The 56,342-nt window shown below is 60.6% G+C and carries 55 protein-coding genes (1 of these 55 running past the window's edge); 18 read left to right on the plus strand and 37 right to left on the minus strand.

Annotation, left to right across the window (positions count from 1 at the left end; translation table 11 throughout):
• A partial coding sequence (locus G7025_RS03320; RefSeq protein ID WP_375139321.1) for a YncE family protein occupies positions 1–1,157 on the plus strand: 1,157 nt, incomplete at its 5' end.
• A 338-nt stretch (positions 1,158–1,495) separates the two neighbouring features.
• Here the strand turns inward: G7025_RS03320 and G7025_RS03325 are convergent.
• A complete protein-coding gene (locus G7025_RS03325; protein WP_181076593.1) occupies positions 1,496–2,557 on the minus strand; it encodes an FUSC family protein in 1,062 nt (353 codons plus the stop codon).
• 392 nt (positions 2,558–2,949) lie between these two features.
• Complete coding sequence (locus G7025_RS03330) at positions 2,950–4,566, minus strand: NADP-dependent glyceraldehyde-3-phosphate dehydrogenase (RefSeq protein WP_181076595.1); 1,617 nt, start codon at positions 4,564–4,566, stop codon at positions 2,950–2,952.
• A 149-nt stretch (positions 4,567–4,715) separates the two neighbouring features.
• Here G7025_RS03330 and G7025_RS03335 point away from each other — a divergent pair, with 149 nt between their 5' ends.
• Positions 4,716–5,579 (plus strand): Dyp-type peroxidase, encoded by an 864-nt coding sequence (locus G7025_RS03335; RefSeq protein ID WP_181076597.1) that lies wholly within the window; start codon positions 4,716–4,718, stop codon positions 5,577–5,579.
• Between the two features lie 17 nt (positions 5,580–5,596).
• Here the strand turns inward: G7025_RS03335 and G7025_RS03340 are convergent, their stop codons facing one another.
• Positions 5,597–6,337, minus strand: coding sequence for a carbonic anhydrase (locus tag G7025_RS03340; RefSeq protein WP_181076598.1), 741 nt, complete (start codon positions 6,335–6,337; stop codon positions 5,597–5,599).
• 197 nt (positions 6,338–6,534) lie between these two features.
• Between G7025_RS03340 and G7025_RS03345 the strand changes: the two genes are divergently transcribed.
• On the plus strand, positions 6,535–7,668 hold the full coding sequence (locus G7025_RS03345) for an MFS transporter (RefSeq protein ID WP_181076600.1): 1,134 nt from the start codon (positions 6,535–6,537) through the stop codon (positions 7,666–7,668).
• Between the two features lies 1 nt (position 7,669).
• Here G7025_RS03345 and G7025_RS03350 read toward each other — a convergent pair whose 3' ends face one another.
• Complete coding sequence (locus tag G7025_RS03350; protein ID WP_181076601.1) at positions 7,670–8,191, minus strand: DUF3087 family protein; 522 nt, start codon at positions 8,189–8,191, stop codon at positions 7,670–7,672.
• A 126-nt stretch (positions 8,192–8,317) separates the two neighbouring features.
• Between G7025_RS03350 and G7025_RS03355 the strand changes: the two genes are divergently transcribed.
• Both G7025_RS03355 and G7025_RS03360 read left to right on the plus strand, forming a co-directional pair.
• Positions 8,318–8,500 carry a hypothetical protein gene (locus G7025_RS03355; protein WP_181076603.1) on the plus strand — a complete coding sequence of 61 codons (183 nt, stop codon included), beginning with the start codon at positions 8,318–8,320 and terminating at the stop codon, positions 8,498–8,500.
• A gap of 11 nt (positions 8,501–8,511) precedes the next feature.
• The gene (locus G7025_RS03360) at positions 8,512–8,712 is read left to right on the plus strand and encodes a DUF6021 family protein (RefSeq protein ID WP_181076604.1); all 201 of its coding nucleotides are present in this window, start codon (positions 8,512–8,514) and stop codon (positions 8,710–8,712) included.
• Positions 8,713–8,759: 47 nt separating this feature from the next.
• Here the strand turns inward: G7025_RS03360 and G7025_RS03365 are convergent, their stop codons facing one another.
• Positions 8,760–8,996, minus strand: coding sequence for a DUF6555 family protein (locus G7025_RS03365; RefSeq protein ID WP_181076606.1), 237 nt, complete (start codon positions 8,994–8,996; stop codon positions 8,760–8,762).
• A 119-nt stretch (positions 8,997–9,115) separates the two neighbouring features.
• On the opposite strand from G7025_RS03365, the gene G7025_RS03370 reads away from it, so the two are divergent.
• Entirely contained in the window at positions 9,116–9,955 is an 840-nt protein-coding gene (locus G7025_RS03370) for an arylamine N-acetyltransferase family protein (RefSeq protein ID WP_181076607.1), read from the plus strand.
• 124 nt (positions 9,956–10,079) lie between these two features.
• Positions 10,080–10,832 (plus strand): outer membrane beta-barrel protein, encoded by a 753-nt coding sequence (locus tag G7025_RS03375; protein WP_181076608.1) that lies wholly within the window; start codon positions 10,080–10,082, stop codon positions 10,830–10,832.
• A 253-nt stretch (positions 10,833–11,085) separates the two neighbouring features.
• Here G7025_RS03375 and nuoN read toward each other — a convergent pair whose 3' ends face one another.
• The 22 genes from nuoN to G7025_RS03485 form a co-directional block, all read right to left on the minus strand.
• The gene (gene nuoN / locus G7025_RS03380; protein ID WP_181076610.1) at positions 11,086–12,549 is read right to left on the minus strand and encodes an NADH-quinone oxidoreductase subunit NuoN; all 1,464 of its coding nucleotides are present in this window, start codon (positions 12,547–12,549) and stop codon (positions 11,086–11,088) included.
• A 7-nt stretch (positions 12,550–12,556) separates the two neighbouring features.
• Positions 12,557–14,089: an NADH-quinone oxidoreductase subunit M gene (gene nuoM, locus G7025_RS03385; RefSeq protein WP_034098707.1), complete on the minus strand. Its 1,533-nt coding sequence runs from the start codon at positions 14,087–14,089 to the stop codon at positions 12,557–12,559.
• Between the two features lie 39 nt (positions 14,090–14,128).
• Positions 14,129–15,982: an NADH-quinone oxidoreductase subunit L gene (gene nuoL / locus G7025_RS03390; RefSeq protein WP_034098705.1), complete on the minus strand. Its 1,854-nt coding sequence runs from the start codon at positions 15,980–15,982 to the stop codon at positions 14,129–14,131.
• On the minus strand, positions 15,979–16,287 hold the full coding sequence (gene nuoK / locus G7025_RS03395; protein WP_003174727.1) for an NADH-quinone oxidoreductase subunit NuoK: 309 nt from the start codon (positions 16,285–16,287) through the stop codon (positions 15,979–15,981). The genes nuoL and nuoK overlap by 4 nt, the downstream gene beginning before the upstream one ends.
• 2 nt (positions 16,288–16,289) lie before the next feature.
• Entirely contained in the window at positions 16,290–16,793 is a 504-nt protein-coding gene (nuoJ, locus tag G7025_RS03400; RefSeq protein WP_016974048.1) for an NADH-quinone oxidoreductase subunit J, read from the minus strand.
• Positions 16,794–16,802: 9 nt separating this feature from the next.
• Positions 16,803–17,351: an NADH-quinone oxidoreductase subunit NuoI gene (nuoI, locus tag G7025_RS03405; protein ID WP_003174725.1), complete on the minus strand. Its 549-nt coding sequence runs from the start codon at positions 17,349–17,351 to the stop codon at positions 16,803–16,805.
• A gap of 11 nt (positions 17,352–17,362) precedes the next feature.
• Positions 17,363–18,370 (minus strand): NADH-quinone oxidoreductase subunit NuoH, encoded by a 1,008-nt coding sequence (nuoH, locus tag G7025_RS03410; protein WP_181076612.1) that lies wholly within the window; start codon positions 18,368–18,370, stop codon positions 17,363–17,365.
• Positions 18,367–21,081, minus strand: a complete 2,715-nt coding sequence (gene nuoG, locus G7025_RS03415; protein WP_181076613.1) for an NADH-quinone oxidoreductase subunit NuoG — start codon at positions 21,079–21,081, stop codon at positions 18,367–18,369. The genes nuoH and nuoG overlap by 4 nt, the downstream gene beginning before the upstream one ends.
• A gap of 136 nt (positions 21,082–21,217) precedes the next feature.
• The gene (gene nuoF / locus G7025_RS03420; protein WP_181076615.1) at positions 21,218–22,576 is read right to left on the minus strand and encodes an NADH-quinone oxidoreductase subunit NuoF; all 1,359 of its coding nucleotides are present in this window, start codon (positions 22,574–22,576) and stop codon (positions 21,218–21,220) included.
• Positions 22,573–23,070 (minus strand): NADH-quinone oxidoreductase subunit NuoE, encoded by a 498-nt coding sequence (nuoE, locus tag G7025_RS03425; protein ID WP_003174721.1) that lies wholly within the window; start codon positions 23,068–23,070, stop codon positions 22,573–22,575. Before nuoE ends, nuoF begins: the two co-directional genes overlap by 4 nt.
• 2 nt (positions 23,071–23,072) lie before the next feature.
• Positions 23,073–24,857, minus strand: coding sequence for an NADH-quinone oxidoreductase subunit C/D (nuoC, locus tag G7025_RS03430; RefSeq protein WP_181076617.1), 1,785 nt, complete (start codon positions 24,855–24,857; stop codon positions 23,073–23,075).
• 71 nt (positions 24,858–24,928) lie between these two features.
• Complete coding sequence (locus tag G7025_RS03435; protein WP_003174719.1) at positions 24,929–25,603, minus strand: NuoB/complex I 20 kDa subunit family protein; 675 nt, start codon at positions 25,601–25,603, stop codon at positions 24,929–24,931.
• A 10-nt stretch (positions 25,604–25,613) separates the two neighbouring features.
• Positions 25,614–26,027 carry an NADH-quinone oxidoreductase subunit A gene (locus G7025_RS03440; RefSeq protein ID WP_003219575.1) on the minus strand — a complete coding sequence of 138 codons (414 nt, stop codon included), beginning with the start codon at positions 26,025–26,027 and terminating at the stop codon, positions 25,614–25,616.
• Positions 26,028–26,596: 569 nt separating this feature from the next.
• A complete protein-coding gene (aceA, locus tag G7025_RS03445) occupies positions 26,597–27,922 on the minus strand; it encodes an isocitrate lyase (RefSeq protein WP_003174717.1) in 1,326 nt (441 codons plus the stop codon).
• 506 nt (positions 27,923–28,428) lie between these two features.
• The gene (locus G7025_RS03450; protein ID WP_181076619.1) at positions 28,429–29,166 is read right to left on the minus strand and encodes a secretin N-terminal domain-containing protein; all 738 of its coding nucleotides are present in this window, start codon (positions 29,164–29,166) and stop codon (positions 28,429–28,431) included.
• Between the two features lie 216 nt (positions 29,167–29,382).
• Positions 29,383–29,805 carry a GNAT family N-acetyltransferase gene (locus G7025_RS03455; RefSeq protein ID WP_181076620.1) on the minus strand — a complete coding sequence of 141 codons (423 nt, stop codon included), beginning with the start codon at positions 29,803–29,805 and terminating at the stop codon, positions 29,383–29,385.
• Positions 29,798–30,964: a ribosomal protein uL16 3-hydroxylase gene (locus tag G7025_RS03460; RefSeq protein ID WP_181076622.1), complete on the minus strand. Its 1,167-nt coding sequence runs from the start codon at positions 30,962–30,964 to the stop codon at positions 29,798–29,800. The genes G7025_RS03455 and G7025_RS03460 overlap by 8 nt, the downstream gene beginning before the upstream one ends.
• 83 nt (positions 30,965–31,047) lie before the next feature.
• Positions 31,048–32,418, minus strand: coding sequence for an adenylosuccinate lyase (gene purB / locus G7025_RS03465; RefSeq protein ID WP_007940861.1), 1,371 nt, complete (start codon positions 32,416–32,418; stop codon positions 31,048–31,050).
• A 125-nt stretch (positions 32,419–32,543) separates the two neighbouring features.
• Positions 32,544–33,167: a high frequency lysogenization protein HflD gene (gene hflD, locus G7025_RS03470; protein WP_181076623.1), complete on the minus strand. Its 624-nt coding sequence runs from the start codon at positions 33,165–33,167 to the stop codon at positions 32,544–32,546.
• Positions 33,164–34,288 (minus strand): tRNA 2-thiouridine(34) synthase MnmA, encoded by a 1,125-nt coding sequence (gene mnmA, locus G7025_RS03475; RefSeq protein ID WP_181076625.1) that lies wholly within the window; start codon positions 34,286–34,288, stop codon positions 33,164–33,166. The genes hflD and mnmA overlap by 4 nt, the downstream gene beginning before the upstream one ends.
• A 59-nt stretch (positions 34,289–34,347) precedes the next feature.
• A complete protein-coding gene (locus G7025_RS03480) occupies positions 34,348–34,794 on the minus strand; it encodes an NUDIX hydrolase (protein ID WP_181076626.1) in 447 nt (148 codons plus the stop codon).
• Between the two features lie 160 nt (positions 34,795–34,954).
• Entirely contained in the window at positions 34,955–37,180 is a 2,226-nt protein-coding gene (locus tag G7025_RS03485) for an NADP-dependent isocitrate dehydrogenase (protein ID WP_181076628.1), read from the minus strand.
• Positions 37,181–37,673: 493 nt separating this feature from the next.
• Between G7025_RS03485 and icd the strand changes: the two genes are divergently transcribed.
• Complete coding sequence (gene icd / locus G7025_RS03490) at positions 37,674–38,930, plus strand: NADP-dependent isocitrate dehydrogenase (RefSeq protein WP_181076630.1); 1,257 nt, start codon at positions 37,674–37,676, stop codon at positions 38,928–38,930.
• Between the two features lie 75 nt (positions 38,931–39,005).
• Here the strand turns inward: icd and cspD are convergent, their stop codons facing one another.
• Entirely contained in the window at positions 39,006–39,311 is a 306-nt protein-coding gene (gene cspD / locus G7025_RS03495) for a cold shock domain-containing protein CspD (protein WP_181076631.1), read from the minus strand.
• A 224-nt stretch (positions 39,312–39,535) separates the two neighbouring features.
• Here cspD and clpS point away from each other — a divergent pair, with 224 nt between their 5' ends.
• Together clpS and clpA are read left to right on the plus strand one after the other, a co-directional pair.
• On the plus strand, positions 39,536–39,904 hold the full coding sequence (gene clpS, locus G7025_RS03500; protein WP_010567912.1) for an ATP-dependent Clp protease adapter ClpS: 369 nt from the start codon (positions 39,536–39,538) through the stop codon (positions 39,902–39,904).
• 29 nt (positions 39,905–39,933) lie between these two features.
• Positions 39,934–42,204, plus strand: a complete 2,271-nt coding sequence (gene clpA / locus G7025_RS03505) for an ATP-dependent Clp protease ATP-binding subunit ClpA (protein ID WP_181076633.1) — start codon at positions 39,934–39,936, stop codon at positions 42,202–42,204.
• A gap of 176 nt (positions 42,205–42,380) precedes the next feature.
• Here the strand turns inward: clpA and infA are convergent, their stop codons facing one another.
• The 3 genes from infA to aat all read right to left on the minus strand — a co-directional run bounded on the left by infA (position 42,381) and on the right by aat (position 44,144).
• Positions 42,381–42,599 (minus strand): translation initiation factor IF-1, encoded by a 219-nt coding sequence (gene infA, locus G7025_RS03510; protein WP_002553999.1) that lies wholly within the window; start codon positions 42,597–42,599, stop codon positions 42,381–42,383.
• Positions 42,600–42,699: 100 nt separating this feature from the next.
• Positions 42,700–43,407, minus strand: coding sequence for an arginyltransferase (locus tag G7025_RS03515; protein ID WP_181076635.1), 708 nt, complete (start codon positions 43,405–43,407; stop codon positions 42,700–42,702).
• Between the two features lie 56 nt (positions 43,408–43,463).
• A complete protein-coding gene (gene aat, locus G7025_RS03520) occupies positions 43,464–44,144 on the minus strand; it encodes a leucyl/phenylalanyl-tRNA--protein transferase (protein ID WP_181076636.1) in 681 nt (226 codons plus the stop codon).
• 251 nt (positions 44,145–44,395) lie between these two features.
• Between aat and G7025_RS03525 the strand changes: the two genes are divergently transcribed.
• Genes G7025_RS03525 through cysG form a run of 7 tightly spaced genes read left to right on the plus strand, consistent with a single transcriptional unit; the run spans position 44,396 to position 52,142 of the window.
• On the plus strand, positions 44,396–44,668 hold the full coding sequence (locus tag G7025_RS03525; protein ID WP_181076638.1) for a hypothetical protein: 273 nt from the start codon (positions 44,396–44,398) through the stop codon (positions 44,666–44,668).
• Positions 44,643–47,048, plus strand: coding sequence for a DNA translocase FtsK (locus G7025_RS03530; protein WP_181076639.1), 2,406 nt, complete (start codon positions 44,643–44,645; stop codon positions 47,046–47,048). Before G7025_RS03525 ends, G7025_RS03530 begins: the two co-directional genes overlap by 26 nt.
• A 54-nt stretch (positions 47,049–47,102) precedes the next feature.
• Entirely contained in the window at positions 47,103–47,726 is a 624-nt protein-coding gene (lolA, locus tag G7025_RS03535; protein WP_181076641.1) for an outer membrane lipoprotein chaperone LolA, read from the plus strand.
• Between the two features lie 27 nt (positions 47,727–47,753).
• The gene (locus tag G7025_RS03540) at positions 47,754–49,076 is read left to right on the plus strand and encodes a replication-associated recombination protein A (RefSeq protein WP_181076643.1); all 1,323 of its coding nucleotides are present in this window, start codon (positions 47,754–47,756) and stop codon (positions 49,074–49,076) included.
• A complete protein-coding gene (gene crcB / locus G7025_RS03545; RefSeq protein ID WP_034120232.1) occupies positions 49,076–49,450 on the plus strand; it encodes a fluoride efflux transporter CrcB in 375 nt (124 codons plus the stop codon). Before G7025_RS03540 ends, crcB begins: the two co-directional genes overlap by 1 nt.
• A 16-nt stretch (positions 49,451–49,466) precedes the next feature.
• On the plus strand, positions 49,467–50,747 hold the full coding sequence (gene serS, locus G7025_RS03550) for a serine--tRNA ligase (protein WP_181076644.1): 1,281 nt from the start codon (positions 49,467–49,469) through the stop codon (positions 50,745–50,747).
• Positions 50,748–52,142, plus strand: a complete 1,395-nt coding sequence (gene cysG, locus G7025_RS03555; protein WP_181076646.1) for a siroheme synthase CysG — start codon at positions 50,748–50,750, stop codon at positions 52,140–52,142.
• A gap of 69 nt (positions 52,143–52,211) precedes the next feature.
• On the opposite strand, the gene G7025_RS03560 is transcribed toward cysG, so the two are convergent.
• The 6 genes from G7025_RS03560 to tusD form a co-directional block, all read right to left on the minus strand.
• Complete coding sequence (locus G7025_RS03560) at positions 52,212–53,207, minus strand: glutathione S-transferase family protein (RefSeq protein ID WP_181076647.1); 996 nt, start codon at positions 53,205–53,207, stop codon at positions 52,212–52,214.
• Positions 53,208–53,294: 87 nt separating this feature from the next.
• A complete protein-coding gene (locus G7025_RS03565) occupies positions 53,295–54,296 on the minus strand; it encodes a glycosyl transferase family protein (protein ID WP_181076649.1) in 1,002 nt (333 codons plus the stop codon).
• The gene (locus G7025_RS03570) at positions 54,293–54,628 is read right to left on the minus strand and encodes a TusE/DsrC/DsvC family sulfur relay protein (protein ID WP_181076650.1); all 336 of its coding nucleotides are present in this window, start codon (positions 54,626–54,628) and stop codon (positions 54,293–54,295) included. Before G7025_RS03570 ends, G7025_RS03565 begins: the two co-directional genes overlap by 4 nt.
• Positions 54,625–54,903 carry a sulfurtransferase complex subunit TusB gene (gene tusB / locus G7025_RS03575; protein ID WP_181076652.1) on the minus strand — a complete coding sequence of 93 codons (279 nt, stop codon included), beginning with the start codon at positions 54,901–54,903 and terminating at the stop codon, positions 54,625–54,627. The genes G7025_RS03570 and tusB overlap by 4 nt, the downstream gene beginning before the upstream one ends.
• On the minus strand, positions 54,903–55,253 hold the full coding sequence (gene tusC, locus G7025_RS03580; RefSeq protein ID WP_181076653.1) for a sulfurtransferase complex subunit TusC: 351 nt from the start codon (positions 55,251–55,253) through the stop codon (positions 54,903–54,905). Before tusC ends, tusB begins: the two co-directional genes overlap by 1 nt.
• Before the next feature lies 1 nt (position 55,254).
• Positions 55,255–55,647, minus strand: coding sequence for a sulfurtransferase complex subunit TusD (gene tusD, locus G7025_RS03585; protein ID WP_181076655.1), 393 nt, complete (start codon positions 55,645–55,647; stop codon positions 55,255–55,257).
• A 157-nt stretch (positions 55,648–55,804) separates the two neighbouring features.
• Here tusD and G7025_RS03590 point away from each other — a divergent pair, with 157 nt between their 5' ends.
• On the plus strand, positions 55,805–56,342 hold the 5' end (the start) of the coding sequence (locus G7025_RS03590) for a CaiB/BaiF CoA transferase family protein (protein ID WP_181076657.1). Its footprint extends 638 nt past the window's final position; only the first 538 of its 1,176 coding nucleotides appear in the window; the start codon lies at positions 55,805–55,807; the stop codon falls past the right edge of the window.

A 56,342-nucleotide genomic window follows, 5' to 3' on the forward strand; every position in this document is an offset into this window, starting at 1 on the left:
TGAGCTTTATCAACCAAAGGGTATGGCTGACCTGCAGCAGTCCGGGCGTGGACGACTTGAAGGTGCTTGACGGGTATGCGATCAACTCAGGGGAAGCGGCGGCGGGGCTGGTGAATAAGGATGTGGCGCGCGGTTGGTTTTCGGGGGTGCAGAACAATGGCTTGATGAACGTCAACTGCGAAGTGACGTTGGATGGCAGTACTGAAAGGCGGGGACAACCTTTTCCGTTGACGACTTATACGGTTAAGCGGGAAATGCGGATTATTAAAAATATTCCGGTGGGCACAAGTCCCAGTGCGATAGTATCCAACAGTGCTGGTACTCGGGTTTACGTGACCTATGCGCCAGGAAATTCTATTACAGTCATTGACACTGACAGAAACGAAGTCATTCACACCATTACCAATATAGGCGAACTTAAAGCGCGACCTCAACTTACAATCAGTAATGATGGAAGTCGTCTGTATGTTTCACTAGCACATGCTGTGCACTGCATAAATACTACCAGTTATGCAACGATTCTGACAATTTCCAAGAGATATGCAAATGCACTAGCGTTAAATGGCCCTGGAACACACTTATATGTTACCGTGAGTTTTTATGATCAATTACCTGAAGCCAAAAATTACGTTGTACGCTACAACGCTTTGAATGGCAGCACACTTGCAAATCTAGGCAATAATTTTTGGGAGTGGAGCAGCGCGTTGGTGAACCCAGAAGGAACGCGCCTGTATCTCGGTTCAGGATGGGGAACCTATATGATGAATATCTCCTCATCCCAGTATCTTCCTGAAAATGTTCCAGGAAGGGTTTTAGGTACCATGGCGTACAGTCAAAATAGCCGGATGGGATCTCGCTTATATTTACCGGTCATAACTGAAAACATGATCGCAATCAGCAACACGGATCGCCTGACTAACATAAAAAAATTGATTGGAATGTCAGCACCTCACTCCATAGCAATTGACCCAACCACCCACATGGCATACTTCACACAACAGACAGCTAACACGGTTAGCATAATTAATACTCTTACGGAAGAGGTAGTGGGACAAATCACCGGATTCAACAGGCCAGAGGGAATAACAATACTGCCCAACGGGGTGATATACGTTGCAAACAACGAAAACAACACCGTATCGGTCGTTAGTAACTAATACCCATTAGGAGCAAAAAGCCACACCATAACGGTAACACACTAAAACGGGACGGATTATTCAATAATCCGTCCCGTTTTTGCGTTTGTCCTTATAGTCTTGAGGCTCGGGATATGCGGTAAAACATCCCTGAACCTACAATTTTGCGCAAGGCATAACTCTGTGGGAGGGGCTTGTCCCTCGATGGCGCTGTGTCAGTCAAAATAGGTAAACTGACCCACCGCTATCGGAGCAAGCCTCCTCCCACATTAGATCTGCGGCGTTTGGAGCAGTGGGTTGGCTGTGAAAACAGGGAGTTGACTCATTTAATCGTTGAGTCTACTCCCCTTGATTTCGTTTCAGATTTTCCACTGCTCCGAGTTTTTAAGAAGCCCCTCACGCATCGTGTCGATGTTGGCGGCTAATTGCAGCGTCAACAACCGGTAACCATCTAAACCATTACGTACCGGCGTTTCGAGCAGGTTACGGTCGGGCGTTACATTGCCTGATCGCTCCAACCGCTCCGTCACCCCCGACCTCAACGCCCGTGCCATCCCCACCAGCTGCACCCGAATCTGCCGATGCTCGGCCTTCAGCATCACCTGCATCCGCGCCATCGCCTGTTCATCGCGAGGGTCCGGGCGGGTATTGCCAAGGATCTCCAGCGTGCTGATACACAGGCGCAAGTGCCGCTGGATCACGTCCAGCTCGGTCATGGAGATGCGCACTTCCTTGGACACCGACGGCATCAGCGAGCGTAATTGCAGCATCGCCGCGTTCAGGCGGTTGAGCAGTTTGAGGTGTTCGTCGTCGGTGACCGACTGGCCGTTGATGATCCGGCTGTAGATCTGCGCGCAGTCGCGCAACGCACCGGCCAGGTTGTAGCGCCACGAGTAGACGGCGTACAGCGGCAGGGCAAACGAGAACGCCAGGGCCAGCCCGATGCCGATAAGGATATCCACCGTGCGCCACAAGCCATCCGAGATCGGGTTGTCGCCGTGGCCGGCGACGATAAACACCGTGATCGCCGACAGCAGCGCGATGTAACCGCCCTTGCCGATGGCGTGATAGGAAAAGAACCCGCACACCATCGACATCAACAGATAGGTCAGCAGCGGCAGGCCGAAGTAGGCCTGTTGCACCACGAGCAGCAGGCCGACGCTGGCGCCGATCAACGTGCCGTAGGCGCGCTCCATGGCTTTCTTGCCGATATTGCCGTGGTGCTGCAAACCGCCGATGACGATCAGCATGGTCACCGACGCCCACTCTCCGTGGGGCAGGTTGAGGCCGGTGGTCAGCAGGATCGTCGCCAGCAGCCCGATGGACACGCGCACGGCGTGGATCAGCTTGGCATGGCGATAGCGGCGGTAGGGGTCGAGCAACGGGCGCAACAGGCGCCGGGCAACCATAGGCAGATTCATTGATAACAACGGGGCCTCAATTCTGGAGATGTACACAATTCGAATGTGGGAGGGGGCTTGCCCCCGATGACCATGGGTATCTACACAACTTTCAGATCCAGACAAATCCCCTGTGGCGAGCGGGCTTGCCCCGCGTTGGGCTGCGAAGCAGCCCCAGTAAAGAAGAATGTGGTGTATCAGACACTCTGTAGAGGCTGGTTTTGGGGCTGCTGCGCAGCCCAACGCGGGACAAGCCCGCTCGCCACAACAGCCCTATCTGCCGGGAATTCAGCGTTGAGCCAACGTTGTGTAGATACCTATGCCTCGATAACTGTGGATCAGTAAAGAATCGGTTAGCTGACACATCGCTATCGAGGCCAGGCCCTCTCCCACATGGTTTGACCGAGGTGAACCTAGAAGATGTAGTCAGTGGTCAGGAAGCTTGAATCGCGGTTGCGCAGGATCTCGCTGACCAGTGCCTTGTTGCTGTCCTGGAACTTGGTCGCCACCAGGGTGCGGATCGAGAACACGCGTAACGCATCATGTACCGACAGCGTGCCTTCGGCCGAGTTCTTGCGCCCGTTGAACGGAAAGGTGTCCGGCCCGCGCTGGCATTGGGCGTTGATATTGATGCGCCCAACCTGGTTGGCAAAAGTGTCCACCAGGCGCCCGATGGCTTCGGCGTTGTTGCCGAACAGGCTCAGTTGCTGGCCGAAGTCCGACTCCAGTACGTAGTCGATCACGGTCTCCAGGTCGCGGTAGGGCACGATCGGTACCACCGGGCCGAACTGCTCCTCGTGGTACACACGCATTTGCGGGTTTACCGGGTACAGCACCGCCGGGTAGAAGAACGAACCGCGACTGGCACCGCCATTGGCATTCACCACCTGGGCGCCGTGTTGCGCCGCGTCGGCCACCAGGCCGTTGAGGTAATCCACCTTGCCGACTTCCGGTAACGGCGTCAGGGACACGCCGTCTTCCCATGGCATGCCGGGCTTGAGCGTCGCCAGTCTGGCGTTGAATTTCTCGATAAACGCCTCGACCACGTCTGCATGCACGAACAGAATTTTCAGTGCGGTGCAGCGCTGGCCGTTGAATGACAACGAGCCGGTGAGCGCTTCGCTGACGGCATTGTCCAGGTCCACCTCCGGCAGCACGATGCCGGGGTTTTTTGCGTCCAGGCCGAGGGCGGCTCGCAGGCGGTGCGGCTTGGGGTGCAGTTTTTTCAAATCGCTGGCGGCCTTGTTGGTGCCGATAAACGCAAAGATATCGATCTTGCCGCTGGCCATCAGCGCACTGACGGTTTCGCGGCCGCTGCCATAGATCACGTTGATCACCCCGGCCGGGAAGCTGTCGCGGAACGCCTCCAGCAATGGGCGAATCAGCAGCACGCCGAGCTTGGCCGGCTTGAACACCACGGTGTTGCCCATGATCAGCGCCGGGATCAGCGTGGTGAACGTTTCGTTGAGCGGGTAGTTGTAGGGGCCCATGCACAGCGCCACGCCCAGGGGCACGCGGCGGATCTGCCCGAGAGTGTCCTGTTCCAACTCGAAGCGGCTGCTGCGGCGGTCCAGTTCCTTGAGGGCATTGATGGTGTCGGTGATGTAGTCGCAGGTGCGGTCGAATTCTTTCTGCGAGTCCTTGAGGTTCTTGCCGATCTCCCACATCAGCAGCTTGACCACCGCATCACGCTGTTCGCGCATGCGCCGCAAAAACGCTTCGACGTGGCGGATGCGGTCGACCACGCGCATCGTCGGCCATTCGCCCTGGCCACGATCATAGGCGCGCACGGCGGCATCAAGGGCGGTGAGGGCGGTGTCGGCGTCCAACAGCGGCGTGCTGCCGATCACCACGCGCTGATCACCCAACTGCACCGGGCTGTGGACCTGGGCCAATGGGCCGTTCCACACCTGCAACTGGCCGTCCACCAGGTAATCACGCTGTTCGATGGGCGCCGCCAGGCGGTATTGCTCGGGGATTTGGGCGGTGGAAGTGGGAAACAGCTGGGCGAGCAGGTGCTGAGTGGTCATAGCGCTATCCCTGTAATGGTTACAAAACTTGACTGGTGCTTGACTAGAGGGTCACCCAACCAAGGGCTCTATGGCAAGGCTTGTGCGCTTTGCAGTACGCAGCGCCACGGGTGCCGGGTAAACTGCGCGCCTTTCTTGAAGGAGTTCACATGAGTCAGTACCAGCCGGGCATTCTTGCCGCACCGGTGCCGTTGCAGGCACGCCATCTGTTTTTTGCCGTGGATTCCCTGGCCGCTGTGCCCGTCGCGCTGGACGCCCTGGTGCGGTTGACCGATGCGGCGGCGGTGGTCGGCCTCGGCGAGCCGCTGGTGACTGCACTGGGCGCGACGATTGACGGTCTGCGGCCGTTTGCACCGATCAGCGGGCCGGGGGCACATAACCCATCGACCCAGCAGGCGTTGTGGGTATGGCTGCATGGTGTGGATCGTGGCGAACTGCTGTTGCGCGCTCGCGCATTCGAAAAGGCCCTGGCCCCCGCGTTTCGCCTGGTGCAGTCGCTTGAAGGTTTCCGCTACAAGACAGGCTTCGACCTCACCGATTACGAAGACGGCACCGAAAACCCTCACGATGAGGCTGCGGTCGACGCTGCGATGAGCGCCAGTGGCGCAAGCTTCGCCGCCCTTCAGCAGTGGCGGCACGACCTCGACGGTTTCGCCGCGCTGCCGGCCCAGGAGCGCGACCATATTATCGGCCGTCGCCATGGCGATAACGAAGAGTTGGAAGACGCGCCTGAGTCCGCCCACACCAAGCGCACCGCTCAGGAGAGTTTCACTCCCGAAGCCTTCGTGGTGCGCCGCTCCATGCCCTGGGCCGAGAATGGCCAGGCCGGGTTGATGTTTCTCGCCTTCGGCCACTCCTTTGATGCATTCGAAGCGCAGCTGCGCCGCATGAGCGGTCTGGAAGACGGGATTGTCGACGGCCTGTACCGCATCAGCACGCCGTTGACCGGGGGCTATTACTGGTGCCCGCCGATACTCGATGGCCATCTGGACCTGAGCGCACTCGCCGGCTGAACCGGCTGCGGGGTGGATCAGCCGATCAGCTCAACCTCGCCACTGTGCAGGCGGTATACGCCGCCGACAATTTGCAACGTGCCTTTGGCCAGGGCATCGCTCAGCAGGCTTGATTCGGCCTTGAGCCGTGCCACCGTGTCCTGGACGTTTTGTGCGATGGCGTTATCCAGGGTGTCGCCCGGCGCCTTGAGCACTTTGGTGACGGACGGTTTGAGTGCGTCGGCCAGGCCCTGGATTTTGCCGGGGAAGCGCGCGCTGTCCTTGACGGCCTTGACCCCGGCCGCCACGGCGCCGCAGCGGTCGTGCCCCAGCACCATGATCAGCGGTGTACCCAGCACTGCCACGGCGTATTCGAGACTGGCCAGCCCGTCCTCGGTGACGAAATTGCCCGCCACCCGCACCGCAAAGAGGTCGCCGCGGCCGGTATCGAAGGCGTATTCCGGCGCGATCCGCGAATCGGCGCAGCTGAGCACCGCGACGAAGGGGTTCTGACCGCCCACCAGAGCCTCGCGTTCATGCGTGAAATCATGGCGCTTGGTAACCCCATCGACGTAACGCTGGTTGCCTTCCATCAAGCGTTTCAATGCCTGTTGTGGGTTGAGATCGTTGGCGACTTTAGGCGCAGGCGCCGCGTTCACCAGGCTGGCAGGCAAGGCACCGGCCAGCATGATCGCTCCCGCGCCGACGCCGGTGAGGCGCAGAAAGTTGCGGCGGCCGTTGTTTAAAGGGGCATCAGCAGGGTGTTGAGCGTTGCACATGGATGGGCTCTCGCAGTAGGGATGAAGGAAAGCGCAAAGGGTGCAGAGAACGCAGCATCATGGATGTAGGAAGTTTCTGGGGGTATGGTCAGCGGCTCACGGTGATCGTCCTCTGCAAAAGGGCTGACCGGACATTGTAAAAAACCGTGGAGGAACGCTACCTTGACCGCCTGAAGATTTCGGGATGTTTCAGATTTATGTCCAGCCAGGCCCAACGCTCTGCCGACTCCACCTCACGGCGCGCCGCGCTGACTCTCGCCCTGTGCCTGCCCAGCGATGTCCTGCTCTACCTGTTGCTGCCCATGCAATCCCAGGCCTTTGGCATCACCCTGGCCCAGGCCGGGGTGTTGCTGGCGGCCAATCGCCTGGTGCGGATCTTCGGCTACCGGCATGTACTGAATTTTTACGCGCGCCACGGTGATCGTCTGACCTGCATGATCGCCGCCGGCGCGGCCGCCCTGTGCGCCGTCGGCAATTCGCTGCTGTCCGGGTTTGCCGCCTTGCTGGGGTTGCGGCTGGTGTGGGGGCTGTGTTTCGCCGCGCTGAACCTGTCGACCCAAGTGCTGGCGACCGCCGAGCCGGCGGGTGCCGCACGACGCGCGGGGCGTTCGCGGGCGTTGGTCGCCTTGGGACCGATGCTCGCGCTGCCGTTTGGCGGCTGGCTCACAGTATGGGCCGGGCCGCGTCCGATCTTTATGCTCCTGGCCGGCTGTTGCCTGGTTGGGGTGTGGATGGCGCGCGGCTTACCCAGCGCCGGCCACGCCTTGCAAAACAGTGGCGTACGTCGCTTCAGATGGCCCGACAGTGTGGCCCTGTGGTCGTTTATTGAGGGCGTGGCGCTGGATGGGCTGTTTATCTTTGGCCTGTCGATTCAAGCGCAGAAGAGTATGGGCGGTGACGCGGTGCTGATCGCCGGCGGCCTGATGGCGTTGCGGTATGTGTCGGAGCTGCTTTTGAGCCCCTTGGGCGGGCAGGCGGCGCAACGCTTCGGCGCGACGTCGATGTTGCTGCTGTTTTCGTTCTTGAGTGCCCTGGCGTTGAGCGCGTTCGGCAGCCATTGGGTGATTGTCGGGGCGGCGGCGGTGTTGGTATTGCGCGCCTTGCAACTGCCCTTGGTAACCACCCTGGTGGCCGAGCGCAATCCCGGTGCGATGCGTGTATCGGCGCTGGCATCCAATGCGGTGTGGCGCGACATCGGCGCAGGCCTCGGACCGCTGCTGGCGGGGCTGTTGCTGCCGGTGGCGTCAGCACCGCTGGTGTTCGGCCTGGCCGGCGCGGCCATCGCCGTGAGTGCACTGTTTTGCTGGCGCGCACGCCCCACGGTGGTGTGACTCAGGCGCTCTTGATGCGGTCGAGCCAGGCGGGGTCCAGGCGGGTCTGGTCGGTGTCCAACCCCAGCGCCTGCATCTTGCCGGCGTGGGCCTGCATCTCACCGACCAACTGTGCCTGGGCGCTGGAGTTGGCATCCAGTGCGTGCATCTGGGTCAGCCCCAGATGATAGAAGCGCAATAGCTTCATGGCCGTCGGATCGTTGGCCTGCACCCGCTCGGTAACGTTGTGCATCACATTGGTCACTCTCATCAGGCTGCGCTTGAGCTGCCAGCCATACACCGCCGGCGCCAGCCACGCCTGGCTCCAGAACGGGCCGCGCACCAGCGCCACGGTGATCAGCACACCCGCGAATACACCACCGACATTGAAACGAAAATTGTCCCCGCCAGGTTCGCCGAACAGCATCACCGCCAGGCTCGACAGCAGCATGGCCAGGGCCAGGAACAGTAAGGCCACGATCAGCGTGCTGCGGCGGGTCTGTCGACGGTAGGTGGCAGGGTCGCAGGGTTTGAGCTCGAACATCCGGGGTAGGTCTCCAGAGGGTGGCGGTGCGGCATCATCGCACGCCTGGGCAAACAAGTTGAACGTTGGTGCGCAGGGCTTTCTCTAAATCGATGCAGGCCACCAACCTTTGCGAGGTGAACCACCATGCCCGAATACAAACAGCCGCCGCCCGGCACGCCGGACCCCAACCGTACCCCCGGCGAAGAAGAGCGCGACAACGACGCCCTGCGTCCCAATGACCCGGCGGATCGTCCGGACACCGACGACGATGTGGAGCAGGCCGAGCAAGACCTGGAACACCTTCACGATAAAGCCCGTCCGCTCTAGAGGAGACACCCATGAACGCTCCAGACAAAGGCCCACGCTCCAGCGAGCATGCCAGCGGCAAGGATGAGCTGGGTTTCGACCCGGACTCGCCGGATGTCGCTGACCCGCAGGTCGACCCCATCGGCCCGGCCATCGCGCCGTTGGACAGGGACAAGAAGGATCAACCGGAAAAAAAGCCGCCCTACGATCCGTTGGGCGACTTGAAGAAGTAAGGCAGGCCCCGCTCGATTGAGCGGGGCTTTTTCGTTAAGGGGTGGGGTTATTTAGGTGGCATCCAGGTGACATCGGTGATGCCGTATTTCTCCGCCCACGGACGGGTGGTTTTCTTTACTTGCTCATGGCCCACGCGGCCTATGCGACTCACGTGGGCAATGTCGGCGTCGACCGCCGCCCAATGCCAGGCCTCGGCGTTATTCATCACTTCGGCGCGTACTACAAAGGACTTCGGTTGACCGTGCAGCTGATAATTAATGGTGTAGATTTTTGCGGTACTCATGGTGCCTCCCTGACTTGTTATAAATGGATAGGAAGGCGTTTAAAAAGGTTCATTCAAAATGACAGTCTGCACGCGAGCGCGGCATAGTGACGCCTTTGCCCTTGCCCAAGGACCGTGCCATGCCTCGACTCAACCATTGCCAACGCTACCTGCAACGCCTGGGCTACGACACGCCGCCGCCGCCCACTCTGCAAACCCTGCAGGACCTGCAATTGCGTCATGTCAGCACTTTCGCCTTCGAAAGCCTGTCGACCCTGCTGCACCAGCCGGTGCCGATCGATCTGCCGAGTGTCGAGCATAAAGTGCTGTTCGAAGGGCGAGGCGGCTACTGCTACGAATTGAACCAGATGTTTCTGATACTGCTGCAGGAACTGGGCTTCGACGCGCGCGGCATCACGGGGCGAGTGGTTATGGGCGGCCCACCGGACGCGCGTACGGCGCGTACCCATCGCCTGAGCCTGGTGACCCTGGACGGGGCGCGCTACATCACCGACGTGGGCTTTGGTGGCATGGTGCCCAGCAGTCCCTTACTGCTTGATAGTCAAGCGGCGCAGGCCACGGCCCATGAGCCCTACCGTGTGACTTTCGATGCACGGGAGGGCAGCTACACGCTGTGGGCCGAGGTGGCCGGGGAATGGCGCGGCTTGTATGTGTTCGACCTGCAAGTGCAGGCCGACATCGACTATGAAATCGGCAACTGGTATGTCTCGACTCACCCTGGCTCGCCATTTCTGGGACAACTCAAAGTCGCGCGGCTGGCCGTGGGGGAGCGCCACACGTTGAATAACGCGCACTACGCGATTCACTACCTCGACCGGCCCAGCGCCAAGCGTACGGTGCACCACACTGATGAACTGCTGGCGTTGCTGCGTGACACCTTCGGCATTCAGGTGCCGACGCATCCGCACTTGAAGGACGCACTGGACGGCTTGATCCGGGCGAGCCGCCAAGAGCCTTGATCTAGAGCATTCGCTGAACCGTTTTACCTCCAAAATCAGGTGATTTTTTTCGAACCTTTTGCACGTGCGAAGGTTCGAAGCGATTCCTGAATAATTTGTCCACCTGACAAGGAGATGTAAAACGATGTCCAAACTATTCGGAACATTCCTCAAGAACGCTTCGTTGTTCGCCCTGGCCACCGCGCCGGCGATGGCGTTCGCAGCACCGTCCACCGACCCGATTTCCATCTTCGGGCTGCAGGGCAGCTACAACGATTTCAAACTCGAAGGCGGCAGCCAGAGCGACAAGGAGCACATGCCTGAAGCAGGCCTGTTCTACACCTTCGGCAACAAGCTCACCGCTGAGTCCGGTTTTATTTACCAAGCCGGCATCGAAGCCAAGTACGGTGAGAAGAGCGACAACAAACTCAAGGAAGGCCAAGCCGATCTCGACCTGGGCTGGCGTGCCGCGCTGGATGCGCGCAACTTTGTCGATGTGATCGTGGGCGGTGGTTACAGCTGGACCCGCTACGAGCCAGAGTCCAACGGTTATGACCTTGAGCTGACCACCAAATCGCCATTTGCCAAGGCGGCACTGGGTTACAACCACCAGTTCGATGACATGACCCTGCGGGTTGAAGCCGGTGCGCGTCACACCCTCGACGGCCGCGTCAAAGTTAAGGTTGACGGCTTGGGCAGCGATTCCGTGGACCTTAAAGACCGCACCAACCCGTACGCGGAAGTCAGCCTGCTGATGAATCAGAAAGGCAACCTGCCTGTGATGGCGGGCCTGTACTACACCCGCACCGAATACAAACTGGATGAAGACTCCCCCGTGGCCGACAACACCAAGCTCAAGCGTGACGAGTACGGGTTCAAGGTCGGTATTGCGTTCTAATCCGCTTGTAGTGAGCGGGCTGATTGGATAAGGGGGAGCTTTGTGGTGACTGAGCTTGTGGTCTACAGGCTCTTATTGTGAACAGGCCTTTGTGGTGAGCGGGCTTGCCCCGCGCCGGGCTGCGCAGCAGCCCCACCAAAGGCATTGCTAAACCCGGCTTGGCACTGCGCTGAAAACCTCCAACCCAATCCCCTCAATGCAAAAACGGCGCCCGAAAGGCGCCGTTTTTGTTTACTCACATCCCGCTAAGCGATCAAACACCCAGCACCGCATGCTGCACCAGGGTGAGCAACGGCTGTGGGTACACGCCCAGGAAGAAGGCGAGCAGGGCGATGGCCAGCAGCATTACGCCACCGGCTTTCTGTTCCCAGTGCAGCTCGGCATCCACACGCCGCAGGTTCGGCTCGATCAGGTACAGGGTGACCATCACGCGCAGGTAGTAGAACACGCCGATGGCGCTGCCCAGTACCAGCGATGCAACCAGCCACCACTCATGCGCTTCAACACCGGTAGCGACGATGTAGAACTTGCCGATAAAGCCTGCGGTCAGCGGGATACCGGCCAGGGACAGCATCATCACGGTCAGCACAGCGGTCAGGTACGGACGGCGCCAGAACAGGCCGCGGTATTCGTACAGCGCGTCGGCATCACGGCCTTTGTAAGGCGAGGACATCAATGTGATCACGCCGAACGCGCCGAGGCTGGTGATCACGTAGGTGACCAGGTACACGCCGATGGCTTCCACGGCCAGGCCTTTGCTCGCCACCAGGGCGATCAGCAGGTAGCCGAAGTGCGCGATGGACGAATAACCCAGCAGACGCTTGAGGTTGTTCTGGGTCAACGCCAGCAGGTTGCCGAACAGGATCGACGCAATCGCGATCACGGTCAGCACGTTGCTCAGCACGCCGGTATTGGCGGCAGGGGAGATCTGGAACAGACGCACCATCACCGCAAACACCGCGACTTTCGACGCCGTGGCCAGGAACGCAGCCACCGGCGCCGGGGCGCCTTCGTACACGTCCGGGGTCCACAGGTGGAACGGCACCAGCGACAGTTTGAACGCCAGGCCAATCAGCATCATGGCCAGGCCCAGCTGGGCGATCGGTGCAGGCAGGTGGGTGGCGGCCAGGGCGTGACCGATACCGGTGAAGCTCAGGCTGCCGGCTTCGGCGTAGAGCAGGGCCATACCGAACAACAGGAACGCGGAACCGGCGGCCGACAGCACCATGTACTTGATGCCGGCTTCCAGGGAGCGCTTGTTGAAGAAGGCGTAGGCCACCAGGCCGTAGGTCGGGATCGACAGCAGTTCCAGGCCGATGAACAAGCCGGCCAGGTGCTGCGCGCTGACCAGCACGATACCGCCGGCCGCAGCCAGCAGGATCAGCAGGTACAGCTCTTCGCGGTTGCCTGGGTAGCCGGTGCCGCCTTCGCCGAGGTAGGCGTGGGCGAGGGTGACGCACGCCAGGGTGGCCACCAGGATCAGCGCGATGTACAGCAGTGCGAAGTCATCGATCATCATCAGCGGGGTGACCGCCAACGGCGCGACCTTGAGGGCCGGAATGATCGACAGCAGGGCCAGGTTCAACCCGGCACAGGACAGCAGGAACGTTTGCGAGTGATTGCGGCGCCAGGCGATCGCCAGCATCACCACCACGATGGTGAGGCTGGTGATCAGCAGCGGCGCAAGCGCGATAAAGTGTTGGATCGTGAATTCCATAGCGCTCTTACCGGGCCGAAGCGAGTTGAGAGAAGGCGGTGCCGAACCACTGCTGCACGCCATGCATCGTTGCGGCAGACGTGTCCAGGAACGGTTGCGGGTACACGCCGATATAGATCAGTAATACCGCAAGACCGAGCACCATGATCAGTTCGCGCGCATCCATCCCTTTCAGGACGGTGTCGGACTTGGCCGGGCCGAAGTAAGCGCGGTGGATCATGATCAGCGAGTAGACCGAACCGAATACCAGGCCCGAGGTGGCGATGGCGCTGATCCACGGCGTTTGTACGAACGCGCCCATCAGGATCAGGAACTCGCCGATGAAGTTGCCGGTGCCCGGCAGGCCCAGGGACGCGGCGGCGAAGAACAGGCTGATCGCCGGCAGGTAGGCAATGCGCGACCACACGCCACCCATCTCACGCATGTCACGGGTGTGCAGGCGCTCGTACAACTGACCACTCAGGATAAACAGTGCGGCGGCCGAGACACCGTGGGCCAACATCTGGATCACGGCGCCTTGCAACGCCAGTTGGCTGCCCGAGTAGATGCCGATCAGTACGAAGCCCATGTGGGAAACGGACGAGAAGGCAATCAGACGCTTGATGTCGGTTTGCGCGAAAGCCAGGAACGCACCGTAGAAAATCCCGATCAGACCCAGGGTCATGGCAATCGGCGCAAACTCGGCCGAAGCATTCGGGAACAGCGGCAGGGCAAAACGCAGCAGACCATACGCAGCGGTCTTCAGCAGGATACCGGCCAGGTCGACGGAACCGGCGGTCGGTGCCTGGGCGTGCGCATCCGGCAGCCAGGAGTGGAACGGCACCACCGGCAGCTTCACCGCAAAGGCGATGAAGAAGCCCAGCATCAGCACGTACTCGGTGGTCAGCGACATCTTGGTCTTCAACAGATCGGCGTAGTTGAAGGTGATCACGCCGGTGTTGTTGAAATTGACCAGTACCAGACCCAGGATCGCCACCAACATGATCAGGCCGGAAGCCTGGGTGAAGATGAAGAACTTGGTCGCCGCGTAGATCCGGGTTTTCTTGCCGTCCGAAGAACTGTGACCCCAGAGCGCGATGAGGAAGTACATCGGCACCAGCATCATTTCCCAGAAGAAGAAGAACATGAACAGGTCGAGGGCGAGGAACACGCCGACCACGCCGCCCAGGATCCACATCAGGTTCAGGTGGAAGAAGCCCACGTGACGCTGGATCTCTTTCCAGGAGCAGAGTACCGAGAGGATACCTAGCAGGCCGGTCAGCAGGATCATCAACAGCGACAGGCCGTCGAGGGCCAGGTGCACGTTGATGCCGAAGCGCTGGATCCACACGTGCTTGAATTCAAGCGCGAACGTCGGATCGACACCCGGTGCCGGAGCAAATGAATAGTCGCCATGGGCCCACAGCCAGAGGCCGAGCGCGAGTTCCAGGGACATGGTCAGCAACGCAATCCAGCGGGGGAGGGTGGCGCCGAAGCGTTCACCCATCCAGCAGAGCAGGCCGCCGATAAAGGGGATCAGGATTAGCCAGGGCAGAATCATGACGGGCTCGTTTCCTTTCGCAAGTTCGCAAAGTTCATATCAGACCGCTACCACTACGATGGCGCCGATCACCAGCACGGCGCCAGCCGCCATGGAAGCCGCATACCAACGCAATTGGCCGGTCTCGCTGCGGCTCAAGGCTGTGTGACCGCCTTTGGCCGCGCGCGGGATCAAACCAATGGTCTGGTCGAGCGGGTCTTTACGCAGTACATGGCTGATGGCCAGGTACGGCTTGACGAACAGTTTGTCGTAGATCCAGTCGAAGCCCCAGGCAGCGAACCACCAGGCCGACAGGAAACGGCCGATGCCACTGTTGGCCACGGCGGTCACGAAGCGGCGCTTGCCGAGGAACAGCAGGGCCGCCAGCAGGATACCGGCAATGGCAATGGCGCCCGAGGCGATTTCCAGGCTGTGCTTGGCGTCGCCGCCGGCATGGCCCACGCTTTCCGGCAATACGCCGGCCAGTGGCGGAGTGATCATGGCGCCGATGAAAGTCGACAGGATGATCAGCACCGACAGTGGCAGCCAATGCGAGATGCCGTGGCCTGCGTGTGCTTCGGTCTTGGCTTCACCGTGGAAGGTGATGAAGATCAGGCGGAAGGTGTACAGCGAGGTCATGAAGGCACCTACCAGGCCTGCGTACAGCAGGTTCTGGTTGCCGCTGGCAAAGGCTTCCCAAAGGATTTCGTCCTTGGAGTAGAAACCGGCGGTCACCAGCGGCAGGGCGGCCAGGGCTGCACCACCGACGATGAAGCTGGCATAGGCCAATGGCAGTTTCTTCCACAGGCCGCCCATCTTGAAGATGTTCTGCTCGTGGTGGCAGGCCACGATCACCGCACCGGAAGCGAGGAACAGCAGGGCCTTGAAGAAGGCGTGGGTCATCAGGTGGAAGATCGCCGCGTCCCAGGCGCCGACGCCCAGGGCCAGGAACATGTAGCCGATCTGGCTCATGGTCGAGTAGGCGAGGATGCGCTTGATGTCGGTCTGTACCAGCGCGGCGAAGCCGGCCAGTACCAGGGTCACGCCGCCGACCAGGCCCACCAGGTGCAGGATCTCCGGCGCCAGGGTGAACAGGCCGTGGGTACGGGCGATCAGGTAGACACCGGCGGTTACCATCGTTGCGGCGTGGATCAGTGCCGACACCGGGGTAGGGCCGGCCATCGCGTCCGCCAGCCAGGTCTGCAGTGGCAGTTGCGCGGATTTACCCACGGCGCCGCCCAGCAGCATCAGCGTGGCCAGAGTGATCCAGAAGTCGCCGACCTGGAATTTCTGCGGTGCCAGTACCAGCAGTTCCTGGATGTTCAGCGTGCCCACCTGTTGGAACAGGATGAACAGGCCGATGGCCATGAACACGTCGCCGATACGGGTGACGATAAACGCCTTGAGCGCGGCATTACCGTTGTTGCGGTTGCTGTAGTAGAAACCGATCAACAGGTACGAGCACAGGCCCACGCCTTCCCAGCCGAAGTACAGGAACAACAGGTTATCGCCGAGCACCAGGAACAGCATGCTGGCGATAAACAGGTTGGTGTACGAGAAGAAGCGCGAGTAGCCCGCTTCACCGCGCATGTACCAGGACGCGAACAGGTGGATCAGGAAACCCACGCCGACCACTACGCCGAGCATGGTGATCGACAGGCCGTCGATGTAGAGAGCGAAGTTGGGCTTGAAGCCTTCCACCGACATCCACTGCCACAGCACCAGGGTGTAGTGACCGCCTTCCGGCGGCGCCACGTTGAATTGCCAGATGACGTAGGCGGCGACGATCGCCGACAGGCCAATCGAACCCACGCCGATCAGCGCGGACAGGTTTTCCGACCAGCGCCCGCGAGAGAACGACAGCAGCAGGAAACCGATCAGGGGAAACAGGAAAGTCAGAAAGATCATGTTCATCCGCGCATCTCACTGGCAGCGTCGATATCAAGCGTGTGGAAGCGACGGTACAGCTGCAGCAGGATCGCCAGGCCGATACTGGCCTCGGCGGCTGCCAGGCTGATCACCAGGATGAACATGACTTGTCCATCCGGCTGGCCCCAACGTGCACCCGCGACGATGAACGCCAGTGCGGCGGCGTTCATCATGATTTCCAGGCTCATCAACACGAACAAAATGTTACGGCGAACCATCAGGCCGACCAGGCCAAGGCAGAACAGGATGCCGGCGACCGCCAGACCATGCTCCAAAGGGATAGCAGGCATCGTCATTGCTCCTTGGCTTCGTTGCGGCCCAAGTGGAAGGCGGTGACGGCTGCGGCGAGCAGCAGCATCGACGCCAGTTCGACCACCAGCAGGTACGGGCCGAACAGGCTGATGCCGACGGCTTTCGCATCCACGGTGGTGTGGCCGATGGCCTGGCCGCTCTGGTGAGCGAACAGCACATACAGCAGTTCACCCAGCAGCAGCGCCGCGAGGACAACCGGGCCGAGCCAGATGCCGGGCTTGAGCCAGACGCGTTCCTGGGCGACCGAAGCCGGCCCCAGGTTGAGCATCATCACCACAAACACGAACAGCACCATGATGGCGCCGGCGTAGGCGATCACTTCCAGCACACCGGCGAACGGTGCGCCGAGGCTGAAGAAGGTCATGGCCACGGCGATCAGCGAAATGATCAGGTAGAGCAGGGCGTGCACGGGGTTGGTGTTGGTGATCACGCGAAGCGTGGACACAACCGCGATACCCGATGCGAAATAGAAAGCGAATTCCATCTTTCTTCCTTAAGGCAGCAAGCTCTTCACGTTGATCGGCTCGGCTTCGTTTTGTGCGGCGCCTTTGGGCTTACCGGCAACGGCCATACCTGCAACACGATAGAAGTTGTAATCAGGGTTTTTACCGGGACCGGAAATCAAAAGATCTTCTTTCTCGTACACCAGGTCCTGACGTTTGAACTCGGCCATCTCGAAATCCGGTGTGAGCTGGATCGCGGTGGTCGGGCAAGCTTCCTCGCAGAGGCCGCAGAAAATGCAGCGCGAGAAGTTGATGCGGAAGAAGTCCGGGTACCAGCGACCGTCTTCGGTTTCAGCTTTCTGCAGGGAGATGCAACCCACCGGGCACGCCACGGCGCACAGGTTGCAGGCTACGCAACGCTCTTCGCCATCGGGGTCGCGGGTCAGTACGATGCGGCCGCGATAGCGCGGCGGCAGGTACACCGCTTCTTCCGGGTATTGCAGGGTGTCGCGTTTGCGAAAGCCGTGGCCGAAAACCATCACCAGGCTTCGCAACTGGGTACCGGTACCCTTAACGATGTCGCCAATATATTTGAACATGGGTCAAATCCTCACTGAACCGCGCCCGCTGGCGTGTTCAACAACACAACGGCAGCGGTCACCAGCAAATTGATCAGGGTCAGCGGCAGGCAGAAGCGCCAGCTGAAATCCATCACCTGGTCGTATCGTGGACGCGGAATGGAAGCGCGCAGCAGGATAAACAACATGATGAAGAACGCGGTCTTCAGGAAGAACCAGAAGAACGCCAACTGCGGCAGGATGCCGAATGGACCATGCCAGCCGCCGAAGAACAGCGTGACCAGCAGGGCCGAGATCAAGATGATGCCGATGTACTCACCGACAAAGAACATGCCCCACTTCATACCGGCGTATTCAATGTGGTAACCGTCGGCCAGTTCCTGTTCCGCTTCCGGCTGGTCGAACGGGTGACGGTGAGTCACGGCCACGCCAGCGATGAAGAAGGTACAGAAGCCAAAGAACTGCGGAATGATGAACCACAGGTTCTGCGCCTGGTACTCGACGATGTCGCGCATGTTGAACGAGCCGACCTGCACCACGATGCCCATCAGCGCCAGGCCCATGAACACTTCGTAGGACACGGTCTGGGCCGAGGCCCGCAAGCTGCCCAGCAGGGCGAACTTGTTGTTGCTCGACCAACCGGCGAACAGCACCGCGTAGACCGACAGGCCGGCCATGGCGAAGAAGAACAGCAAGCCGATGTTCAGGTCCGCCACGCCCCAGGTCGGGGTGATCGGGATGATCGCGAAGGCGATCAGCAAGGCGCTCATGGCCACGACCGGTGCCAGGGTGAAGATCACCTTGTCGGCAAACGGCGGGGTCCAGTCTTCCTTGAAGAACATCTTCAGCATGTCGGCGGCGATCTGGAACATGCCGAACGGGCCGACACGGTTCGGACCGTAACGGTCCTGCCACCAGCCCAACAGGCGACGTTCGATGAAGCTGAGCAGGGCGCCCGCCACAACCACGGCCAACAGGATCACGATAGCCTTGACGACCGAGATGATCACGTCGATCACTTCAGGGGTGAACCAGGTCATTGCGCTGCCTCCTGCAGACCGTCAACGGTAAAACCTTCGATCGCAGGCGGGATGCCGGCGAGGCCTTTAGGCAGTGCAACCAGGCCGGCGCCCAACGCTTCGTTGATACGCAGCGGCAGACGCAGGGTCTGGCCGGCCACGGTCAGGCTGAGCAGGGCACCGTCGTTGACGCCCAGGCGGTCGGCTTCGGACTTGGCCACGGACACGTAGGCTTGCGGAATGCGCTCTTTTACCGGCGCGGCTTTGGAAGAGTTCTCTTCGCTGCCGAACAGGTGGAAGAACGGCACAACCTGCCAGGTGCCCTGAGCCGGGTTGAACGGACGTGGTATGGCGGTGAACCAGTTCAGCGAATCGCCCTGGGTTTCGATCAGGCGGGTGCCCGGGTCGCCGGCACGGATGTGGCCACCGACTTCGTCCTGGAACTTGTTCCAGGCCTGTGGCGAGTTCCAGCCCGGCGACCAGGCGAACGGCACCTGCTGACGCGGTTCGGCCGATCCCGAGTAGCCTTCCATGGAGAAGGCAAACGCGGTGTCGATATCCTGCGGCGTACGCGGTTCGTGCACGCTGATATCGGCGCGCATGGCCGTGCGGCCCGAGTAGCGCAGCGGTTCACGGGCCAGTTTCAGGCCCTTGATGCGGAACGCGGCGGACGGCGCGGCGTCGACAATCCGGGCAAGCTGCGGCGCGCTCGCGGCAGTGGCGGCGGTGACGTGGTCGAGCTGGGTCCAGTCGATCGGCTGGTTCAGCAGGGTGGCGCGCAGGGCATGCAGCCAGCGCCAGCCTTCGTGAACCAGGATGCTGGCGTCCATGTACTTCGGATCGAACACCTGGAAGAAGCGCTGGGCGCGGCCTTCCTGGCTGACCAGGGTGCCGTCGCCTTCGGCGAAGGTGGCGGCCGGCAGTACCAGGTCGGCGCGGTCGCTGGTGGCGGTCTTCTGGTGGTCGGCGACGATCAGCACCTTGGCGGCGTTCAGCGCAGCGTCAACCTTGGCCGCATCGGTACGGGTGTACAGATCGTTTTCCAGCACCACGATGGCGTCGGCGTTGCCGTCGATCACCGCTTGCAGGGCAGCATCCACGGACTCGCCACCGAGCATGGCCAGGCCGAGGCTGTTGGCTTCCGGTACAACCAGGCTGATGGAGCCGTTCTTGTCGCGCAGCTTCAACGCCTTGGCGATGTTGGCCGCCGCTTCGATCAGCGCCTTGGAACCCAGCGAGGTACCGGCAATGATCAATGGACGCTTGGCCGCCAGCAGAGCGTCGGCGATGCGTTGGGCCAGTTCGGCGGCTTCAGTATCCAGGCCTTCGACGGCAGGGGCGCTGGCGTCGAGGGCATGGGCTACGGCGAACCCGAGGCGGGCCAGGTCGTCCGGTGCGGCGTGTACGCACTCTTCGGCAATATCGTCGAGCTTGGTTTCAGCCAGGCTGGCGATAAACAGCGGGTTCAGCGCGTGCTGGCCGATGTTCTTCACTGCCGCGTCAAGCCAGGGCTGTACGCGCATGGCGTCGGCCATCTCTTCAGCCTTGCCTTTGACCGACTGACGCAGGGACAGCGCGATACGCGCGGCGGTCTGGGTCAGGTCTTCACCGAGGACGAAGATGGCGTCGTGGTCTTCGATGTCGCGCATGTTCGGCACCGGCAGCGGGCTGTCGTTCAGCACTTGCAGGACCAGGCGGATGCGTTCCAGCTCACCGGCTTCGATGCCGCTGTAGAAGTGCTCGGCGCCGACCAGTTCGCGCAAGGCGAAATTGCTTTCGAGGCTGGCGCGGGGCGAGCCGATACCGACGATGTTACGGCCGCGCAGCAGATCGGCGGCTTTGTCCAGCGCCGCGTCCAGGCTCAGCTTGGCGCCATCGGCCAGCAGCGGCTGGCGTGGGCGGTCTTCGCGGTTGACATAGCCATAGCCGAAACGGCCACGGTCGCACAGGAAGTACTGGTTGACCGAACCGTTGAAGCGGTTTTCGATGCGACGCAGTTCACCGTAGCGCTCGCCCGGGGAGATGTTGCAACCGCTGGAGCAGCCATGGCAGATGCTCGGGGCGAATTGCATGTCCCACTTGCGGTTGTAGCGCTCGGAGTGAGTCTTGTCGGTGAACACGCCGGTGGGGCAGACCTCGGTGAGGTTGCCGGAGAATTCGCTTTCGAGCACGCCGTCTTCAACGCGACCGAAGTACACGTTGTCGTGGGCGCCGAATACGCCGAGGTCGGTACCGCCGGCGTAGTCTTTATAGAAACGTACGCAGCGGTAGCAGGCGATGCAGCGGTTCATCTCATGGGAGATGAACGGGCCGAGGTCCTGGTTCTGGTGGGTACGCTTGGTGAAGCGATAACGGCGCTCGTTGTGGCCGGTCATCACCGTCATGTCCTGCAGGTGGCAGTGACCGCCTTCCTCACAGACCGGGCAGTCGTGGGGGTGGTTGGTCATCAGCCACTCGACGACACTGGCGCGGAACGCCTTGGATTCTTCATCGTCGATGGAGATCCAGGTGTTGTCGGTGGCCGGTGTCATGCAGGACATGACGATACGACCACGGGTGTCGTTCTCGTCGGTGTACTGCTTGACCGCACACTGGCGACAGGCACCGACGCTGCCGAGCGCCGGGTGCCAGCAGAAATAAGGGATGTCGAGACCGAGTGACAGACATGCCTGTAACAGGTTGTCCGCCCCATCGACTTCGAGCGCTTTGCCGTCTACGTGGATAGTGGCCATGGTTCAAAGTTCTTCGTTGGCCCGTTGTCAGCGGGCGTGGCTAATGGAATCTTGTTATTCATGTGCATCTACACAGCCTTCAAGGCGTCAGCACATGAGAAAAGCGAAGGGCACGGACCCTTCGCTTTTTTAAGCGTTACGCACCGACCATGGTCGGTGATACCACCTGATTGAGGTCGCCCGCGCGGGTTGGCGCGATGCCGGCCTCGAATTCAGAGCGGAAGTATTTGATTGCGCTGCCCAATGGCTCCACGGCGCCCGGTGCGTGAGCACAGAAGGTCTTGCCTGGGCCGAGGAAGCCGACCAGGCCCAGCAGGGTCTCGATATCACCCTCGCGGCCTTCGCCTTTTTCCAGGGCCATCAGCAGCTTGACGCTCCACGGCAGGCCGTCGCGGCATGGCGTGCAGAACCCGCACGATTCACGGGCAAAGAACTGCTCCATGTTGCGCAGTAAGGACACCATGTTGACGGTGTTGTCCACCGCCATCGCCAGGCCCGTACCCATACGGGTGCCAACCTTGCCGATGCCGCCGGCGTACATTTGTGCGTCGAGGTGTTCGGGCAACAGGAAACCGGTACCGGCGCCGCCTGGCTGCCAGGCTTTCAGGGTATAGCCGTCGCGCATGCCGCCGGCGTAGTCCTCGAACAGCTCGCGCGCGGTCACGCCGAACGGCAGCTCCCACAGGCCAGGGTTCTTGACCTTGCCGGAGAAGCCCATGAGCTTGGTGCCCATGTCTTCGCTGCCTTCGCGGGCCAGGGATTTGTACCAGTCCACGCCGTCGGCGATGATCGCCGGCACGTTGCACAGGGTTTCGACGTTGTTCACGCAGGTCGGCTTGCCCCACACGCCCACGGCGGCGGGGAAGGGCGGCTTGGAGCGCGGGTTGGCGCGGCGGCCTTCGAGGGAATTGATCAGCGCGGTTTCTTCACCGCAGATATAACGCCCGGCGCCGGTGTGCACGAACAGTTCGAAGTCGAACCCCGAACCGAGGATGTTCTTGCCCAGCAGGCCTGCGGCCTTGGCTTCCGCCACGGCACGGTTGAGGTGCTTGGCGGCAGTGGTGTATTCGCCACGCAGGAAGATATAGCCCCGGTAGGTTTTCAGCGCGCGGGCGCTGATCAGCATGCCTTCGATCAGCAGATGGGGCAGTTGCTCCATCAGCATGCGGTCTTTCCAGGTGTTGGGTTCCATTTCATCCGCGTTGCACAGCAGGTAGCGGATGTTGATGGATTCGTCCTTGGGCATCAGGCCCCATTTGACGCCCGTGGGGAAGCCTGCACCGCCGCGGCCTTTGAGGCCGGCGTCTTTCACGGTCTGGACGATATCGTCCTGGGCCATGTCGGCGAAGGCTTTGCGCGCTGCGGCGTAACCGTTCTTGGCCTGATATTCGTCGAACCATACCGGTTCGGCATCGTCGCGCAGGCGCCAGGTCAGCGGGTGAGTTTCGGGCGACCGCTGGATGCGGTTGGCCGGGCCGAAAGATGTCAGGGTCATGGGTAGCCCTCGAGCAATTGGGTCACGCCGGCAGGCTGGACGTCACCGAATGTGTCGTCGTCGATCATCAACGCCGGCGCCTTGTCGCAGTTGCCCAGGCAGCACACCGGCAGCAGCGTGAAGCGGCCGTCCGGGGTGGTCTGGCCGAGGCCGATGCCCAGTTTGTTCTGAATTTCGCTGACCACGGACTCGTGACCACCGATGTAGCAGACCATGCTGTCGCACACGCGAATGATGTGGCGGCCGACCGGCTGGCGGAAGATCTGACTGTAGAACGTCGCCACGCCTTCAACGTCGCTGGCGGGGATGCCGAGGATTTCGCCGATGGCGTAGAGGGCGCCGTCCGGCACCCAGCCGCGCTCCTTCTGGACGATCTTCAAGGCTTCGATCGACGCCGCGCGCGGGTCTTCGTAGTGATGCAGCTCGTGCTCGATGGCCGAGCGCTCGGTTTCACTCAAGGTGAAACGGTCTGTCTGGATAAGCGTGCTGTTCATGCTTAGCGGTCCACGTCGGCCATAACGAAATCGATACTACCCAGGTACGCAATCAAGTCCGCGACCATCTCGCCTTTGATCACCGAAGGGATCTGCTGCAAGTGCGGGAAGCTCGGTGTACGAATCCGGGTGCGGTAGCTCATGGTGCCGCCATCGCTCGTCAGGTAATAACTGTTGATACCCTTGGTCGCTTCAATCATCTGGAAGGATTCGTTGGCCGGCATGACCGGGCCCCACGAAACCTGCAGGAAGTGCGTGATCAGGGTTTCGATGTGCTGCAGCGTGCGCTCTTTGGGCGGCGGCGTGGTCAGCGGGTGATCCGCCTTGTACGGGCCTGCCGGCATGTTGCGCATGCATTGCTCGATGATCTTGAGGCTCTGGCGCATTTCTTCGACGCGCACGATGCAACGGTCGTAGGCATCGCCGTTGGCCGCCAGCGGTACTTCGAACTCGAAGTTCTGGTAGCCGGAGTAGGGGCGAGCTTTACGCAGGTCGAAATCGCAGCCGGTGGAACGCAGGCCGGCACCGGTGACGCCCCATTCCAGGGCTTCCTTGGTGTTGTACTGCGCAACGCCAATGGTACGGCCCTTGAGGATGCTGTTATCCAACGCAGCCTTTTGGTACTCGTCCAGGCGCTTGGGCATCCAGTCGATGAATTCCTTGACCAGGCGTTCCCAGCCATTGGGCAGGTCGTGGGCCACGCCACCGATGCGGTACCAGGCCGGGTGCAGGCGGAAACCGGTGATGGCTTCGATGACCTTGTAGGCGCGCTGACGGTCGGTGAAGGTGAAGAACACCGGGGTCATGGCGCCGACGTCCTGGATATAGGTACCCAGAAACAGCAGGTGGCTGGTGATCCGGAAGAACTCTGCCATCATGATGCGGATGGTGTCGACGCGGTCCGGCACCTTGATGCCGGCCAGCTTCTCGACCGAGAGCACGTACGGCAGGTTGTTCATCACGCCGCCGAGGTAGTCGATACGGTCGGTGTACGGGATGAAGCTGTGCCAGGACTGACGTTCGGCCATCTTTTCGGCGCCACGGTGGTGGTAGCCGATGTCCGGTACGCAGTCGACGATTTCTTCACCGTCCAGTTGCAGGATGATGCGGAAGGCACCGTGGGCCGAAGGGTGGTTCGGGCCCAGGTTGAGGAACATATAGTCCTCGTTGGTGCCGGAGCGCTTCATGCCCCAGTCTTCCGGACGGAAACGCGCCGCTTCTTCTTCAAGCTGCTGCTTGGCCAGGTTGAGGCTGAACGGGTCGAATTCGGTGGCGCGCGCAGGGAAGTCCTTGCGCAGCGGGTGACCTTCCCAGGTCGGCGGCATCATGATGCGCGACAGGTGCGGGTGGCCCGGGAAGTCGATGCCGAACATATCCCAGACTTCACGCTCATACCAGCTGGCGTTGGGCCAGATGCCGGTCACGGTCGGCACGCTCAGGTCACTTTCGGACAGCGCGACCTTGATCATCACGTCGCTGTTACGTTCCAGCGACATCAGGTGATAGAACACAGTGAAGTCGGCGCCGCTTGGCAGGCCCTGGCGCTTGGTGCGCAGACGCTCGTCCACGCCATGCAGGTCATAGAGCATGACGTACGGCTTGGGCAGGTTGCGCAGGAAGGTCAGGACTTCGATGAGCCTGGCACGTGCCACCCACAGCACCGGCATACCGGTGCGTGTGGCCTGGGCGGTGAAGGCGTCAGGGCCAAAACGGTTAATGAGTTCGACGACCACATCCTGGTCGTCTGCCTTATAAGGCGGGATATACAGAGCACTGCCTGTAGTCATGGTTTTTTATCGCTTTCGGTCAACGTAAAGAATGAGGCCAGGTTTTCGTTCTATGAAAGAAGCGGGCTGGATCAGACTTCGTCGGGGCTGCGCAGGTTGGTGACTGCGATTCGCTGTTCGCGGCGCTGTTCCTTTTGGGACGGCATCTCGGCGCGGTAAACACCTTGATCTCCGACCACCCAGGACAGTGGGCGACGCTCCTTGCCAATCGATTCCTGCAACAGCATCAAGCCTTGCAGGAATGCTTCCGGGCGGGGCGGGCAGCCAGGCACGTAGACGTCCACGGGCAGGAACTTGTCCACCCCCTGAACCACGGAGTAGATGTCGTACATGCCCCCGGAGTTGGCGCACGAACCCATGGAGATAACCCACTTCGGCTCAAGCATTTGCTCGTAGAGACGCTGAATGATCGGCGCCATCTTGATGAAGCAGGTACCGGCGATAACCATGAAATCCGCCTGGCGCGGCGATGCCCGGATTACTTCGGCGCCGAAGCGCGCGATGTCGTGGGGCGCCGTGAAGGCGGTGGTCATTTCCACGTAGCAGCACGAAAGGCCGAAGTTATACGGCCATAGGGAGTTCTTACGCCCCCAGTTGACCGCGCCACTCAGCACGTCTTCGAGTTTGCCCATGTAGATGTTTTTGTGGACTTGATCTTCTAACGGATCGGAAACGGTTTCCCGTTCGCCGATGGGGTACTGCTCGTTAGGAGCATCCGGGTCGATCCTGGTGAGATTGTATTGCATCGCCAAAGCCTCATTGTTTCAGCTTCGCCTGCCGCTTGCGACGAGCTTCCGGAGCCCAATCAAGGGCGCCCACTCGGAACAGGTAGACAAGACCTGCCAACAGAATTGCTATGAAAACGAGAGCTTCGACGAATCCGGTCCAGCCGCTTTCGCGGACGGACACAGACCAGGCAAAGAGAAAGAGGGCTTCGATATCGAAGATCACGAACAGCATCGCGACCAGATAGAATTTGGCTGAGAGCCGCAAGCGGGCGCCACCTGTAGGTAGCATGCCGGACTCGAACGGTTCGTTTTTGCTGCGGCCCCAGGCTTTTGACCCGAGGAGGCTGGAGACGCCGAGCATGAAGGCACAAAGGCCGACAACACCGAGAAGGAAAATGGCAAAGCCCCAGTTGTGGGCCATGAGTCCTGTCGCTTCGGTCATGCTGGAAATCCTTAACAGAGGGCAAAGGCCTCTGAGCTCGAAAAAGTAACGATGCAGTGACGATATGTCGCAGCGTAGTCAATCGCGTTGATTTTATGGCTAAACACCGGGCAAGTAAAATTCCGATGGCGAAATTATTCGGCGGAATAAGCACATAGTGCACCTTCTTGGGGCTGTAACCCTTGCGTGGTGGGCATTAGCGGGCATTTGATCAATTGTGTTTTGTTTAGGTTGTAACGAAGTTTCTATGTTCTAAATGATAATGAATATTGTTTGGGCGGGTTTTAAGCGGACGGTTGTGGTGTGGCGAGGGAAGTTGCCGTTACTTGATCGGTTACCGCTAGTTGTCGCAGCGGATCTTTTAACCGATTTATCTGCAGCGAATACCGCTCTGGATCAAGGTTTTGCACAAAATCTTCAGGTTGCAGGGTTCCTCCCACATTGGGCCCTTATTGAATCGGTGAGATGTATATCGGCAAAAAAACGCCCCGAACCAGTCGGGGCGTCAGATCGTGCGGCACTGCGGTTAGCTTTTTAACGGGTCCGCGGTGGCCGTGTACTTGGATCGATCAGTGGAACTGCTCTTCTTCAGTCGAACCGGTCAGCGCCGTCACGGACGAGGTGCCGCCCTGGATCACGGTGGTCATGTCGTCGAAGTAGCCGGTGCCCACTTCCTGCTGGTGCGCGACGAAGGTGTAACCCTTGGCGGCGTCAGCGAATTCCTGCTCCTGCAGTTTCACGTAGGCGGTCATGTCGTTGCGGGCGTAGTCGTGCGCCAGGTTGAACATGCTGTGCCACATGTTGTGAATGCCGGCCAGGGTAATGAACTGGTGTTTGTAGCCCATGGCCGACAGTTCGCGCTGGAACTTGGCGATGGTCGCGTCGTCCAGGTTTTTCTTCCAGTTGAAGGAAGGCGAGCAGTTGTAGGACAGCAGTTGGTCCGGGTATTCCTTCTTGATTGCTTCGGCAAAGCGACGGGCTTCGTCCAGATCCGGCTTGGCGGTTTCGCACCAGATCAAGTCGGCATACGGCGCGTAGGCCAGGCCGCGGGCGATGGCTTGATCCAGGCCTGCGCGAACTTTGTAGAAGCCTTCCTGGGTGCGTTCGCCAGTGACGAACGGCTGGTCGTACGGGTCGCAGTCCGAGGTCAGCAGGTCGGCGGCGTTGGCGTCGGTGCGGGCCAGGATAATGGTCGGCGTGCCGGCGACGTCAGCTGCCAGGCGCGCGGCGGTGAGCTTCTGCACGGCTTCCTGGGTCGGTACCAGTACCTTGCCCCCCATGTGGCCGCATTTTTTTACCGACGCCAGTTGGTCTTCGAAGTGCACGCCGGCAGCGCCTGCCTCGATCATGCTTTTCATCAGCTCGTAGGCGTTCAGCACGCCACCAAAGCCGGCTTCGGCGTCAGCCACGATCGGTGCGAAGTAGTCGATGTAGCCTTCGTCGCCCGGGTTCTTGCCGGCTTTCCACTGGATCTGGTCGGCGCGGCGGAACGAGTTGTTGATGCGCTTGACCACGGTCGGCACGGAGTCCACCGGGTACAGCGATTGGTCGGGGTACATGGATTCGGCGGAGTTGTTGTCCGCCGCCACTTGCCAGCCGGACAGGTAGATTGCCTGGATACCGGCTTTTACCTGTTGGACTGCCTGGCCGCCAGTAAGGGCGCCCATGCAGTTGACGAAATCTTTATCGGGGCGGAAGGATGGCTTGGCACCTTGGGTAACCAGGTTCCACAGCTTCTCGGCGCCGAGTTTTGCAAAGGTATGCTCAGGTTGAACCGAGCCGCGCAGGCGGACGACGTCAGCAGCGGAATAAGCGCGGGTCACGCCTTTCCAGCGTGGGTTTTCAGCCCAGTCTTTTTCAAGGGCTGCAATTTGCTGTTCGCGTGTCAGTGCCATGGGGAAAAACCTCGTCGCGTCTTGTGGAAAATCTACTGGGTTGAACATTCCGTTGGCCAGCCACTGTAGCCAGTGCGTGGTCATGGCTGCTCGCTGATCAGAAGCGTAGGCAGTCAGGTCAGGTTCGACGGGGTGGGCGACGGGTTGAACGATGGGCTCAAGGGGGAGTTGAGCAGGTAAGGGCAGACTGCGAACGGTCTTCGGGCGTCGTGGGCCTTTGTACGATCCATCAGTGTGTAGCCGGGTTACCTGGTTAGCTTCCGTCCCTCGGGACAACTTCGTTCCAGTCGCAACCTCGTCAAACACGCCTTGTGGGCGGTACAGACACGAATCGGCTCGGGTGGGTAACTTGGAGCGACGATCCGAAGGCCCTTGCCAGGGCCCCTGATTAGCGGGAGCGAGGCCATCATGCCCAGGCTTTTTTGGATCGTCAAATGTTTTGTAGTGCTTTTTTTCAGGCACTACATCTTTAGTCTTATACGACTCATCAGTCAGTTTTTGGTGCTTCAGTTCAGGGTGTCGACCTTGACCCGCAATGTCAGGTCATCCCGGCCCTGAGTAGAGTAGCTGCGGGTCGTGGACGTTTTATCGGCTTGAGTCTGGCGGTTGATGCCAGCGAGCGGGATCCACTCACCCAGGCGCCCGCTGACACTTGTGTCGGTGCTCTGCACGTTCACTACATCGGGACGTTCCTGGCTCATGCGGTCACGGTTGGTACTGATCGCCAGGTGTACGGTGTCGCCGGTGACGCTGGCGGTGACATAGAACCCTTGGGTGACGTTGCGATACTGGGTCTGGTTTTGCAGGCGCCCGTAGCTGTCTTGCGAGGTGGTAGTCAGCGGCAAGCTCTGGCCGACCTGGATCAGCGCGGGCACGCCTTCGCTGGCCTGGATCTGCTGAATGCCGCCCTCGCGGCTGACGGTGCCGTAGTTGATGATGCGGGTCTGGCTGTCGCCAGTGTCCTGTAGGTTGCTTTCATTGGTATCGACGGTAATCAGCAGGCGCTTGGCCGGTGTATCCAGTTGGGAGAGCAGGGTGCGCAGGCCCTCGATCTTCCCAGGGGCAGCGTTAACGATCAGCTGGTTGCCGTAGGCACTGACAGTGCCGTCCTTGCCGATAAAGTTCTGCGCCACCGGTAGCAGGTCGGCACTGGTGCGGTTGCTCAGGTTGACGACTGCGGTGTCGGCGCTGGCCGAGACGCTGACGGTCAGGAGGAGGGCGGTGAGCAGGGTGCGTAGGGACATGTCCGTTATCTCTGCGAGTCAATTAGACGTGATAGTGCCAGTTTGTCGGCCTGGCCGGTCGCATATTGAATCGTAGACGGCAAAATGCCCCGCATGGCGGGGCATTGCTGGTGTGGCTGAAATAGCTATCGGGGGCAAGCCCCTCCCACATGTTGACCCTGTACATTTCAAATGTGGGAGGGGGCTTGCCCCCGATGGCAGCGACACGGTCTCGAATCAGGCGCCGCGCACCATATCGACATGAGGAATCCCGACTTCCAGGAATTCATCACTGACGATCTCAAAGCCCAGCCGCTCATAGAACGGCGCGGCATACACCTGGGCACTGAGGAATTGCCTGGTCTGGCCGCGTTTTTCAGCGGCTTCGATCACGGCCTCCATCAGCTTGTCGCCCACCTTCAGCCCGCGCCAGTCCTTGAGCACCGATACACGACCGATCTCGCCGCTGGGCAGCAGGCGCGCGGTGCCGATCGGGAAGTCGCCTTCGAACGCCAGGAAATGCATGGCCTCTGCGTCGTCCGCGTCCCACTCCAGCTCAGGTGGAACCGACTGCTCAGCAATAAACACTGCTTCACGAATGCGCCGAATCTCAGCGATATCCTTATGCCAGTTCGCGACACTTACGTGAATTCTATTCATCGGCAAATCCCAGGCTTCCTTGCTTGACCAATTCGCACAGCAAGTCGCGACCGTCTTCGTCCGCCAGCCACGGGCCGAGGTTCTCGGCATGCAGGGCGTCGGCAGAGCAAATCATTTTCAACAGTTCGCGCAACTTGCCCGGCAGGTAACGACTCTGGCCGCTGGCGAACAGCAGCACGTCATCGTCCACTTCCGACCAGGCCATGCGCGCGCTTGGGTTGCGCACCAGGATCGCGCCGTCCTGCAGGCTGGCGACAAAGTCTTCTTCGCCCAGCTCTTCGCCGGCCACCAGTTCCGGATAGCGCGGTTCGGTCATGAATTGGCCGAACCAGGTCAGCAGCATTCGCTCATCGCTCATGTGCTCGGCCAGCAGGCTTTTGAGGCGGTCGAGGGCGTCGCTCTGGATCTGGTGCGGGTCGCTGACCGGCTGCGCGTCGGCATCGGTGTAACGTTCTTCGTCGGTCAGGTACTGGGCGAGGAAGTCGGTGAAGTGAGTCAGCACTTCGGCAGCGCTCGGTGCACGGAAGCCGACCGAGTAGGTCATGCAGTCATCTTCGGCGATGCCGTAGTGCGCCAGGCGCGGCGGCAGGTAGAGCATGTCGCCCGGTTCCAGCACCCACTCGGCGCTTTCTTCGAATTCGGCCAGGATGCGCAGGTCGGCGTGTTGCAGCAGCGGGCTCTCGGAGCTGCACATCTGGCCGATCTTCCAGTTGCGCTTGCCCTGGGCCTGCAGCAGGAACACATCGTAGTTATCGAAGTGCGGGCCGACACTGCCCCCAGGCGCGGCAAAGCTGATCATCACATCGTCGATGCGCCAGCTTGGCAGGAAGCGGAACTGCTCAAGCAGCTCGGCCACTTCCGGTACGAACTGGTCGACCGCTTGCACCAGTAGGGTCCATTCGCGCTCGGGCAGTGTGCTGAAGGCGTCTTCGGCAAACGGACCACGGCGCAGTTCCCACGGACGCTCACCATGTTCGATCACCAGGCGTGATTCGACTTCCTCCTCCAAGGCCAGGCCGGCCAGTTCGTCGGCGTCGATCGGGCTTTCGAAGTCAGGGATGGCCTGACGGATCAGCAGCGGCTTTTTCTGCCAGTAATCGCGCAGGAATTCCCGTGCCGTGATGCCGCCCAGAAGTTGAAGAGGAATATCAGGATTCATGTGTAACCTATTGAAAAAAAGCACTTTTCAGACTGGAATAAAAACGCCCGGCGCGGCCGGGCGTCTCAAGGGTCTTGCTTGGATCAGATGCGCTTGGCCTGGGCCACGGCATTGCCGATGTAGTTGGCCGGGGTGAGCAATTTAAGCTCGGCCTTGGCCGCGGCCGGCATGTCCAGGCCGTCGATGAAAGTCTGCAGCGCTTCAGGGCTGATGCCCTTGCCGCGCGTCAATTCTTTGAGTTTCTCGTACGGGTTTTCGATGTTGTAGCGGCGCATCACGGTCTGGATCGGTTCGGCCAGTACTTCCCAGCACGCATCCAGGTCAGCGGCGATCTTCTGCTCGTTGAGCTCCAGTTTGCTGATGCCTTTGAGGCTGGCTTCATACGCGATCACGCTGTGGGCAAAGCCCACGCCGAGGTTGCGCAGCACGGTGGAGTCAGTCAGGTCGCGCTGCCAGCGGGAGATCGGCAACTTGCTGGCCAGGTGCTGGAACAGGGCGTTGGCGATGCCGAGGTTGCCTTCGGAGTTTTCGAAGTCGATCGGGTTGACCTTGTGCGGCATGGTCGACGAACCGATTTCACCGGCAATGGTGCGCTGCTTGAAGTAGCCCAGGGAGATGTAGCCCCAGATATCGCGATCGAAGTCGATCAGGATGGTGTTGAAGCGCGCGATGGCGTCGAACAGCTCGGCGATATAGTCGTGCGGTTCGATCTGCGTGGTGTACGGGTTGAAGCCCAGGCCCAGTTCGTCTTCGATAAAGGCGCGGGCGTTGGCTTCCCAGTCGATCTCCGGGTAAGCCGACAGGTGGGCGTTGTAGTTGCCCACCGCGCCGTTGATCTTGCCCAGCAATGGCACGGCGGCCACTTGCGCGATCTGGCGCTCCAGGCGGTACACCACGTTGGCCAGCTCTTTACCCAGGGTGGTCGGCGAGGCCGGTTGGCCGTGGGTGCGCGACAGCATCGGTACGTCGGCGAAACGGATCGCCAGCTCGCGGATGGCGTTGGCGGTCTGGCGCATCAGCGGCAGCATCACGTCGTCACGGCCTTCGCGCAGCATCAGGGCGTGGGACAGGTTGTTGATGTCCTCGCTGGTGCAGGCAAAGTGGATGAACTCGCTGACCTTGGCCAGTTCCGGCAGCTTGGCCGCTTGCTCTTTGAGCAGGTATTCGATGGCTTTGACGTCGTGGTTGGTGGTGCGCTCGATCTCTTTCACACGCTCGGCGTGCTCCAGGGAGAAGTTCTCCGCCAGGGTATTGAGCACGGCGTTGGCTTCGGCGGAAAACGCCGGCACTTCGCTGATGGCGGGGTGAGCGGCCAGGCGCTGGAGCCAGCGCACTTCAACCAGAACGCGGGCGCGGATCAGGCCGTACTCGCTGAAAATAGGGCGCAGGGCCTGGGTTTTGCCGGCGTAGCGGCCGTCAACAGGGGAAACCGCAGTGAGCGAAGAAAGCTGCATGGGGTGTTCTCGGACAGTCGGGCAACGAAATGGGGCGCGTATCATACATGAAAAAATCCGCCGGTCCGTCGCCAACTGACCGGCGTATTACGCGTAACGGCGTGAAAACAGCCTGCTGCTGCGACTTATTCGTTGCGCATCAACGGGTAAAGCTCTTTGAGCAATTTGCGACGGCTGATGACCAGCTGCCAACGGTGACCGCCCAGCTGGCGCCACAGTCGCGCCGAACGAATACCGGCCAGCAACAGGGCGCGGATCTTCGACGCGTTGTTCGGTTGCTGCAGGTTGCGCATGTCGCCATGCACCTGGATGCGTTGGCGCAGGGTGCTCAAGGTGTCCTGGTACAGCGCACCACAGGCGGCGATCACGTTTTCGTGGGCCGGGCCGAAGTGCTCCACCTGGGACTGGATTTGTGGCAGACGCTTGCCGATGGTCTCCAGCATGTCCTCGCGCTTGGCCAATTGGCGCTCCAGACCGAGCATCGACAGGGCGTAGCGCAGTGGCTCGCGCTGCAAGGTGCTGGGGTCGCGTTCCAGGGCGCCGATCAGTGCGCGGTAACCTTCGCGCAGCGCCAGGTCATCACCGCCGTAAACTTCCAGGGTGTCCTTGGGGTCGCGGATCAGCAGGCTGCAGAGCATGCAGGTCAGGCCCGCCTCGGTGACCTGGCCGGTCTTGGCGATTTTGTCCACCAGCACGGCGGCCAGAAATACCCCGCCCAATGCCGTCAATTGCTCCTGGGTCGGGCTCATGCCGGGTTGCTCCAGGGTTCGGCGACTTCGATCACGCCACCGCCCAGGCACACCTCGCCGTCATAGAACACCACGGACTGGCCGGGAGTAACGGCGCGCTGCGGGTCATCGAAGGTGGCGCGGTAGCCGTTGGCGGTCTTTTCCAGGGTGCAGGGCTGGTCGCTCTGGCGATAGCGCACCTTGGCGGTCAGGCGGCGTGGGGTACTGAGGTCAATCGGGTTGACCCAGTAGATCTCCGAGGCCAGCAGGGCGCCGGAAAACAGCAACGGGTGCTCGTTGCCCTGGCCGACGATCAGCACGTTGTGTTCCAAGTCCTTGACCAGCACGTACCACGGCTCTTCGCCAGCGTCCTTGAGGCCGCCGATGCCCAGGCCCTGGCGCTGGCCGATGGTGTGGTACATCAGGCCATGATGACGGCCGATGACCTCTCCCTCGGTGGTCTTGATCTCGCCCGGTTGCGCCGGCAGGTACTGCTTGAGGAAGTCACTGAAGCGGCGCTCGCCGATAAAACAGATCCCGGTGGAGTCCTTTTTCTTGGCGGTAGCCAGGCCGTGCTGCTCGGCAATCCTGCGCACTTCCGGCTTTTCCAGCTCGCCCACCGGGAACAGAGTCTTGGCGATCTGTTCACCGCCGACGGCGTGCAGGAAGTAGCTCTGGTCCTTGTTTGGGTCCAGGCCCTTGAGCAGTTCCGTGCGGCCATCGATATCGCGGCGGCGCACGTAGTGGCCAGTGGCGATCAGGTCCGCGCCGAGGATCATGGCGTAGTCGAGGAACGCCTTGAACTTGATTTCGCGGTTGCACAGGATGTCCGGGTTCGGCGTGCGTCCAGCCTTGTATTCGGCCAGGAAGTGCTCGAACACGTTGTCCCAGTACTCGGCCGCGAAGTTGGCGGTGTGCAGCTTGATGCCGATCTTGTCGCACACGGCCTGGGCGTCCGCGAGGTCGTCCATGGCGGTGCAATATTCCGTTCCATCGTCTTCTTCCCAGTTCTTCATGAACAGGCCTTCCACCTCATAACCCTGCTCCATGAGCAGAACGGCGGAAACGGAAGAATCCACGCCGCCGGACATGCCGACGATGACGCGCTTCTTTTGTGTGTCAGAAGGGGCTGGATCACGCATAGGGTTTCAACGGGTGTCTTGAAAAAGGACGCGATTCTAGCAGGCCTGGGCCCGCAAGGCTAAAGAGAAGGGCGGATCAATTCCAGGCTGTGCCGCTGGCCGGCCAGATAATCATCGATGCAGCGGATAATCAGCTCGCTGCGCCAGGCGTCGCGCAGGCCCATCAGTTCGTCGCGGGTCAGCCAGCGGGCGCGGAGGATGCCGTCGTCGAGTTGATAGTCCGGGTGGTGTTTCAAGGCGTTGGCAATGAAGCAGACCCGTTGATAAGTCACGCCATTACTGGGGGCGGTGTACAGGTAGATGCCGACGATACCGGTCGCTTCCACGTCCCAACCGGTTTCCTCAAGGGTTTCGCGTACGGCGGCTTCGGTTAGCGTTTCATGCGGGTCGAGGTGACCGGCAGGCTGATTGAGTACGGCGCGCCCGCCCTTGAGTTCTTCGACCATCAGGAACTTGCCGTTGTCTTCGACGATGGTGGCGACGGTGATGTGGGGTTGCCAGGTCATGGTGTGCCTCTTGATTCAGGGGGCGGTGCGTTCTTGGATCTGGATTACAGTCAATGTGGGAAGGGGCAAGCCCCCCCCATATTTGATCCGGTTTCCTGAGTTGAGCGCTGGAAACAGAAACCCCGGCACGGGGCCGGGGTTTCTTTGCATCCTTACAACCTTACTTCAACTTGGCAATCGCCGCGTTAAAGGTATTGCTTGGGCGCATGGCCTTGCTGGTCAACTCCGGGTTCGGTGCGTAGTAGCCACCGATGTCCACTGGCTTGCCCTGTACGGCATTGAGCTCGGCGACGATGGTCGCCTCGTTCGCAGCCAGGGTCTTGGCCAGTTCGCCGAACTGCGCTTGCAGCGCTGTGTCTTCAGACTGAGCGGCCAGGGCCTGGGCCCAGTACAGCGCCAGGTAGAAGTGGCTGCCGCGGTTGTCGATGTTGCCGACTTTGCGCGATGGCGACTTGTTGTTGTCCAGGAACTGACCGGTGGCCTGGTCCAGGGTCTTGGACAGTACCAGGGCCTTGGGGTTGTTGTACGTCACACCCAAGTGCTCGAGGGATGCAGCCAGGGCCAGGAATTCACCCAGGGAATCCCAGCGCAGGAAGTTCTCTTCCAGCAGTTGCTGTACGTGCTTGGGTGCCGAGCCGCCGGCGCCGGTTTCGAACAGGCCGCCGCCGTTCATCAGCGGCACGATCGACAGCATCTTGGCGCTGGTGCCCAGTTCCATGATCGGGAACAGGTCGGTCAGGTAGTCGCGCAATACGTTACCGGTCACGGAGATGGTGTCCAGGCCCTTGCGGGTACGCTCCAGGGTGAACTTCATCGCGTCGACCGGCGACATGATGCGGATGTCCAAACCTTCGGTGTTGTGGTCTTTCAGGTAGGCCTGAACTTTCTCGACCACCACGCCGTCGTGGGCGCGCTTGGGGTCCAGCCAGAAAATGGCCGGGGTGTTGCTGGCGCGGGCGCGGTTGACGGCGAGCTTGACCCAGTCCTGGATCGGCGCGTCTTTGGTCTGGCACATGCGGAAGATGTCGCCGGCTTCGACGGTTTGCTCCATCAGCAGGTTGCCCTTGCTGTCGGTGACGCGGACCACACCGTCAGCCTTGATCTGGAACGTCTTGTCGTGGGAGCCGTACTCTTCGGCTTTCTTGGCCATCAGGCCAACGTTCGGAACGCTGCCCATGGTGGTTGGATCGAACGCGCCATTGGCCTTGCAGTCTTCGATGACGGCTTGGTAGATGGTGGCGTAGCAGCGATCCGGAATCACGGCCTTGGTGTCGTGCAGTTGACCGTCGGTGCCCCACATTTTGCCGGAGTCACGGATCATGGCCGGCATCGAGGCGTCGACGATGACGTCGCTCGGCACATGCAGGTTGGTGATGCCTTTGTCGGAGTTGACCATCGCCAGGGAAGGGCGAGCGGCGTAGACAGCCTGGATGTCGGCTTCGATCTGCGCTTGCTGGTCGGCCGGCAGGGCCTTGATGCGGGCGTACAGGTCGCCGATGCCGTTGTTCAGGTTAAAGCCGATCTGTTCCAGCACGGCAGCGTGCTTGGTCAGCGCTTCTTTATAGAACTCGGCAACGATCTGGCCGAACATGATCGGGTCGGAGACCTTCATCATGGTGGCCTTCAGGTGTACCGACAGCAATACGCCTTGTTTCTTGGCGTCTTCGATCTCGGCGGCGATGAACGCACGCAGGGCGTTTTTGCTCAGCACTGCGCTGTCGAGGATTTCGCCGGCTTGTACCGAGGTCTTTTCCTTCAGCACAGTTGCGGTGCCATCTTTGGCAATCAGCTCGATCTTGACTGCGTCGGCGGCTTCGATCTGTACGGCTTTCTCGCTGCCGTAGAAGTCACCATTGCTCATGTGGGCAACGTGGGACTTGGAGTCTGCCGCCCAGGCGCCCATTTTGTGCGGGTGCTTGCGCGCATAGTTCTTGACCGACAATGGCGCACGGCGGTCGGAGTTGCCTTCGCGCAGTACCGGGTTCACGGCGCTGCCCTTGACCTTGTCGTAACGGGCACGGGTTTCTTTTTCCGCGTCGGTGGTTACGGTTTCCGGGTAGTCCGGGAGGGCGTAGCCCTGGGCCTGCAATTCCTTGATCGCCGCCTGCAATTGAGGGGTCGAAGCACTGATGTTAGGCAGTTTGATGATGTTGGCTTCAGGGGTTACGGCCAGGTCGCCCAGTTCGGCGAGGTGGTCCGGCACGGCCTTGGTACCCAGTTGCTCGGGGAAGCTTGCGAGGATGCGCCCGGCGAGGGAAATGTCGCGGGTTTCCACGGCAATATCAGCGGAAGCGGTGAAAGCCTCTACGATAGGCAGCAGTGAATAGGTGGCGAGGGCGGGGGCTTCGTCGGTGAAGGTGTAGATGATCTTCGAGCGGGTGGGCATATTCGGATTAACTCTCTTCTTTGCTGAAAGCGTGCGCAGAAACTCGAGATGCGCCGGGTGGAGCGCGTTCGTTCAAAGTCATCCATGAGCGAAATGTCGAGGTTTCTTCGCGGTGATGTTGGGTTGCATCAGTCGAGCGTCAAGCGGGTGGACTATTGTAATAGTCCTGCTTTCTGGCGGAGGGCCCGGTTCCAGAGCGGTCTGCCGGCGTGACTCTTGGGTCAGCGGCGGCATTATACATAGGTCGCTATGCTTACGCTGAGCCTTCATACAAAAGGTGGGTCGTCCATTGGTCTAAAGGTCGCAGGTACCGGGTTACGCCTAAAGTCGCACGTTGTGCTCAAAATTGGCGTTTTTCCCTTTGCTTTCAGGCTTGTAGGCGACAATTTATGCTGTTTTCGATGCAAATGAGCATGGCGCTAGGTTTCAGTCGTCATTTATCTGGAGTAGGCTCGAACGCAGCCAGATGTTCAATCCATAGATGGAGTTCAGCATGGGATACAAGAAGATTCAGGTTCCGGCAGTCGGCGACAAAATCACCGTCAACGCAGACCATTCTCTCAATGTTCCTGACCACCCGATCATCCCGTTCATCGAAGGTGACGGTATTGGCGTCGACATCAGCCCGGTGATGATAAAGGTGGTCGACGCAGCGGTTGCCAAGGCTTATGGCGGCAAGCGCAAGATTTCCTGGATGGAAGTCTACGCCGGCGAAAAAGCCACGCAGGTTTACGACCAGGACACCTGGCTGCCTCAGGAAACCCTGGACGCGGTCAAGGATTACGTAGTGTCCATCAAGGGCCCGCTGACCACGCCGGTTGGCGGCGGTATCCGTTCGTTGAACGTTGCCTTGCGCCAGCAACTCGATCTGTATGTTTGCCTGCGCCCCGTGCGTTGGTTCGAAGGCGTGCCTAGCCCGGTGAAAAAGCCTGGTGACGTGGACATGACCATCTTCCGTGAAAACTCCGAAGATATTTACGCCGGTATTGAGTGGAAAGCCGGTTCGCCTGAAGCGATCAAGGTGATCAAGTTCCTCAAGGAGGAAATGGGCGTCACCAAGATCCGTTTCGACCAGGACTGCGGGATTGGCGTCAAGCCGGTGTCCAAGGAAGGCACTCAGCGTCTGGCGCGTAAAGCCCTGCAATATGTGGTGGATAACGATCGTGATTCGCTGACCATCGTGCACAAAGGCAACATCATGAAGTTCACCGAAGGGGCCTTCAAAGAGTGGGCCTATGAAGTGGCCGCGCAGGAGTTTGGCGCGACCTTGCTGGACGGCGGGCCTTGGATGCAGTTCAAGAACCCGAAAACCGGCAAGAATGTGGTGGTCAAGGATGCGATTGCCGACGCCATGCTCCAGCAGATCCTGCTGCGGCCGGCGGAATATGATGTGATCGCCACCCTTAACCTAAATGGCGACTACCTGTCCGATGCCCTCGCGGCGGAAGTCGGCGGCATCGGTATTGCGCCGGGCGCCAATCTGTCCGACACCGTCGCCATGTTCGAGGCGACTCACGGCACCGCGCCCAAGTATGCGGGCAAAGACCAGGTTAACCCCGGCTCGCTGATCCTGTCGGCGGAAATGATGCTGCGTCACATGGGCTGGATCGAGGCGGCGGACCTGATTATCAAGGGGACCAATGGCGCGATTTCGGCCAAGACCGTGACCTATGACTTCGAGCGACTGATGGACGGCGCGAAGCTGGTGTCGTCGTCAGGCTTTGGTGATGCGTTGATTTCGCATATGTAAGGCAGGCTAAATAAAACGGCCATTCTGCTGAACCAGAATGGCCGTTTTTTTTGCAGGCTATTTACCCAAATGCGATCAGGCCAGTTGCTTCTTTTCTTTAGAGGATTGATCTTTTTTGGGCTTTTTTTCGTGCGTCGTGTCGTGGGCCGTCCCGGGCGCCGCCGCGCAGGCCGCACAAATTTCAACGGCATGCAGTCCCTTTGGCCCCTGAATGATTTCGAACTCCACACTTTGGCCTGCTTTCAGCGTCTTGTAGCCGTCCATGGTGATCGCTGAATAGTGCGCAAAAAGGTCATCGGTTTTACCTTCTTCATTAATAAAGCCATATCCCTTGGCGTTATTGAACCACTTGACCTTGCCTTTGATCTTGCTGCCAGACATAACCCATTTCCTTCTGCACCAGACTCCATCACTGGAGTATCATCCAGTTTATCCGTCCTAACCCGAATAAATAAGGTTGACTGCGCGGACCTTTTTTACCCACTGTGGGTTCTATTGGTTGTAACACCGTTTTGCCGATAGTCAAGGCGACCAGTCGGTCAGAGTTGAAATTCTGACAGGTTGCCCCCACCACTGTATTGAACAACTGACGAACCTTTCTTTCCATGCATGCAATCAGCCAGATTCGACTAACATTCAATCAGGATCGACCGGATCACGAACACGATGACGACGGTTCTGCAGGCATTGCTGTTCAGGAGGCCAAGCCTGCCTTACAGGCGCCGCCGATGTACAAGGTGGTTTTGTTCAACGATGACTACACACCGATGGATTTCGTGGTCGAAGTGCTCGAGGTGTTTTTTAACCTGAACCGCGAGTTGGCGACCAAGGTAATGCTGGCCGTTCATACAGAAGGACGGGCAGTATGTGGAGTGTTTACCCGCGACATCGCCGAGACAAAGGCCATGCAGGTCAACCAGTACGCCAGGGAAAGCCAGCATCCGCTACTCTGTGAAATCGAGAAGGACGGTTAACGCCGACCACTTGGGTATGAGGTGAAGCTATGTTAAACCGCGAGCTCGAAGTCACCCTCAATCTTGCCTTTAAGGAGGCTCGTTCGAAGCGTCATGAATTCATGACCGTCGAGCACCTGCTGCTGGCACTTTTGGATAATGAAGCTGCCGCCACCGTTCTGCGTGCGTGCGGCGCCAACCTCGACAAACTCAAGCATGATCTGCAGGAGTTTATCGACTCCACCACGCCACTGATCCCCGTGCATGACGAGGACCGTGAAACCCAGCCGACCCTGGGTTTTCAGCGGGTATTGCAGCGTGCCGTTTTCCACGTACAGAGCTCCGGTAAGCGTGAAGTCACGGGCGCCAATGTGCTTGTGGCGATCTTCAGCGAACAGGAAAGCCAGGCGGTGTTTCTGCTCAAGCAGCAGAGCGTTGCCCGTATCGATGTGGTCAACTACATCGCCCACGGTATCTCCAAGGTGCCTGGGCACGGCGATCATTCCGAGGGTGAGCAGGATATGCAGGACGACGAGGGCGGCGAGTCTTCTTCTTCGGGCAATCCACTGGATGCCTATGCCAGCAACCTCAATGAACTGGCGCGCCAGGGGCGGATCGATCCGCTGGTGGGGCGTGAGCTTGAAGTCGAGCGCGTAGCGCAGATCCTTGCGCGTCGTCGCAAGAACAACCCGCTGCTGGTCGGCGAGGCCGGCGTGGGTAAAACCGCGATTGCCGAAGGCCTGGCCAAGCGTATCGTCGACAATCAGGTGCCGGACCTGCTGGCCAGCAGTGTCGTATATTCCCTCGATCTGGGTGCCTTGCTTGCCGGTACCAAATACCGTGGCGATTTCGAGAAGCGCTTCAAGGCGTTGCTGGGCGAGTTGAAAAAACGCCCACAAGCGATCCTGTTCATCGATGAGATTCACACCATCATCGGTGCCGGCGCAGCTTCCGGCGGGGTCATGGATGCGTCCAACCTGCTCAAGCCGTTGCTGTCGTCGGGTGATATCCGTTGCATCGGCTCCACCACGTTCCAGGAGTTTCGCGGGATTTTCGAGAAGGATCGCGCCCTGGCGCGGCGCTTCCAGAAAGTCGATGTGTCCGAACCTTCGGTTGAAGACACGATCGGCATCCTGCGTGGCCTGAAGGGCCGCTTCGAGGCGCACCATGGCATCGAGTACACCGATGAAGCGCTGCGCTCGGCCGCGGAGTTGGCGTCGCGCTACATCAACGACCGTCACATGCCTGACAAGGCGATTGACGTAATCGATGAGGCGGGTGCTTACCAGCGTCTCCAGCCAGCCGAGAAGCGCGTGAAGCGCATTGATGTGCCGCAGGTCGAAGATATCGTGGCGAAAATTGCGCGGATTCCGCCAAAACACGTCACCAGCTCGGACAAGGAGCTGCTGCGTAACCTGGAGCGCGACCTCAAGCTGACCGTGTTCGGTCAGGATGCGGCCATCGATTCGCTGTCCACGGCTATCAAGCTGTCGCGCGCGGGCCTCAAGTCGCCGGACAAGCCTGTCGGCTCGTTCCTGTTCGCCGGTCCTACCGGCGTCGGCAAGACCGAGGCGGCGCGGCAATTGGCCAAGGCCATGGGTATCGAGCTGGTTCGCTTCGATATGTCCGAGTACATGGAGCGCCATACCGTGTCACGCCTGATTGGTGCGCCTCCTGGTTATGTGGGCTTCGATCAGGGCGGTCTGCTCACCGAGGCGATCACCAAGCAGCCTCACTGCGTATTGCTGCTCGATGAAATCGAGAAGGCACACCCGGAAGTCTTCAACCTGCTGCTGCAAGTGATGGATCACGGGACCCTGACCGACAACAACGGGCGCAAGGCGGATTTCCGCAACGTGATCGTGATCATGACCACCAACGCCGGTGCCGAGACGGCCGCGCGGGCTTCGATTGGCTTCAGCCATCAGGATCACTCTTCCGATGCGATGGAAGTGATCAAGAAGAGCTTTACACCGGAGTTCCGCAACCGTCTGGACACTATCATCCAGTTTGGTCGCCTCAGTCATGAGGTTATCAAGAGCGTGGTGGACAAGTTCCTTACCGAGCTCCAGGCGCAGTTGGAAGACAAGCGCGTACAGCTCGATGTCACGGAAGCGGCGCGCAGTTGGATCGCCGAAGGTGGCTACGATGCGGCAATGGGCGCCCGCCCAATGGCGCGTTTGATCCAGGACAAGATCAAGCGGCCACTGGCCGAGGAGATCCTGTTTGGCGAGCTGTCCGACCATGGTGGCGTGGTGCATATCGACCTGAAGGATGGTGAGCTGACCTTCGAGTTCGAGACCACCGCTGAAATGGCCTGATCGTACCGCACCCATGCAAAAGGCGTCGAAAGGCGCCTTTTTGCTGTGTGGAAATTCGATTGCCAGACCAATGAAGATCCAGTGTGGGAGAGAGCTCGCCGCGGAGCCCCTTCGATGTTTGAAAAATCATGCACACAAAAACGCCCGGCATAACCGGGCGTTTTGTATTGACTTGCTTAGCGAGCGCGGTAAGTGATGCGCCCTTTGCTCAAGTCATAGGGCGTCAGCTCGACGCGCACTTTGTCACCGGTAAGAATACGAATGTAGTTCTTGCGCATCTTGCCGGAGATATGCGCGGTTACGACGTGCCCATTTTCCAACTCCACACGAAACATGGTGTTGGGCAGGGTGTCGACGACAGTGCCTTCCATTTCGAAGCTGTCTTCTTTCGACATGCAGTAAAGCCCTCGGTATCCAGTGAATGGCCCGGTGCAACTGCGCCAGGCAAAAGCGGCGTGCATTGTGCCCGAAAAAGGGTGTTTAAGCCAAGGGGTTCTAGTTAAGCGTGACCCATCTTTGATTAATCAGCAGCTCAATGGGCCGATATTGGGTCTTGTAATTCATTTTTTTGCAGTTTTTGATCCAGTAGCCGAGGTACACCGCCTCCAGTTCCAGGCGCAGCGCTTCGCCGATTTGCCAGAGAATGGCAAAACGCCCCAGGCTGCGGCGCTCCTCGCCGGGTTCGTAGAACGTGTACACCGCCGACAGGCCGTTAGGCAGCAGATCGGTGACCGCCACGGCCAGCAACCGACCACCCGCGCGAAACTCATAGAATCGCGAGAAGGGCAGGTCGCGTACCAGGAACGTGGAAAACTGGTCGCGACTGGGTGGGAACATATCGCCGTCGGCGTGGCGTTGCTCGATATAGCGTTGGTAGAGGTCGAAATACTCTTCAGTGAACCTCGGCCTGGCCGACGTTACTGTCAGGTCGGCATTACGCTTGAGGATGCGTTTCTGGTTGCGGTCCGGCAGGAATTGCCCCACGGGGATCCGGGCCGGAACGCAGGCGTTGCAATTCTGGCAATGGGGCCTGTACAGGTGGTCGCCGCTGCGACGAAAGCCCATTTCCGAAAGATCGGCGTACACATGCACGTCCATGGGCTGGCTGGGGTCGAGGAACAGCGTAGTGGCCTGCTCGTCGGGCAGATAGCTGCAAGAGTGAGCTTGAGTGGCATAAAACTTCAAGCGCGCCAGCTCGGTCATGATCAACCCTCGGGATAAGCTTTGAAATAAGTGTAAGCCAGGTCAGCGCAAGTCGCCTAAGAAAGCCAGGGTCCGGCGTTGGGCTGGTCCAGGTGGTCGCGCAGAAAGCCCGCAAACTCGCTGCGGGAAATGCCGCGTGCACCCAGGCTGTGCAGATGGTCGTTGGGCATCTGGCAGTCGATCAACACAAAGCCCCAGGCCTGCAGTTGCCGTGTGAGGGTCGCAAACCCGAATTTGGAGGCGTTGTCGGCGCGGCTGAACATCGATTCGCCAAAGAACAGTTGGCCCATGGTCAGGCCGTACAGGCCGCCTACCAGCGTGCCGTTGTCCCACACCTCCACTGAATGGGCATGGCCGCGCCTGTGCAGTTCCAGATAGGCGGCCTGGATGCCTTCGGTGATCCAGGTACCATCGGCGTAGGCGCGTGGTGCGGCGCAGGCCTGGATGACGGCGGCAAAATCCTGATCGAAGGTCACGGTGTAACGCTGCTGGCGCAACAGTTTGGCCAGGCTGCGGGACACGTGCAGTTCGTCGGGGAAAATCACGGTACGAGGGTCCGGCGACCACCACAGGATCGGCTGGCCCTCCGAAAACCAGGGGAAGCAGCCGTGGCGATAGGCGTGTATCAGACGCTCGGCCGACAAGTCGCCGCCGGCGGCTAGCAGGCCGTTAGGTTCGCGCATGGCCTTGGCCAGCGGGGGGAAAGTCAGCGAGTCGCGTTGTAACCAGGTCAGCATGGGTATCCAGGCTAGCGAAAGGGGAGGGGAGTGGCAGGCTTGGCACCTGCCGCGCGAGTGCTGATTATTGTCGACGCGGCGCCCTGGGGCCAGCCCGAATCGGCCGTTGGCGTGGATTAGCGTGAGCGGGTGTTTCTGCAACTCTGGGCCGAGGGTGCGGTCGTAAGCGGGGCGGTGACATGCAGGCCTTTTGCCAAGCTGCTTTGGATTGTCGGAAACAGCGCATAAGCCTTTGTCAGCAAAGGCAATGCATGCTCAAATTGAACCCGTCGCAACAGCGTAATCGGCCAGGCCGTCGAGTTGCAGGCAATGGCGTGGCATCGTGGTCACAAACCCGTACAATGCGGCCAGTGTGGCGTTATCGTCGTTTCGCACGGCAAGCACCCGTGCTGAAAGTAATTTTCACCCCGTTGGTTCATTTTTCAGCTGCCCGGATCCGGCAGTATTTTGCAGTCATTCAACAGATGGACGCGCTAAAAGCGCAGGAAAAGACCCGTTTTGAAGAAATCCACCGCGACACCTAAAACAGTCGTGCCGGCCTGGCGTCAGCACCTGCATTATCGTCTCAAGGAAGGTGCGCTGATCGCGATCGGCGCATTGTGCCTGTTCCTGATGATGGCCTTGCTCACCTATGGCAAGGACGATCCGGGCTGGAGCCATAACAGCAAGATCGACGACGTACAGAACTTCGGTGGCCCCGTCGGCTCCTACAGCGCCGATATCCTGTTCATGGTGTTGGGTTACTTCGCCTATATCTTCCCGTTGCTGCTGGCGATCAAGACCTGGCAGATCTTCCGCCAGCGCCACGAGCCGTGGCAGTGGAGCGGCTGGCTGTTTTCCTGGCGGCTGATCGGCCTGGTGTTCCTGGTGCTGTCCGGCGCCGCGCTGGCCCATATCCATTTTCATGCCCCCACCGGTCTGCCGGCGGGCGCGGGCGGTGCCCTGGGTGAAAGCCTGGGCGATCTGGCGCGCAGGACCCTGAATATCCAGGGCAGCACCTTGATGTTTATCGCGCTGTTCCTGTTCGGCCTCACGGTGTTCACCGACCTGTCGTGGTTCAAAGTGATGGACGTGACCGGCAAGATCACCCTTGACCTGCTTGAATTGTTCCAAGGCGCCGCCAATCGCTGGTGGGCGGCCCGGGTCGAGCGCAAACGCATGGTGGCCCAGCTGCGCGAGGTGGATACCCGCGTCAACGAAGTGGTGGCGCCGAGCACGCCGGATCGTCGCGAGCAGGCCAAGGTCAAGGAGCGCCTGATCGAGCGCGAGCAGGCCCTGAGCAAGCACATGTCGGACCGCGAGAAGCAGGTACCGCCGGTCATAGCCCCCGCGCCGCCCAAGGCCCCGGAGCCGAGCCATCGCGTGCAGAAAGAGAAACAGGCCCCGTTGTTTATCGACAGCGCGGTCGAAGGCACCTTGCCACCTATCTCGATTCTCGACGCGGCTGAAAAGAAACAACTCAACTATTCCCCCGAGTCCCTGGCGGCCGTCGGCCATCTGCTGGAGATCAAACTCAAGGAATTCGGCGTCGAAGTGTCGGTCGATTCCATTCACCCAGGCCCCGTGATCACCCGTTACGAAATCCAGCCTGCGGCTGGCGTCAAGGTCAGCCGTATCTCCAACCTGGCCAAAGACCTGGCGCGCTCCCTGGCCGTGACCAGCGTGCGCGTGGTGGAAGTGATTCCCGGCAAGACCACCGTGGGTATCGAGATTCCCAACGAAGACCGCCAGATCGTGCGCTTTTCCGAGGTGCTGTCGACGCCGGAGTACGACAACTTCAAGTCGCCGGTCACCCTGGCCCTGGGGCACGACATCGGCGGCAAACCGGTCATCACCGATTTGGCGAAAATGCCGCACCTGCTGGTGGCCGGTACCACCGGTTCCGGTAAGTCGGTGGGCGTGAACGCGATGATCCTGTCGATTCTGTTCAAGTCCGGCCCGGAAGACGCCAAACTGATCATGATTGACCCCAAGATGCTTGAGCTGTCGATCTATGAAGGCATCCCGCATTTGCTCTGCCCAGTGGTCACCGACATGAAGGACGCCGCCAATGCGCTGCGCTGGAGCGTGGCCGAGATGGAGCGACGCTACAAGCTGATGGCGAAGATGGGCGTGCGTAACCTGTCGGGCTTCAACGCCAAGGTCAAGGAAGCCCAGGACGCCGGCACGCCGCTGACCGACCCGCTGTACAAACGCGAAAGCATTCACGACGAAGCGCCGCTGCTGACCAAGCTGCCGACTATCGTCGTGGTAGTGGACGAATTCGCCGACATGATGATGATCGTCGGCAAGAAGGTCGAAGAACTGATCGCACGTATCGCCCAGAAGGCTCGTGCCGCCGGTATCCACTTGATCCTTGCGACACAACGTCCATCGGTGGATGTCATCACCGGTCTGATCAAGGCCAACATCCCGACGCGCATGGCGTTCCAGGTGTCGAGCAAGATCGACTCGCGGACCATCATCGACCAGGGCGGCGCCGAACAGCTGCTCGGCCACGGTGACATGCTTTACATGCCGCCGGGCACCAGCCTGCCGATCCGCGTACACGGCGCCTTCGTTTCCGACGATGAAGTCCATCGCGTGGTGGAAGCCTGGAAACTGCGCGGCGCGCCGGAATACAACGACGACATCCTCGCGGGCGTTGAAGAGGCTGGCAGCGGCTTCGACGGCGGCAGCAGCGGTGGCGACGATGACGCCGAGACCGACGCGCTGTACGACGAAGCCGTGGCATTCGTGCTGGAAAGTCGCCGTGCCTCGATTTCCGCCGTGCAGCGCAAGTTGAAGATCGGCTATAACCGCGCCGCCCGTATGATCGAAGCCATGGAAAACGCCGGTGTCGTCACCGCGATGAACACCAACGGCTCGCGCGAAGTCATTGCCCCCGGGCAGATGCGCGACTGACTACGTGCCGCATGGCAGCATGCGGCATGCCCTAACGACTCAATGAGGACTCCCATGCGCTTTATTCGCATGCTGTTGTTGCCGGCCCTGGCCCTGACTGCTGTTTCGGCGCATGCCGACCCGGCTTCCGTCACCAGCTTGAAGAATCTGTTGGACAAATCCCAGACCCTTACCGCGCGCTTCTCCCAGTTGACCCTGGATGCCGGCGGTACCCAGTTGCAGCAGACCGAAGGTGAAATGGCCGTGCAGCGCCCAGGCCTGTTCTATTGGCACACCGAAGGCAAGTCCGAGCAGACCATTGTGTCCGACGGCCAGAAGGTCACGCTGTGGGACCCGGACCTGGAGCAGGCAACCATCAAGAAGCTCGACCCGCGCCTGAACCAGACCCCGGCGCTGCTGCTGTCGGGCGATGTGTCGAAAATCAACGACAGCTTCGACATCACCTCCAAGCAGACCAGCAACGTGATCGAGTTCACCCTCAAGCCGAAATCCAAGGACACGCTGTTTGACACATTGTCCCTGTCGTTCGGCAACGGCGTGATCAATAACATGCGCCTGGTCGACAGCGTCGGCCAGCGCACCGATATCCTGTTCAGCGGGGTCAAGGCCAACCAGCCGGTACCTGCGTCCAAGTTCAAGTTCGACATCCCCAAGGGTGCCGACGTGATCCAGGAATAAACTGCCCAGAGGTTTCAAACGCTGCCCATGGACCTGTTTCGAAGTGACCCGATTGCCCAGCCCCTGGCCGCGCGCCTGCGCTCGACCAACCTGGATGAGTACGTCGGTCAGGAACACCTGCTCGCGCGCGGCAAGCCCCTGCGCGAGGCGCTGGAACAGGGTGCGTTGCACTCGATGATTTTCTGGGGGCCGCCGGGGGTGGGTAAAACCACCCTGGCGCGTCTGCTGGCGAAAGTCTCGGACGCGCACTTCGAAACGGTCTCGGCGGTGCTGGCTGGGGTCAAGGAGATCCGCCAGGCCGTCGAAGTCGCCAAGCAGCAGGCCGGCCAATACGGCAAGCGCACCATTCTGTTCGTCGACGAAGTGCACCGCTTCAACAAATCGCAGCAAGATGCGTTTTTGCCGTATGTCGAAGACGGCACCCTGATTTTTATCGGCGCCACCACCGAAAACCCCTCGTTTGAACTCAACAACGCCTTGCTCTCGCGTGCACGGGTCTATGTGCTCAAGAGCCTGGATGAAGCGGCCATGCAGAAGCTGCTGCACCGGGCCTTGAGCGAAGACAAAGGCCTGGGCAAGCGCCAACTGAGCGTCAGCGACGAAGGCTTCAAAATCCTGCTCAGCGCCGCCGACGGCGATGGCCGACGTTTTCTCAACCTGTTGGAAAACGCGTCGGACCTGGCCGAAGACGGCAGCGAGATCGGCGTCGACCTCCTGCAAAGCCTGCTCGGCGACACCCGTCGCCGTTTCGACAAGGGCGGCGAAGCGTTCTACGACCAGATTTCAGCGCTGCACAAATCCGTGCGCGGCTCCAACCCGGACGGCGCGTTGTACTGGTTCGCGCGCATGATCGACGGGGGCTGCGACCCCCTGTACCTGGCGCGTCGCGTGGTACGCATGGCCAGCGAAGACATCGGCAACGCCGACCCGCGAGCCTTGAGCCTGTGTCTGGCGGCGTGGGATGTGCAGGAGCGCCTCGGCAGCCCGGAAGGCGAGTTGGCCGTGGCCCAGGCCATCACCTATCTGGCCTGCGCACCCAAAAGCAACGCGGTGTACATGGGCTTCAAGTCCGCCCTGCGTGCGGCCGCCGAGTACGGTTCCCTGGAAGTGCCGCTGCACCTGCGCAATGCGCCGACCAAGTTGATGAAGCAACTGGGCTACGGTGACGAATACCGCTACGCCCACGATGAACCGGACGCCTACGCGGCCGGCGAAGACTACTTTCCCGATGCTCTGGAGCCCCAGCCGTTCTACCAGCCGGTGCCTCGCGGCCTGGAGTTGAAGATCGGCGAAAAGCTCAACCATCTCGCGCAACTCGATCGCCTCAGCCCCAAACAGCGGAGAAAGTAGTGCTCAAGACAATTCTTGCCGTGTCCGTGGCCGGCATCGCTGGTACATTATTGCGTTTCGCCACCAGCACCTGGGTCAGCGCCAACTGGCCGAAGCATTTTTATGCGGCGACCCTGGCGGTCAATCTGGTGGGCTGTTTGATTATCGGGCTGTTGTACGGCTGGTTTCTGTTGCGCCCGGAAGTGCCGATTGAGATTCGCGCCGGCTTGATTGTCGGCTTTGTAGGCGGTCTGACGACCTTTTCATCCTTTTCACTGGATACGCTGCGCCTGCTGGAAAGCGGGCAGGCCCTGGTCGCCTTCGGGTACCTGGGCATCAGCGTGTTCGGCGGGCTGCTCGCCACCTGGGCCGGCCTGTCCTTGACCAAACTTTGATAAACGAGAGACCGACATGCTCGATTCCAAACTGTTACGTAGCAACCTTCAGGACGTAGCGGACCGCCTGGCTTCCCGTGGCTTTGCCCTGGATGTCGCGCGCATCGAAGCGCTGGAAGAACAGCGCAAGACCGTCCAGACCCGCACCGAAGCACTGCAGGCTGAGCGGAATGCGCGTTCCAAATCCATCGGTCAGGCCAAGCAGCGCGGTGAAGACATCGCGCCGTTGATGGCGGACGTCGAGCGCATGGGCACCGAGCTGTCCGACGGCAAGGCCGAACTGGACAAGATCCAGTCCGAGCTGGATCAGATCCTGTTGGGTATCCCTAACCTGCCGGACGCCTCGGTACCGGTCGGCGAAGACGAAGACGGTAACGTCGAAGTGCGCCGCTGGGGCACGCCCAAAGCCTTTGATTTCGAGATCAAGGACCACGTCGCTCTGGGCGAATTGAGCGGTGGCCTGGATTTCGAGACCGCCGCCAAGCTGTCCGGCGCGCGCTTTGCCTTGCTGCGCGGCCCGATCGCGCGCCTGCATCGTGCCCTGGCGCAGTTCATGATCAACCTGCACACCGGCGAGCACGGTTACGAAGAAGCCTATACGCCTTACCTGGTTCAGGCGCCGGCGCTGCAGGGCACCGGCCAGTTGCCGAAGTTCGAGGAAGAGCTGTTCAAGATCAGTCGCGACGGCGAAGCCGACTTTTATCTGATTCCGACCGCTGAAGTGTCGCTGACCAATATCGTCGCCGGCGAGATTCTCGACGCCAAGCAACTGCCGATCAAATTTGTCGCCCACACCCCGTGCTTTCGCAGTGAAGCCGGCGCCTCGGGCCGTGACACCCGCGGCATGATCCGCCAGCACCAGTTCGACAAAGTCGAGATGGTGCAGGTGGTCGAGCCGTCCAAGTCCATGGAAGCCCTGGAAGGCCTGACCGCCAACGCCGAGCGCGTTCTGCAGCTGCTTGAATTGCCGTATCGCGTACTGGCGCTGTGCACTGGCGACATGGGTTTCAGCGCCGTGAAGACCTACGACCTCGAAGTGTGGGTGCCAAGCCAGGACAAGTACCGCGAGATTTCCTCGTGCTCCAACTGCGGTGATTTCCAGGCGCGTCGCATGCAGGCGCGTTTCCGCAACCCGGAGACCGGCAAGCCGGAGCTGGTGCACACCCTCAACGGTTCGGGCCTGGCCGTCGGCCGTACCCTGGTCGCCGTGCTGGAAAACTACCAGCAGGCCGACGGTTCGATCCGCGTGCCCGAGGTGCTCAAGCCGTACATGGCGGGCGTCGAGGTTATCGGCTAAATGGAATTTCTGCCGCTGTTTCACAACCTGCGCGGTAGCCGGGTGCTGGTGGTCGGTGGTGGGGAAATTGCCTTGCGCAAATCCCGGCTGCTGGCCGATGCCGGCGCCGTGCTGCGGGTGGTTGCTCCCCAGATCGAAGACCAGTTGCGCGTGCTGGTGCAGGGCAGTGGCGGGGACCTGGTTTTGCGCGGTTATCAGGAGGCCGACCTGGATGGTTGCACCCTGATTATCGCCGCGACGGACGATGAACCGCTGAATGCGCAAGTATCCAGCGACGCCAAGCGTCGGTGCGTGCCGGTCAATGTGGTGGATGCACCGGCCTTGTGCAGTGTGATCTTTCCGGCAATTGTCGACCGTTCGCCCCTGGTGATCGCGGTGTCCAGTGGCGGCGACGCGCCGGTGTTGGCGCGACTCATCCGGGCCAAACTGGAAACCTGGATTCCGTCCACCTATGGCCAGTTGGCCGGGTTGGCCGCGCGCTTCAGGGCCCAGGTCAAAGGCCTGTACCCGGATGTGCAGCAGCGTCGTGCGTTCTGGGAAGAAGTTTTCCAGGGGCCGATTGCCGACCGTCAACTGGCCGGGCAGGGCGACGAGGCAGAGCGCCTGTTGGTCGAGAAGGTCAACGGTGCGCCGCCCCATGCGCCGGGTGAGGTCTACCTGGTGGGTGCCGGTCCGGGTGATCCCGACCTGCTTACGTTTCGCGCCTTGCGCCTGATGCAGCAGGCCGACGTGGTGCTCTACGACCGCCTGGTCGCCCCGGCGATCCTGGAGTTGTGCCGTCGTGACGCCGAGCGCGTGTATGTCGGCAAGCGGCGCGCCGAGCATGCGGTGCCGCAGGACCAGATCAACCAGCAATTGGTGGACCTGGCCAGGCAAGGCAAGCGCGTGTTGCGTCTTAAAGGGGGCGATCCGTTCATCTTTGGCCGTGGCGGCGAGGAAATCGAGGAGCTGGCCGCCCATGGGATCCCGTTCCAAGTGGTACCGGGCATCACTGCGGCCAGCGGCTGCGCGGCCTATGCCGGTATTCCGTTGACCCACCGCGACTACGCGCAATCCGTGCGTTTTATCACCGGACACTTGAAGAATGGCACCTCTGACCTGCCCTGGCAGGACCTGGTAGGGCCTTCGCAAACGCTGGTGTTCTATATGGGCTTGATTGGCTTGCCGATCATTTGCGAACAGCTGATCCGGCATGGTCGTGCGCCGGACACGCCGGCGGCGTTGATCCAGCAGGGCACCACGTCCAACCAGCGCGTGTTCACCGGCACCCTGGCGGACTTGCCGCGCATGGTGGCGGAGCATGAAGTACATGCGCCGACACTGGTAATCGTGGGTGAGGTGGTGGTGCTGCGTGAGAAACTGAAGTGGTTTGAAGGCGCCCAGTCTCAGGTCTGAGCCTGAAGCGCTATCACCCTGTGGAAGGGGGCTTGCCCCCCGATGCGGCCTGGCAGTCAGGATGTTGGATCAGCTCCACACCCCTTTTCCGCTCAAGCGCTGCCGATGGTGCACGGTATCGAACGCCTGCAATGGCCCCTTCGGCACAATCCCGGTGGGGTTGATGGTGCGGTGGCTGACGTAGTAGTGCCCTTTGATGTGTTCGAAGTCCACCGTCTCGGCCACGCCAGGCCACTGATACATTTCCCTCAGCCAATTCGACAGGTTCGCATAATCGGCAATTCGCCGCAGATTGCATTTGAAGTGGCTGTAATACACCGCATCAAACCGAATCAGCGTGGTGAACAGCCGCACATCGGCTTCGGTGAGGTATTCCCCGGCCAGGTAGCGATGCTCGCCCAGGTGCTGTTCCAGATGGTCCAGCTCGGCGAATACATCATTGAACGCGCTTTCGTAGGCCTGTTGCGAGGTGGCAAAGCCAGCACGGTACACGCCGTTGTTGACGGCCGGGTAGATGCGCGCGTTGAGTGCGTCGATGGTGGCGCGCAACGGTTCGGGGTAGAAGTCCAGGGTGTTGCCGGTCAGCCCATTGAACGCGCTGTTAAACATGCGGATGATTTCCGCCGATTCGTTGCTGACAATGCGCTTGAGCTGGTTGTCCCACAGCACCGGTACGGTGACCCGCCCGGTGTAGTCGGACGTGTCGGCGGTGTAGCGTTGGTGCATGTAGGCAAAGTCGTCGAGTCGATCGCCGGTGGAGCCTTTGGCCTTATCGAAGGTCCAGCCGTTTTCCAGCATCAGCCAGCTGACCACCGACACATCGATCAGGTTTTCCAGGCCCTTGAGCTTGCGCAGGATCAACGTGCGATGTGCCCACGGGCAGGCGAGGGAGACATAGAGGTGATAGCGACCGGCTTCGGCCTTGAAGCCGCCTTCGCCACTCGGGCCGGGCTGGCCGTCGGCGGTGACCCAGTGGCGGCGTTGCGCCTGCTCGCGCTGGAAAGCGCCATCCGCGCTACTTTCGTACCACTGGTCTTTCCAGTGTCCTTCGATCAGCAAACCCATGACTGGCTCCTCGACTAATAAGCGTTGGAGCCAGTCTAAAGCTCAGGGTTCGATTTAAAAGCGCAAAGACTGCGGGTCAATTATCGATTAAATCGATCTGTCCCGCGCTTGCCAGTACTCCTCGGCCATCGCAAATGCCTGCTCACGGGGTTGCCCAAGGCCGCGTAACGCCAGGGCCATGGTGGCGATCAGCGCCAGTTGCGGGTAGCTGTCCTCGACATCGCCACGCCATACCGATTTGAGGTGTTCAGGCTCCAGGGTCGCCGGTTTGACATGGCGCTGGGTGGAAAGGGCCGGCCACTCTTCGTCCCAGCTCTGGCCGCCGGTGGTGCCGTAGAGATGGCTGAGGGTGTCGGGGTTGATCTCGATCTCGCCGCCATCCCCCTTGACCACGATCACCGTGTCGCCGAGCAGGCCGCTGGCATCGCGATGCACGCCCTGATAGCCGGGGTGGAAAATACTTTGCAGGCCGCATCGGGCGTTCAACGGGTTGAGCAGGCGCGCCAGGGAATGGATCGGCGAGCGCAGGCCCAGGGTGTTGCGCAGGTCGATCATGCGCTGCAACTGCGGCGCCCAATCCCCTAGCGGGATAAACGCCAGGTTGCCTTGGGCAAACGCGGCCTCGACCTGCTGCCAATCGCGGCACAATGGAATCTGCAAACCTTGCAGCAATTGCTCGGTGTACAGCCGCCCGGCGGTGTGCGCGCCGCCACCGTGCATCAGGATACGCACGCCGTTTTGCGCCAGGCACTTGGCGGCCAGCAGAAACCACGGCAGATGGCGCTTTTTACCGGCATAGCTGGGCCAGTCGATGTCCACGTTCAGCGCCGGAGCGTTCAGGCGCTCGCGCACCGCTTCGGTAAAACCGGCGAGTTCTTCCGGGCTTTCTTCCTTGTGCCGCAGCAGCATCAGGAAGGCGCCGAGCTGGGTGTCCTCGACTTTTTCGTCGAGCAGCATGCCCATGGCTTCGCGGGCTTCCTCACGGGTGAGGTTGCGCGCACCGCGCTTGCCTTTGCCCAGGATGCGCACGAACGGCGCAAACGGATGCTCTTCAGGGGTTTGCAGGGTCAGTGGGGCAAAGTCGGTCATAAGCAATTCGTCGGCCTGGGCAGGCCCGCCAGTTTGGCGGCGAGTTTGGCGGGAGTGCCGTTGAACAGTTTGTTGAGGTGCAGGCTGTTGCCCTTTTCCGGGCCCAGCTTCAAGGCGGTGTACTTGATCAGCGGGCGCGTGGCCGGGGACAGTTGGAATTCGGCGTAGAACTGGCGCAGCAGATCGAGGATCTGCCAGTGGTCCGGGGTCAGCTCCAAGGCTTCGGCGGCGGCCAGGGCGTGGGCGACTTCGACGGACCAGTCATCCAGGTCGACCAGATAGCCGTCCTTGTCCAGTTCCAGGCTGCGCGTACCGACGATGAGCGTATTCATAGCCAGGTGTTGACCTTGTCGTAGTCGATCGACAATTGCACGAATCCCGGATAATCCACGCTGCCGGCCCATTCAGGCAGCGGCAGGTTGCGTGCCTGGCGGTCTTCGGCCAGCACGAAGACCTTCACGCCTTTGGCCTGCAGCGCCGCGTTGTGCAGGCCGTAGGTGCCGTCACCACACAGCAGGATTGCATCATGAGCGCCGCAGACCCGCAGGCAACTGGCGAGGCGGCTGTCGGTAAAGGGCGAGTGGGAAACCACATGGAGAGTCGACATCAGAGGGTCATCACCTGGTCGTAACGTTCAATCAACTGGGAAACAGCGGCGCTGTCCAAGGGCTGCGCACTGGCGGGAGGCGTAAGCCCGCGTTCGGCCAGGCTGTGGCTGCAGGCGAACACGTCATCGATGCCGAACAACCCGAGGGCCTGCAGATTGGCGCTGAGGTCTTTTTGCTGCACGGCCTTGGCGTCCTGGCCGGGGGCCAGTTGAAACACGCCGTCGTCCATGAACAGCAGGCCGATCGGCAGATCGAAGGCACCGCCGGCCAGCACGATGTCTAGCGCTTCGCGCGCACTTGGGCCGGACCACGGAGCCTGGCGGCTGATTACCAACAAGGATTTGGACATGTCATGGCCCTCCAAAACAGATCAGGCGGTCGGCGGCCTGGGTGGCGTCGTGCAATTGCCCCAGGCCCGACAGCGCCCAGGGTGCCTCCAGGTTCACGGCGCTGCGTTGATAGCGCGTGGCTTCTTCGGCGTTGAGCACGCCACGGCGCAGGGCGGCGGCGATGCACACCACGCCATCGAGTTGATGCTGGCTGACGAACTCGCGCCATTGGCGCGCGATGTCCTGCTCATCCTGGGGCGCCACGACGGTATTCGCCGCGCTGTACACGCCGTCCTGATAGAAGAACAACCGCACAATCTCATGCCCGCCGGCGAGCGCGGCCTGGGCAAACAGCAGGGCACGGCGCGAGGAGGGCGCATGGGCGGCGGAAAACAAAGCAATCGCAAACTTCATGGAACACTCGGCAAGCAAACGTGGGCCAATGATAAAGCCGCGTGCACGAAAAAGCCCGCCGTGATCAAAACGGTCACTGTCGCTGACTGTTCTGACGATTGCCGGTAGGCAACGGGCTGCTTAGTCTGTGGGAACTCGACACCCAAAAGGAGTTTCCATGCCTGGTCCACTGGCGTCCCTTAAAGTGCTGGATTTCTCCACCTTGCTGCCCGGCCCGTTTGCGAGTTTGATGCTGGCGGACATGGGCGCCGAGGTACTGCGTATCGAATCGCCCACGCGCCCGGACCTGCTGCGTGTGTTGCCTCCCCACGACCAGGGTACCTCGGCGAGCCACGCGTACCTCAATCGCAATAAACGCAGCCTGGCGCTGGACCTCAAGCAGGCCGAGGCGCTGCAGATCGTGTATGCGCTGGTCGCGGATTACGACATTGTGCTCGAACAGTTCCGGCCTGGCGTGATGGAGCGCCTGGGTCTGGGGTATGAGGCGTTAAAAGCGATCAACCCGCGACTGATCTACGTGTCGATCACCGGCTATGGCCAGACCGGGCCTTACAAGGACCGTGCCGGCCACGATATCAACTACCTGGCACTGGCCGGCATGGCCAGTTATACCGGGCGCCAGGACAGCGGGCCGTTGCCCCTGGGCGTGCAAGTGGCGGATGTGGGCGGCGGCTCGCTGCACGCGGTCGTCGGCT

It is taken from the genome of Pseudomonas lurida (assembly GCF_013522705.1).
Classification (GTDB): Bacteria; Pseudomonadota; Gammaproteobacteria; order Pseudomonadales; family Pseudomonadaceae; genus Aquipseudomonas; species Aquipseudomonas quebecensis.

Excerpts from the sequence above, each read along its gene's own strand:
- G7025_RS03325 (WP_181076593.1), bottom strand. The coding sequence starts at position 2,557 with ATGAATCTGCCTATGGTTGCCCGGCGCCTGTTGCGCCCGTTGCTCGAC.
- G7025_RS03330 (WP_181076595.1), bottom strand. The coding sequence starts at position 4,566 with ATGACCACTCAGCACCTGCTCGCCCAGCTGTTTCCCACTTCCACCGCC.
- G7025_RS03335 (WP_181076597.1), top strand. The coding sequence starts at position 4,716 with ATGAGTCAGTACCAGCCGGGCATTCTTGCCGCACCGGTGCCGTTGCAG.
- G7025_RS03340 (WP_181076598.1), bottom strand. The coding sequence starts at position 6,337 with ATGTGCAACGCTCAACACCCTGCTGATGCCCCTTTAAACAACGGCCGC.
- G7025_RS03345 (WP_181076600.1), top strand. The coding sequence starts at position 6,535 with ATGTCCAGCCAGGCCCAACGCTCTGCCGACTCCACCTCACGGCGCGCC.
- G7025_RS03350 (WP_181076601.1), bottom strand. The coding sequence starts at position 8,191 with ATGTTCGAGCTCAAACCCTGCGACCCTGCCACCTACCGTCGACAGACC.
- G7025_RS03355 (WP_181076603.1), top strand. The coding sequence starts at position 8,318 with ATGCCCGAATACAAACAGCCGCCGCCCGGCACGCCGGACCCCAACCGT.
- G7025_RS03360 (WP_181076604.1), top strand. The coding sequence starts at position 8,512 with ATGAACGCTCCAGACAAAGGCCCACGCTCCAGCGAGCATGCCAGCGGC.
- G7025_RS03365 (WP_181076606.1), bottom strand. The coding sequence starts at position 8,996 with ATGAGTACCGCAAAAATCTACACCATTAATTATCAGCTGCACGGTCAA.
- G7025_RS03370 (WP_181076607.1), top strand. The coding sequence starts at position 9,116 with ATGCCTCGACTCAACCATTGCCAACGCTACCTGCAACGCCTGGGCTAC.
- G7025_RS03375 (WP_181076608.1), top strand. The coding sequence starts at position 10,080 with ATGTCCAAACTATTCGGAACATTCCTCAAGAACGCTTCGTTGTTCGCC.
- nuoN (WP_181076610.1), bottom strand. The coding sequence starts at position 12,549 with ATGGAATTCACGATCCAACACTTTATCGCGCTTGCGCCGCTGCTGATC.
- nuoM (WP_034098707.1), bottom strand. The coding sequence starts at position 14,089 with ATGATTCTGCCCTGGCTAATCCTGATCCCCTTTATCGGCGGCCTGCTC.
- nuoL (WP_034098705.1), bottom strand. The coding sequence starts at position 15,982 with ATGAACATGATCTTTCTGACTTTCCTGTTTCCCCTGATCGGTTTCCTG.
- nuoK (WP_003174727.1), bottom strand. The coding sequence starts at position 16,287 with ATGCCTGCTATCCCTTTGGAGCATGGTCTGGCGGTCGCCGGCATCCTG.
- nuoJ (WP_016974048.1), bottom strand. The coding sequence starts at position 16,793 with ATGGAATTCGCTTTCTATTTCGCATCGGGTATCGCGGTTGTGTCCACG.
- nuoI (WP_003174725.1), bottom strand. The coding sequence starts at position 17,351 with ATGTTCAAATATATTGGCGACATCGTTAAGGGTACCGGTACCCAGTTG.
- nuoH (WP_181076612.1), bottom strand. The coding sequence starts at position 18,370 with ATGACCTGGTTCACCCCTGAAGTGATCGACGTGATCATCTCGGTCGTC.
- nuoG (WP_181076613.1), bottom strand. The coding sequence starts at position 21,081 with ATGGCCACTATCCACGTAGACGGCAAAGCGCTCGAAGTCGATGGGGCG.
- nuoF (WP_181076615.1), bottom strand. The coding sequence starts at position 22,576 with ATGACCCTGACATCTTTCGGCCCGGCCAACCGCATCCAGCGGTCGCCC.
- nuoE (WP_003174721.1), bottom strand. The coding sequence starts at position 23,070 with ATGAACAGCACGCTTATCCAGACAGACCGTTTCACCTTGAGTGAAACC.
- nuoC (WP_181076617.1), bottom strand. The coding sequence starts at position 24,857 with ATGACTACAGGCAGTGCTCTGTATATCCCGCCTTATAAGGCAGACGAC.
- G7025_RS03435 (WP_003174719.1), bottom strand. The coding sequence starts at position 25,603 with ATGCAATACAATCTCACCAGGATCGACCCGGATGCTCCTAACGAGCAG.
- G7025_RS03440 (WP_003219575.1), bottom strand. The coding sequence starts at position 26,027 with ATGACCGAAGCGACAGGACTCATGGCCCACAACTGGGGCTTTGCCATT.
- aceA (WP_003174717.1), bottom strand. The coding sequence starts at position 27,922 with ATGGCACTGACACGCGAACAGCAAATTGCAGCCCTTGAAAAAGACTGG.
- G7025_RS03450 (WP_181076619.1), bottom strand. The coding sequence starts at position 29,166 with ATGTCCCTACGCACCCTGCTCACCGCCCTCCTCCTGACCGTCAGCGTC.
- G7025_RS03455 (WP_181076620.1), bottom strand. The coding sequence starts at position 29,805 with ATGAATAGAATTCACGTAAGTGTCGCGAACTGGCATAAGGATATCGCT.
- G7025_RS03460 (WP_181076622.1), bottom strand. The coding sequence starts at position 30,964 with ATGAATCCTGATATTCCTCTTCAACTTCTGGGCGGCATCACGGCACGG.
- purB (WP_007940861.1), bottom strand. The coding sequence starts at position 32,418 with ATGCAGCTTTCTTCGCTCACTGCGGTTTCCCCTGTTGACGGCCGCTAC.
- hflD (WP_181076623.1), bottom strand. The coding sequence starts at position 33,167 with ATGAGCCCGACCCAGGAGCAATTGACGGCATTGGGCGGGGTATTTCTG.
- mnmA (WP_181076625.1), bottom strand. The coding sequence starts at position 34,288 with ATGCGTGATCCAGCCCCTTCTGACACACAAAAGAAGCGCGTCATCGTC.
- G7025_RS03480 (WP_181076626.1), bottom strand. The coding sequence starts at position 34,794 with ATGACCTGGCAACCCCACATCACCGTCGCCACCATCGTCGAAGACAAC.
- G7025_RS03485 (WP_181076628.1), bottom strand. The coding sequence starts at position 37,180 with ATGCCCACCCGCTCGAAGATCATCTACACCTTCACCGACGAAGCCCCC.
- icd (WP_181076630.1), top strand. The coding sequence starts at position 37,674 with ATGGGATACAAGAAGATTCAGGTTCCGGCAGTCGGCGACAAAATCACC.
- cspD (WP_181076631.1), bottom strand. The coding sequence starts at position 39,311 with ATGTCTGGCAGCAAGATCAAAGGCAAGGTCAAGTGGTTCAATAACGCC.
- clpS (WP_010567912.1), top strand. The coding sequence starts at position 39,536 with ATGCATGCAATCAGCCAGATTCGACTAACATTCAATCAGGATCGACCG.
- clpA (WP_181076633.1), top strand. The coding sequence starts at position 39,934 with ATGTTAAACCGCGAGCTCGAAGTCACCCTCAATCTTGCCTTTAAGGAG.
- infA (WP_002553999.1), bottom strand. The coding sequence starts at position 42,599 with ATGTCGAAAGAAGACAGCTTCGAAATGGAAGGCACTGTCGTCGACACC.
- G7025_RS03515 (WP_181076635.1), bottom strand. The coding sequence starts at position 43,407 with ATGACCGAGCTGGCGCGCTTGAAGTTTTATGCCACTCAAGCTCACTCT.
- aat (WP_181076636.1), bottom strand. The coding sequence starts at position 44,144 with ATGCTGACCTGGTTACAACGCGACTCGCTGACTTTCCCCCCGCTGGCC.
- G7025_RS03525 (WP_181076638.1), top strand. The coding sequence starts at position 44,396 with ATGCTCAAATTGAACCCGTCGCAACAGCGTAATCGGCCAGGCCGTCGA.
- lolA (WP_181076641.1), top strand. The coding sequence starts at position 47,103 with ATGCGCTTTATTCGCATGCTGTTGTTGCCGGCCCTGGCCCTGACTGCT.
- G7025_RS03540 (WP_181076643.1), top strand. The coding sequence starts at position 47,754 with ATGGACCTGTTTCGAAGTGACCCGATTGCCCAGCCCCTGGCCGCGCGC.
- serS (WP_181076644.1), top strand. The coding sequence starts at position 49,467 with ATGCTCGATTCCAAACTGTTACGTAGCAACCTTCAGGACGTAGCGGAC.
- cysG (WP_181076646.1), top strand. The coding sequence starts at position 50,748 with ATGGAATTTCTGCCGCTGTTTCACAACCTGCGCGGTAGCCGGGTGCTG.
- G7025_RS03560 (WP_181076647.1), bottom strand. The coding sequence starts at position 53,207 with ATGGGTTTGCTGATCGAAGGACACTGGAAAGACCAGTGGTACGAAAGT.
- G7025_RS03565 (WP_181076649.1), bottom strand. The coding sequence starts at position 54,296 with ATGACCGACTTTGCCCCACTGACCCTGCAAACCCCTGAAGAGCATCCG.
- G7025_RS03570 (WP_181076650.1), bottom strand. The coding sequence starts at position 54,628 with ATGAATACGCTCATCGTCGGTACGCGCAGCCTGGAACTGGACAAGGAC.
- tusB (WP_181076652.1), bottom strand. The coding sequence starts at position 54,903 with ATGTCGACTCTCCATGTGGTTTCCCACTCGCCCTTTACCGACAGCCGC.
- tusC (WP_181076653.1), bottom strand. The coding sequence starts at position 55,253 with ATGTCCAAATCCTTGTTGGTAATCAGCCGCCAGGCTCCGTGGTCCGGC.
- tusD (WP_181076655.1), bottom strand. The coding sequence starts at position 55,647 with ATGAAGTTTGCGATTGCTTTGTTTTCCGCCGCCCATGCGCCCTCCTCG.